The organism is Arcicella sp. LKC2W, from assembly GCF_034931005.1.
Taxonomy (GTDB): domain Bacteria; phylum Bacteroidota; class Bacteroidia; order Cytophagales; family Spirosomataceae; genus Arcicella.
This window is the reverse complement of sequence record NZ_JAYGIN010000023.1, coordinates 57,672-115,342: the sequence shown is the minus strand read 5'-3', so window position 1 is coordinate 115,342 and position 57,671 is coordinate 57,672. Positions and strand designations below refer to the sequence as shown.

Annotated in this window: 47 protein-coding genes (2 of these 47 cut by a window edge); 18 read left to right on the top strand and 29 right to left on the bottom strand. The window is 36.5% G+C overall.

Translation table 11 applies throughout. The annotated features are described in order from the left end of the window. From VB796_RS18420 to VB796_RS18410, 3 genes are all read left to right on the top strand, one after another. On the top strand, nt 1-501 hold the 3' portion of the coding sequence (locus tag VB796_RS18420; protein WP_323348053.1) for an SRPBCC family protein. 33 nt of this gene lie to the left of the window's left edge; 501 of the gene's 534 nt are visible here — the last part of the coding sequence; its start codon lies beyond the left edge, outside the window; its stop codon occupies nt 499-501. A gap of 4 nt (nt 502-505) precedes the next feature. Beyond that, complete coding sequence (locus VB796_RS18415; RefSeq protein ID WP_323348052.1) at nt 506-1,057, top strand: DUF5655 domain-containing protein; 552 nt, start codon at nt 506-508, stop codon at nt 1,055-1,057. Between the two features lie 208 nt (nt 1,058-1,265). After that, the gene (locus VB796_RS18410) at nt 1,266-1,529 is read left to right on the top strand and encodes a hypothetical protein (RefSeq protein ID WP_323348051.1); all 264 of its coding nucleotides are present in this window, start codon (nt 1,266-1,268) and stop codon (nt 1,527-1,529) included. A 126-nt stretch (nt 1,530-1,655) separates the two neighbouring features. Here VB796_RS18410 and VB796_RS18405 read toward each other — a convergent pair whose 3' ends face one another. The 3 genes from VB796_RS18405 to moaC form a co-directional block, all read right to left on the bottom strand. Next, nucleotides 1,656-4,109 carry a glycoside hydrolase family 95 protein gene (locus VB796_RS18405; protein WP_323348050.1) on the bottom strand — a complete coding sequence of 818 codons (2,454 nt, stop codon included), beginning with the start codon at nt 4,107-4,109 and terminating at the stop codon, nt 1,656-1,658. Between the two features lie 78 nt (nt 4,110-4,187). Next, the gene (locus VB796_RS18400; RefSeq protein ID WP_323348049.1) at nt 4,188-4,757 is read right to left on the bottom strand and encodes an NTP transferase domain-containing protein; all 570 of its coding nucleotides are present in this window, start codon (nt 4,755-4,757) and stop codon (nt 4,188-4,190) included. 63 nt (nt 4,758-4,820) lie between these two features. Then, the gene (gene moaC, locus VB796_RS18395; RefSeq protein WP_323348048.1) at nt 4,821-5,294 is read right to left on the bottom strand and encodes a cyclic pyranopterin monophosphate synthase MoaC; all 474 of its coding nucleotides are present in this window, start codon (nt 5,292-5,294) and stop codon (nt 4,821-4,823) included. A gap of 120 nt (nt 5,295-5,414) precedes the next feature. Here moaC and VB796_RS18390 point away from each other — a divergent pair, with 120 nt between their 5' ends. Both VB796_RS18390 and VB796_RS18385 read left to right on the top strand, forming a co-directional pair. Next, the gene (locus VB796_RS18390) at nt 5,415-6,584 is read left to right on the top strand and encodes a molybdopterin molybdotransferase MoeA (protein ID WP_323348047.1); all 1,170 of its coding nucleotides are present in this window, start codon (nt 5,415-5,417) and stop codon (nt 6,582-6,584) included. Nucleotides 6,585-6,599: 15 nt separating this feature from the next. Further along, the gene (locus tag VB796_RS18385; RefSeq protein ID WP_323348046.1) at nt 6,600-7,850 is read left to right on the top strand and encodes a replication-associated recombination protein A; all 1,251 of its coding nucleotides are present in this window, start codon (nt 6,600-6,602) and stop codon (nt 7,848-7,850) included. A 52-nt stretch (nt 7,851-7,902) separates the two neighbouring features. Here VB796_RS18385 and VB796_RS18380 read toward each other — a convergent pair whose 3' ends face one another. Together VB796_RS18380 and VB796_RS18375 are read right to left on the bottom strand one after the other, a co-directional pair. Next, nucleotides 7,903-9,186, bottom strand: coding sequence for an S-adenosylmethionine:tRNA ribosyltransferase-isomerase (locus VB796_RS18380; protein ID WP_323348045.1), 1,284 nt, complete (start codon nt 9,184-9,186; stop codon nt 7,903-7,905). A 171-nt stretch (nt 9,187-9,357) separates the two neighbouring features. Next, nucleotides 9,358-9,867, bottom strand: a complete 510-nt coding sequence (locus VB796_RS18375; RefSeq protein WP_323348044.1) for a DUF1648 domain-containing protein — start codon at nt 9,865-9,867, stop codon at nt 9,358-9,360. A gap of 307 nt (nt 9,868-10,174) precedes the next feature. On the opposite strand from VB796_RS18375, the gene VB796_RS18370 reads away from it, so the two are divergent. Together VB796_RS18370 and VB796_RS18365 are read left to right on the top strand one after the other, a co-directional pair. Then, nucleotides 10,175-10,723, top strand: coding sequence for a cob(I)yrinic acid a,c-diamide adenosyltransferase (locus VB796_RS18370; RefSeq protein ID WP_323348043.1), 549 nt, complete (start codon nt 10,175-10,177; stop codon nt 10,721-10,723). A gap of 363 nt (nt 10,724-11,086) precedes the next feature. Next, nucleotides 11,087-12,151 (top strand): branched-chain amino acid aminotransferase, encoded by a 1,065-nt coding sequence (locus tag VB796_RS18365; protein ID WP_323348042.1) that lies wholly within the window; start codon nt 11,087-11,089, stop codon nt 12,149-12,151. Between the two features lie 78 nt (nt 12,152-12,229). On the opposite strand, the gene VB796_RS18360 is transcribed toward VB796_RS18365, so the two are convergent. The 6 genes from VB796_RS18360 to VB796_RS18335 form a co-directional block, all read right to left on the bottom strand. Continuing rightward, nucleotides 12,230-12,904, bottom strand: a complete 675-nt coding sequence (locus VB796_RS18360; protein ID WP_323348041.1) for a response regulator transcription factor — start codon at nt 12,902-12,904, stop codon at nt 12,230-12,232. A gap of 115 nt (nt 12,905-13,019) precedes the next feature. Beyond that, nucleotides 13,020-13,802, bottom strand: coding sequence for a sensor histidine kinase (locus VB796_RS18355; protein WP_323348040.1), 783 nt, complete (start codon nt 13,800-13,802; stop codon nt 13,020-13,022). Between the two features lie 97 nt (nt 13,803-13,899). Continuing rightward, nucleotides 13,900-14,550 (bottom strand): hypothetical protein, encoded by a 651-nt coding sequence (locus VB796_RS18350; RefSeq protein WP_323348039.1) that lies wholly within the window; start codon nt 14,548-14,550, stop codon nt 13,900-13,902. A 76-nt stretch (nt 14,551-14,626) separates the two neighbouring features. Then, nucleotides 14,627-15,019: a hypothetical protein gene (locus VB796_RS18345; RefSeq protein ID WP_323348038.1), complete on the bottom strand. Its 393-nt coding sequence runs from the start codon at nt 15,017-15,019 to the stop codon at nt 14,627-14,629. Nucleotides 15,020-15,348: 329 nt separating this feature from the next. Beyond that, complete coding sequence (locus VB796_RS18340) at nt 15,349-16,077, bottom strand: LytTR family DNA-binding domain-containing protein (protein WP_323348037.1); 729 nt, start codon at nt 16,075-16,077, stop codon at nt 15,349-15,351. Nucleotides 16,078-16,808: 731 nt separating this feature from the next. Then, nucleotides 16,809-17,717, bottom strand: a complete 909-nt coding sequence (locus tag VB796_RS18335) for a LysR family transcriptional regulator (protein ID WP_323348036.1) — start codon at nt 17,715-17,717, stop codon at nt 16,809-16,811. Nucleotides 17,718-17,822: 105 nt separating this feature from the next. On the opposite strand from VB796_RS18335, the gene VB796_RS18330 reads away from it, so the two are divergent. The 11 genes from VB796_RS18330 (at nt 17,823) to VB796_RS18280 (ending at nt 29,927) form a co-directional block, all read left to right on the top strand. Then, nucleotides 17,823-18,356, top strand: a complete 534-nt coding sequence (locus VB796_RS18330) for a DUF3237 domain-containing protein (protein ID WP_323348035.1) — start codon at nt 17,823-17,825, stop codon at nt 18,354-18,356. A gap of 277 nt (nt 18,357-18,633) precedes the next feature. Next, the gene (locus VB796_RS18325; RefSeq protein ID WP_323348034.1) at nt 18,634-19,137 is read left to right on the top strand and encodes a heme-binding domain-containing protein; all 504 of its coding nucleotides are present in this window, start codon (nt 18,634-18,636) and stop codon (nt 19,135-19,137) included. A gap of 158 nt (nt 19,138-19,295) precedes the next feature. Continuing rightward, nucleotides 19,296-20,627 carry a sialidase family protein gene (locus tag VB796_RS18320; protein WP_323348033.1) on the top strand — a complete coding sequence of 444 codons (1,332 nt, stop codon included), beginning with the start codon at nt 19,296-19,298 and terminating at the stop codon, nt 20,625-20,627. Nucleotides 20,628-20,759: 132 nt separating this feature from the next. Further along, nucleotides 20,760-21,332 (top strand): YceI family protein, encoded by a 573-nt coding sequence (locus VB796_RS18315; RefSeq protein ID WP_323348032.1) that lies wholly within the window; start codon nt 20,760-20,762, stop codon nt 21,330-21,332. A 197-nt stretch (nt 21,333-21,529) separates the two neighbouring features. Next, nucleotides 21,530-22,834: an MFS transporter gene (locus VB796_RS18310; RefSeq protein WP_323348031.1), complete on the top strand. Its 1,305-nt coding sequence runs from the start codon at nt 21,530-21,532 to the stop codon at nt 22,832-22,834. Nucleotides 22,835-22,883: 49 nt separating this feature from the next. Next, nucleotides 22,884-23,657, top strand: coding sequence for a crotonase/enoyl-CoA hydratase family protein (locus tag VB796_RS18305; protein WP_323348030.1), 774 nt, complete (start codon nt 22,884-22,886; stop codon nt 23,655-23,657). 104 nt (nt 23,658-23,761) lie between these two features. Beyond that, the gene (locus tag VB796_RS18300) at nt 23,762-25,543 is read left to right on the top strand and encodes a feruloyl-CoA synthase (protein WP_323348029.1); all 1,782 of its coding nucleotides are present in this window, start codon (nt 23,762-23,764) and stop codon (nt 25,541-25,543) included. Nucleotides 25,544-25,802: 259 nt separating this feature from the next. Beyond that, the gene (locus tag VB796_RS18295; protein WP_323348028.1) at nt 25,803-26,561 is read left to right on the top strand and encodes a 3-hydroxyacyl-CoA dehydrogenase; all 759 of its coding nucleotides are present in this window, start codon (nt 25,803-25,805) and stop codon (nt 26,559-26,561) included. Nucleotides 26,562-26,603: 42 nt separating this feature from the next. After that, nucleotides 26,604-27,710, top strand: a complete 1,107-nt coding sequence (locus VB796_RS18290) for a 5-methyltetrahydropteroyltriglutamate--homocysteine S-methyltransferase (protein ID WP_323348027.1) — start codon at nt 26,604-26,606, stop codon at nt 27,708-27,710. Between the two features lie 225 nt (nt 27,711-27,935). Next, complete coding sequence (locus tag VB796_RS18285) at nt 27,936-29,048, top strand: alpha/beta hydrolase (RefSeq protein WP_323348026.1); 1,113 nt, start codon at nt 27,936-27,938, stop codon at nt 29,046-29,048. Between the two features lie 12 nt (nt 29,049-29,060). Beyond that, the gene (locus VB796_RS18280; RefSeq protein WP_323348025.1) at nt 29,061-29,927 is read left to right on the top strand and encodes an amidohydrolase family protein; all 867 of its coding nucleotides are present in this window, start codon (nt 29,061-29,063) and stop codon (nt 29,925-29,927) included. A 164-nt stretch (nt 29,928-30,091) separates the two neighbouring features. Here VB796_RS18280 and VB796_RS18275 read toward each other — a convergent pair whose 3' ends face one another. The 18 genes from VB796_RS18275 to VB796_RS18190 form a co-directional block, all read right to left on the bottom strand. Then, on the bottom strand, nt 30,092-31,003 hold the full coding sequence (locus VB796_RS18275; protein ID WP_323348024.1) for an AraC family transcriptional regulator: 912 nt from the start codon (nt 31,001-31,003) through the stop codon (nt 30,092-30,094). A gap of 1,334 nt (nt 31,004-32,337) precedes the next feature. Then, nucleotides 32,338-33,291 carry a fumarylacetoacetate hydrolase family protein gene (locus VB796_RS18270; RefSeq protein WP_323348023.1) on the bottom strand — a complete coding sequence of 318 codons (954 nt, stop codon included), beginning with the start codon at nt 33,289-33,291 and terminating at the stop codon, nt 32,338-32,340. Nucleotides 33,292-33,393: 102 nt separating this feature from the next. Then, nucleotides 33,394-34,524: an FAD-dependent monooxygenase gene (locus tag VB796_RS18265; RefSeq protein WP_323348022.1), complete on the bottom strand. Its 1,131-nt coding sequence runs from the start codon at nt 34,522-34,524 to the stop codon at nt 33,394-33,396. Nucleotides 34,525-34,636: 112 nt separating this feature from the next. Continuing rightward, complete coding sequence (locus VB796_RS18260; protein ID WP_323348021.1) at nt 34,637-35,749, bottom strand: alpha/beta hydrolase family protein; 1,113 nt, start codon at nt 35,747-35,749, stop codon at nt 34,637-34,639. A 182-nt stretch (nt 35,750-35,931) separates the two neighbouring features. Continuing rightward, nucleotides 35,932-36,921, bottom strand: a complete 990-nt coding sequence (locus tag VB796_RS18255) for a VOC family protein (protein WP_323348020.1) — start codon at nt 36,919-36,921, stop codon at nt 35,932-35,934. A gap of 476 nt (nt 36,922-37,397) precedes the next feature. Then, nucleotides 37,398-38,165, bottom strand: a complete 768-nt coding sequence (locus VB796_RS18250) for an SDR family NAD(P)-dependent oxidoreductase (RefSeq protein WP_323348019.1) — start codon at nt 38,163-38,165, stop codon at nt 37,398-37,400. 90 nt (nt 38,166-38,255) lie between these two features. After that, nucleotides 38,256-39,026, bottom strand: coding sequence for an SDR family oxidoreductase (locus VB796_RS18245; RefSeq protein WP_323348018.1), 771 nt, complete (start codon nt 39,024-39,026; stop codon nt 38,256-38,258). Continuing rightward, complete coding sequence (locus tag VB796_RS18240; RefSeq protein WP_323348017.1) at nt 39,023-40,060, bottom strand: SMP-30/gluconolactonase/LRE family protein; 1,038 nt, start codon at nt 40,058-40,060, stop codon at nt 39,023-39,025. Before VB796_RS18240 ends, VB796_RS18245 begins: the two co-directional genes overlap by 4 nt. Before the next feature lie 454 nt (nt 40,061-40,514). Next, nucleotides 40,515-41,381, bottom strand: coding sequence for a poly(3-hydroxybutyrate) depolymerase (locus VB796_RS18235; protein ID WP_323348016.1), 867 nt, complete (start codon nt 41,379-41,381; stop codon nt 40,515-40,517). A gap of 124 nt (nt 41,382-41,505) precedes the next feature. Continuing rightward, a complete protein-coding gene (locus VB796_RS18230; RefSeq protein ID WP_323348015.1) occupies nt 41,506-43,638 on the bottom strand; it encodes a PQQ-binding-like beta-propeller repeat protein in 2,133 nt (710 codons plus the stop codon). 333 nt (nt 43,639-43,971) lie between these two features. Next, nucleotides 43,972-47,580, bottom strand: coding sequence for a family 78 glycoside hydrolase catalytic domain (locus VB796_RS18225; RefSeq protein WP_323348014.1), 3,609 nt, complete (start codon nt 47,578-47,580; stop codon nt 43,972-43,974). Between the two features lie 183 nt (nt 47,581-47,763). Continuing rightward, nucleotides 47,764-48,057, bottom strand: a complete 294-nt coding sequence (locus tag VB796_RS18220) for a Dabb family protein (RefSeq protein WP_323348013.1) — start codon at nt 48,055-48,057, stop codon at nt 47,764-47,766. A 205-nt stretch (nt 48,058-48,262) separates the two neighbouring features. Then, nucleotides 48,263-49,711 carry a glycoside hydrolase family 1 protein gene (locus tag VB796_RS18215; RefSeq protein WP_323348012.1) on the bottom strand — a complete coding sequence of 483 codons (1,449 nt, stop codon included), beginning with the start codon at nt 49,709-49,711 and terminating at the stop codon, nt 48,263-48,265. A 186-nt stretch (nt 49,712-49,897) separates the two neighbouring features. Beyond that, complete coding sequence (locus VB796_RS18210; RefSeq protein WP_323348011.1) at nt 49,898-50,839, bottom strand: NADP-dependent oxidoreductase; 942 nt, start codon at nt 50,837-50,839, stop codon at nt 49,898-49,900. Between the two features lie 118 nt (nt 50,840-50,957). After that, entirely contained in the window at nt 50,958-52,406 is a 1,449-nt protein-coding gene (locus tag VB796_RS18205) for an FAD-dependent oxidoreductase (protein ID WP_323348010.1), read from the bottom strand. Between the two features lie 143 nt (nt 52,407-52,549). After that, on the bottom strand, nt 52,550-53,725 hold the full coding sequence (locus tag VB796_RS18200; protein WP_323348009.1) for an MFS transporter: 1,176 nt from the start codon (nt 53,723-53,725) through the stop codon (nt 52,550-52,552). A 102-nt stretch (nt 53,726-53,827) separates the two neighbouring features. Then, nucleotides 53,828-56,680 carry a TonB-dependent receptor gene (locus VB796_RS18195; RefSeq protein ID WP_323348008.1) on the bottom strand — a complete coding sequence of 951 codons (2,853 nt, stop codon included), beginning with the start codon at nt 56,678-56,680 and terminating at the stop codon, nt 53,828-53,830. Between the two features lie 98 nt (nt 56,681-56,778). Beyond that, nucleotides 56,779-57,671: the 3' portion of an AraC family transcriptional regulator gene (locus VB796_RS18190; protein WP_323348007.1), read on the bottom strand. The gene runs 16 nt beyond the window's last position; the window shows 893 of its 909 coding nt (coding positions 17-909); the start codon falls outside the window, past its right edge — the gene reads right to left on this strand; the stop codon is at nt 56,779-56,781.

The following is a 57,671-nucleotide window of genomic DNA, read 5'->3' as shown; positions in this document are numbered from 1 at the left end:
ACATTTATTGGATTTGGTTTGTACAAAGCCAGTGATTTGCAGTCTATTCAAATTGTAAAAACAGTTACCATTAAAGGGTCAAAACAAGAAGTTTTTGACATGGTAAAATACTTAAATAATTTCCCGAAATGGTCGCCATTTTTGGCTGAAGACCCAACCCAAAAACATGAAGTGAAGGGTACAGACGGAACAGTGGGGGCTCAATATCATTGGGATGGAAACGCAGGTAAAGACTTAGGTTTTCAGGAAATTGTAAAAATTGATGAACAAAATTTTATAGGAATGCAATGTGATATTCAAAAACCATTCGTAGCCAAACCTACTTTTGATTATTACTTTGCTGAAACCGCCAACGGCATCGAAGTAAAACAAGATTTTAAAGTACAATCTGCTTTGCCTGATGCTTTCTTTATGTGGCTATTTAGTGCAAAAGCAGGAATGGAAAAAATGAACGAACAAGGATTAAACTTACTTAAAAAATCAGTAGAAAATAACAAATAAAACGATGGATAAGACAGTCATAACAATGCTCGAAAACCTAAAAGAAAAAACAGGTTATTCTTTAGATGAATGGAAAGTATTAATTTCAAAACAAAGTCTTTCAAAACACGGTGAAATTGTGAAATTCTTGAAAGAAACGCACAACGTTACGCACGGATACGCCTCTGAAATTGCCCTAAAAGTTTTGGGGACTGATGCAGATTCTACAACGGATACGGATGAATTAATTGTTAGCCAATATAAAGGCAAAGAGCATCTAAAACCATTTTATGATAAATTAGTAGGCGAAATACATCAGTTTGATGGGGAATTTGAAATTGCACCTAAAAAAACCTACGTGAGTTTGAAAAGGAAAAAGCAATTTATAATTTTAAATCCTGCCTCAAAAACAAGATTTGAAATTGGGTTTAACCTAAAAGGAGTTGAAGCAAAAGGTAAATTAGAAGCAGAAAAACCTAATGGAATTTGTTCACACAAAATTAACCTTTCTGACATCAATGAAATTGATAATGAAGTAATTGATTGGATTAAAATGGCTTATGCAAATGCAGGTTAATGAATCAAAACAATTTCTAAACTCTTTCATTTTTTAGTTTTACTTTAAAGCTAAAAAATGAAAGAGTTTTATTTTTCGGAATGAACTGTGTTTAAAAAAATAGAACCAAAATAATATTTGGTCTGGAATTTGGTTTTTAATACAGTTCATTCCGAACTTGATTGGTAATGAGTTATAAACCTTAAATCCCAATTCCTACTTACTAATTATGAAAACAAAAAAACTCTCAGAATTAACATTGGAAGAACTTCAAGCAAAGAAAAAAACATTAAAAGGAGCCATTATTGGTCTTGGTATTGTCATGGTCGTTGCGGTTGCGACTCTTGTTTATTTGGCTATAAAAACTGGCAACTTTGTATTAATTGCGGGAGCGATGGGTTGTGGCATTACTTTATTGCCAAGTATAATAATGGTAAATCAAATGAACAACGAAATTAAATCTCGAACAAAAATTAATAATGAACCTGTTTAATCAGTAAGAGATTCGGTTTTCTATTCAGCGTTAAATTAAAAAAGACGACTTCCACTTAGAGCGAAGCCGTCTTTTTAAATTTAATAGGCAATATCAAATCTGTTAAAATTTTGTGTGCTAATAAAATTAACCTCCAATCAAAGTATATTTTCCTCCTTTCACCGTCATAAAATCAATCAATGATTTGTCTTTTTGCGTTGATAATTTTGTTTTTCCTACCAATTTTAGAGTATTCGATACTTTCAATTTACAGATTCCACCCAATGAAGAATGGATAGTTAATGCCGTGATTTTTTTGTTTTTCCAAGTCATATCTACTTCAAAACCACCCTGTGCTTTCAAGCCTTTTATCTCGCCCGAAGCCCAATCGTCTGGTAAGGCAGGCAAAATATTCAATAAGCCATCGTGACTTTGCAATAACATTTCTGCCATACCCGATGTTCCGCCAAAGTTTCCGTCAATTTGGAAAGGAGGGTGGGCACAAAATAAATTCGGATACGTGCCGCCGCCTTTGGTGTACTCTGTGCCTTCCATGCCTGTCAATTTCAAGAGTTCACGTACCAATTTATAAGCGTGGTTTCCGTCGTGAAGTCTTGCCCAAAAGTTGATTTTCCATGATTTGCTCCACCCCGTTCCGTCGTCACCTCTAATTTCGAGGGTTTTCTTAGCTGCATTGGCAAACTCAGGCGTACGAAGCGGTGAAATTTGTCGTCCTGGATGCAAGCCATACAAATGCGAAGTGTGACGGTGTTGCGGTTCTACATCCTCCCAATCTTTGTACCATTCTTGCAAATTGCCTTTTTTGCCAATTTGCAAAGGAAATAGTTTGGCTCGTTTTTCAAGTAATTCTTTTCTAAAATCGGCATCAATTGCCAATACTTCAGAAGCCTCAATGGTGTTCGTAAAAACGTCCCAAATGATGGACATATCCATCGTTGTAGCCATTGAAACCGATGCTTTTACACCTTTGTCGGTAATAAACACATTTTCAGGAGACGTTGACGGAGCCGTTACTAAATGTCCTTTTCCGTCTTGAATTAACCAATCTTCGCAGAAAATCGAAGCCTCTTTCATCAACGGGTATGCTTGTTCTTTCAAATATTTTTTATCACCTGTAAAAGCGTAGTGCGTCCATAAATGTTGGCTCAACCACGCTCCACCCATCGTCCAGTTTGCCCACACAGGCGAGCCTTTACCTAAATCTCCCACGGGATTAGAAAGTCCCCAAACGTCCGAATTATGGTGAGCAACCCAACCACGAGCATTGTAGAAATTCTTAGCAGTTGCTTTACCAGTCTCAGCAATTGCCTTGATATGATTTAAAAGTGGCGTGTGCAAATCCGAAAGATTACACATTTCTGCCAGCCAATAATTCATTTCGGTATTGATATTGATGGTATAATTTGAACTCCACGGCGGACGAATTGAGTTGTTCCAAATGCCTTGTAAATTGGCAGGAAGTCCGTCTGGACGAGAACACGAAATCAATAAATATCGTCCAAATTGAAAATATAAACTCTCCAAAGATGGGTCTTTTGCTCCTTCTGTATATTTTAAAAGTCGTTGGTCGGTGGGTAAATTAACACTTGGATTTCCGTTTAAAGAAAAACTCATTCGCTTAAAAAAACCTTGATAGTCAGCAATATGGGCATTTTTTAGCTCATCGAAGGATTTATTTTTACTCAATTTTAAATAACTATCAGCCAATGCTTTTTCATCTTTTCCTTCCGAATCAGGGCATTTATCGAACCCGTTAAAACTACTGGCAGCGGTGAGGATAAAAACGGCTTCAGAAGCATCCCAAACGTGAAAGCCAGAAGTGTCAGTTGTCGATTTTCCATCGGTAGATTGAAGCACCAAACGCCAGTCAAAACGTGTGCCTTTACAATGATTTTCATCTTCGTAAACAACCGCTTCTTTTCTATCTCTTACATAATTTGGAGCAGCGGATGCGGGTGTTTTGCCACGCATGACGATTTGATTTTGACCCATTAATGATTTTAAAATGGGATGCAGACTTTTGGTTGAAAGCAGAAAATCCAATGCTCCTTTTTGAGAAGATTTCAATTTGAAAATCATTGCTTGAGTAGGAGCAGACACGAAAAATTCACGGGTAAATTCTGTATTCCCAACCTTAAAACGAGTCGTTGAAATGGCATTTTCAATGTTCAAGTCTCGGTAATAATCGGTTGCTTCACCATTATATTTTTGCTTCAACACTAAATCTCCCAAAGGTTGATAAGCCTCTGAATATAGCCCTTGCAATTGTTTGGTTAATTGCTCGGCTTTCTCAAAATCTTCTGCAAAAATAGCCTCTCTGACTTCCTGCAAGTGTTTTGAAGCCTCTGGATTGGGGTTTCTATTCACTGGTCCGCCCGACCAAAGCGTTTGTTCATTGAGTTGAATAAGTTCGCTTTCGGGCTTGCCAAAAATCATTGCCCCGATGCGTCCGTTACCAATTGGCAAGGCTTCATTCCAATTTCGGGCGGGTTGTTTGTACCATAAAGTTAGGTTCTTTTGAGCGAAGAGAGGAATTTGAAAAAGTAATAAAAATAGGATTATGTAATGTGTTTTTTTCATGGTTGGGAAAAGAGTTTTAAGGAGAGTATTCAACATTAAGTTGTTAAAACAGAATAAGATTTTTTTTTGTAAATTCTACTAAAAGGGATTCATCTTTATCCTTTCTTCTACGGTATTTATATTTTTAATCCATTGAAAATCAAAGTTTTTTATCAACTCAATGTCAAGGCTTTGCAGAATTTTCATGGGTGATTTTTTGCCTTGATTTACGGCTTCTTGCAGATTTGGATAGATTTTAGGTTCGTAAATCGTTAGTAGTGGTTCTGGAAAATGCTCTTCAGGATTTTCAAAAGCCGTTGCATATTTCTCTGGCTTGCGGTGTTGCAAAATAAACTCAATCGTTTTTTTATCCACAAAAGGCATATCACAAGCCACCACCAACCAAGCCATATTTGGGTTTTTCTGAAAGGCAGAAAGTATGCCCACCATCGGACTTTTGATGGGTAAATCAAGGTCTTGGATATGCGGTAAATTAGTGGTTTGGTTTTGATTGATTGATACGTAAACGTCTGAACAATAAGAGTTTAATAAGTCAAAAAGATATTGTTCTTGGGTTTTGCCGTGATAATGAATTAGCCGTTTTTCTTCACCCATGCGAGAGCTGAGTCCGCCTGAGAGAATGAGAGCTGAAAAGGATATTTTATTCATAAATATAGGTAGGGGTGAATAGCATTCACCCATTTACAAGTATTAGGCGAATGCAATTCGCCCCTACACCACTTTATAATCACTTTTTCCACCCGTTTTCAATAATAATTTTGTCTCTTTAATCACAATGTCGTGCGAAAACGCTTTACACATATCGTACACAGTTAGGGCTGCGACACTTGCCCCTGTGAGAGCTTCCATTTCAACGCCCGTTTTTGCCGTCAATGAGCAAGTACATTGTATAATGACTTCATTTCCAGAGACTTCTACTTTGAATTTGCAAGAATCTAATCCCAAAGGATGACAAAGCGGAATTAAATCAGAAGTCTTTTTTGCACCCATTGTTCCCGCAATAATAGCAGTTTGTAGTACAGAGCCTTTCTTAGTTTGGAGGTCACCATCTTTGAAATTGGCGATAATTTCGTCCGTCAAAACCACGATACTTTGAGCCGTAGCGGTACGTTTGGTAATGGCTTTTTCAGAGACATCCACCATAGATGGGTTGTTGTTGTTATCTAAATGAGTAAAAGATTTCATCGTTTGTTTTAAACTTAAATTTCTATTTTTGTGTAAAGATAAAAAGATAGGTTTCAGGTTTTAGTTTTTAGGGAATAGTTTTACTCTAACACCTAAAACCAAACCACTAAAACCTCACAAATGATTTCCGTAAAAGAAGCCCTTAAAATAGTAGAAGAAAATGCTTTTATTCCTAATGTTTCAGAAGTTTCACTTTTGGAAAGTGTGGGTAAAGTTTTAGCCGAAGATATTATAGCCGACCGAGATTTTCCGCCTTTTGATAGAGTGGCGATGGATGGAATTGTGATAAATCAGAAATCGGAAGTTTTCAAAATTGAAGCTACTCAATACGCAGGTGAAGCCCAAAAATCCCTTGAAAATCCCGAAAATTGTATGGAAGTGATGACTGGGGCGGTTTTGCCTTTGGGTTGCCATACCGTTATTCGTTATGAAGATGTTGATATTCAGGAAGTTGATGGTGTAAAAATGGCTAAAATTACGATTCCATTATCGGAGATTTCACAAGGGCAAAATGTGCATCGTCAAGGTTCTGACCGAAAAATGGGTGACATTCTCTTACAAAAAGGTTTAAAGATTTCTCCGTCTGAAATTGCCGTGATGGCATCAGTTGGAAAAGCGAGCGTAAAAGTAGAAATACCTCCAAAAGTTGCCGTGATTTCTACGGGCGATGAATTGGTAGAAATTACGGCAAATCCGTTACCTTATCAAATCAGAATGTCCAATTCATATATGTTGTCGGCGGCGTTAGAAAGGGTAGGAGTAAAGGCAAATTTATTTCATTTGACAGATGATAAAGAATTGTTATTCAGTAAGTTAAAGGAGGTTTTGTCTAATCACGACGTTATTTTATTAAGCGGAGGGGTATCGGCAGGAAAGAAAGATTTTGTTCCCGAAATTCTGACAGATTTAGGCGTAAAAAAGTTATTTCACAAAGTTGCTCAAAAGCCAGGAAAACCGTTTTGGTTTGGCAAAACTGACGAAGGGAAAACCGTTTTTGCCTTACCGGGGAATCCCGTTTCTACGTTTTTATGTTTCTGTAAATACTTTTTAGAGCGTAAAAATGAAGTTGTAGTTTTGGATAAAGACGTATCGTTCAAGCCAAATTTAACGTATTTTGTTCCCGTAAAAACGTATTTTCAAGATGGAAGATTAATGGCTACTCCTTTTGAAGGTAGCGGCTCGGCCGACTTTGCTAACTTAACCGATTGTGATGGTTTTGTGGAATTACCTGCTGATAGTCAGGTGTTTAAGAAAGGAGAGTTTTTTGAGTTTGTTCGTTTTCGGTTTTAATTTTAATTTATTCTTATGCAACCATTAGCCGAAAGAATGCGTCCAGATACGCTTGATGAATACGTCGGGCAACAACATTTGGTAGGGGCAAAAGCCGTACTTCGTCGGGTGGTGGAAGCAGGTCGTGTGCCTTCTTTTATTCTTTGGGGACCTCCAGGAGTTGGCAAAACTACTTTGGCGAGTATCATCGCTAAGGCACTCAAACGCCCTTTTTATTCGCTTTCTGCCATTAATTCGGGTGTAAAAGATATTCGGGAAACGATTGATTTGGCCAAAAAACAACAGTTTTTTGATAGTCCTTCGCCCATTTTATTCATTGATGAAATTCACCGTTTTTCAAAATCTCAACAAGATTCACTATTAGGAGCAGTTGAAAAAGGAACGGTTACACTCATTGGGGCAACTACCGAAAACCCTTCATTCGAGGTTATTTCGGCACTTTTATCTCGTTGTCAGGTGTATGTTCTCAAACCTTTGAGCAAAGAAGAACTAATTTTCTTGGTCAATCAAGCCTTAGAAAAAGACGTTTTTTTGAAGCATAAAAAAGTCGTCATCAAAGAATACGAAGCCATGTTGCAGTTTTCGGGCGGTGATGGTCGGAAGTTGTATAATATTTTGGAATTAGTCACGACTTTCAACGAAGGGGAGGAGGTTTTGGAAATTACCAATGAAATGGTTGTTGAAAAATTGCAACAACATATTGCACTCTACGACAAAGACGGCGAACAACATTACGATATTATTTCGGCTTTCATTAAATCCATTCGTGGCTCTGACCCTGACGCTGCCATTTATTGGCTCGCCCGCATGATTGAAGGAGGCGAAGACATTGAATTTATCGGCAGACGAATGATGATTTTGGCTTCGGAAGACATTGGGCTTGCCAATCCGAATGCCCTTTTGATGGCAAATACCTGTTTCCAATCCATTCGGGCGGTTGGTTTACCCGAAGCACGCATCATCCTTTCGCAAACGGTGATTTATTTGGCAACTTCCGCCAAAAGTAATTCGGCATATTTAGCCATTGATAATGCTTTGGCATTGGTGCGTCAGACAGGGAATTTACCAGTTCCACTGCATTTACGCAATGCTCCAACCAAATTAATGAAAGAATTGGACTACGGAAAAGGGTACAAATACGCTCATAATTACGAAGGGAATTACGTAGAACAACAGTTTTTACCCGATGAAATTAAGGACAAAATCTTTTACGAACCACAAGAAAATACTGCCGAAAGAAAGATAAAGGAAGGGATGAAAAAGTAGGACAGGAATCCTTCCTGTCACAGTAAATGATTTGACAGGAAGGATTCCTGTCCTACGGAAGTAAAAGCGAAGAATCACCATAACTCAAAAAGCGATAATCTTTTGTCATGGCTTCTTCATAAACACGTCGCCAATCTTCGCCAATAAGTGCCGCAATCAATAAAATCAAGGTGCTTTCTGGTTGGTGATAATTGGTAATGATGCCTTTACAAAGTTTAAATTGATAACTTGGAAAGATAAAAATTTCTGTTTCTCCTGTTATTTCTGTTTCGTTATTATCTACCATTTTTTGCAAAATAGCCTTCAACGATTCTTCAGCAGTTGGTACATTTTCGTGTTGATACGGATATAATTTTTCAATAAAAAACGAACTGTTTTTATCTGAAATTAATTTCACTCCATACCAATAAACACTCTCTAAAGTCCGCATAGAAGTTGTACCTACGGGAATAATATTACCTAAATTGTTTAAAAGATTTTCTATATTTTGCTTACTAATAACCACTTGTTCATTGTGCATTTTATGCTCAATGATGTTCTCTACTTTAATTGGCTGAAAAGTTCCTGCTCCAACGTGTAGTGTCAAAAACTCTTGCTTTATTCCTTGATTTTCAAGACCTTTCAAAACTTCTTCAGTGAAATGAAGTCCCGCAGTTGGGGCGGCTACTGCACCTTTTTTCTCGCTATAAACAGTTTGATATGTCTCATAATCAGCCGTTTCTGCTTCACGGTTTAAGTATGGAGGAAGCGGAATTTGCCCGAGTGATTGAATTAAATCAACGAATTTAACCTCACCCCCCGCCCCTCTCCGTTGGAGAGGGGAGCTTTCTATTCGGAATAAATCCCCCCTCTCCAACGGAGAGGGGCGGGGGGTGAGGTTAGTTGCCCAAGACAATTGGACATGATTTTTTTCTTCGTCAAAAATCTCCGCATTTACTTCTACTTGTTGACCGTCAATGGTTAAGATTTGAGTCAAAATATCGCTCTTTTTCCAACGTTTTCTATTGCCAATCATACATTCCCATACACAGGAAGCGGTTACTTCCATCGCCAAATTAATAACAGGTGTTGGTAGTACGGGATGCAATAAAAAAATCTGAATAACTGCTCCTGTTGATTTTTGGAAGTGAATTCGAGCGGGAATTACTTTGGTATTATTAAAAACTAAAAGGCTATTTTGGGGTAAATAGTCGGTAATGTTTTTGAAAGTAGTATGCGTTATTTTTCCATGCTGATAAACCTGTAATTTCGATTCGTCACGTTTGGGCAAAGGAAATTTTGCGATGCGTTCATCGGGTAAATCGTAGGTATAATCGGAAAGTTTGATATTCTGCACAGGATAATTTTGTGTATCACGATTCTCCAGAATCGTGAATTGGATTTAAGAAAACGATTCTCCAGAATCATGTATCACGATTCTCCAGAATCGTGAATTATACTAAGAAAACGATTCTCCAGAATCATGAATTGTATTAAGAAAACGATTCTGGAGAATCGTGGTACACATTTAGTCTTCTACAACGTCAGGACTTGTATAAAGCAATTTAATTGGCAAATAAAACATCCAAATTATCATTGCTGCAATACCAATAATAAGCAAATATGTATAATCAGTATTAAATGTTCTTTCATCATTTAGGGCTAATAATGCTCTGAGAATCAACAATAAAAACGTATTGACAACCGCTGGAAGAAAATTTAACCAGTTCAATACTGCTTCATTTAATTGTTTACGGTCGGTAAGCCATTTTTTGTTTGGAATCCATTGAAAAGCACTTTTGGGTAATTTGTTGACACTATTAATCAATAAAACTACCAAGATATTAAAGGCAAGCATGATTCCACCAAAAAGATAAAAAACCTCATTTTTAGGAAGAAATCCATCTCCTCTACCAGTTTCACCAAAATGTACCGCCGTAGGGTCGGGAAGTCCACGATAAGTAAATAAAAGAATGATAACGAAGGCTGCAATGGATAAATATCGCCAAACTCTTGAAATAAAATATTCTATACTCATATTTAGGGAATAGTTGTTAGTGAAAAACTTTCACAATACAACCGCTTAAACTTATACTTAATGTGAAAATTACGCCACAAAATTACGCCACAAAGCCCAAAATTTCTAATGAAAAGAAGGAATAGAAATTTATCACAAAGAAAAAATAGTTGTTATGACAATTATTTTTAGATTTTATGAAAATAATTTTATTAAAAAAATGTAGCTTTGTGAGACAGAGGGATTAGTGGTTAGGTTTTAGGTGTTAGTCTATTATCGTAGTATTTAATCTATTACCTAAAACTTGAAACCTAAAACCTGCAAAAACATGAAAATTTATACAAAAACAGGAGATAAAGGGCTGACATCGTTGGTTGGTGGAACAAGAGTTGCCAAAACGGCACTCAGAATTGAAGCTTACGGAACGGTGGATGAACTAAATTCATATATTGGTTTAGTACGTGACCAAGCAATAAATGAGGGTAGGAAAGAGGTTTTAAAGGAAATTCAAGACCGACTTTTTACGATTGGCTCAATTTTGGCATCAGAACCAGAACAAACCAAAAGGCAAATTCCAGACCTAAACGAAGGTGATATTGAACTTTTGGAAAAGGAAATGGATAAAATGGATGAAAGTTTAGAACCTATGCGTTTTTTCATTCTTCCAGGAGGACATCAATCTGTTTCGTTTGGACATTTGGCCCGAACCGTTTGCCGTAGAGCAGAAAGATGTGTGTTGAGATTGACGGAAGAGTCGGAAGTTAGTAGCTTGGTTGTCAGATACTTGAATCGACTTTCTGATTATCTTTTCGTTCTGTGCAGAATCATGGCGAAAGAACTTGAAATTGAAGAAGTAGCTTGGAAACCAAGAGTTTAGATGTAATTATGATTTAAAGATTTGTGATTTAGTGATTGAAATACTGAAAATCAAATTATTTTAAAACAAAAACATCGTTTAGTACACTGTTTAATAAGTTTCTTCAACTTCCCGAAACAATATCCATTGCGGGTAAAGAACTTTCGGGAAGTGAACCTCTCGACTACTTCCCGAAAGTTTTTTCTACTTTCGGGAAGTTCTACAAGATTTTGGAATAAAAATTATCCAGATAACTTATTAAACATCGTTTAGTGTATTGATTTCTAAGATTTTACATAAGAAATAAATTTATTTTTGCATTAGAATTGAGCATTTGTGAAGTTGTAAAACACAGATTATCAATTTACCAAATTACATATTACTATGACTGAGACTTTGCAGATTGACATTCACCAGATTGAAAAATCGAGAATTGATGCGGTTGATTTTGACAACCTTGTTTTTGGACGTTCTTTTGCCGACCACATGTTGATGGTTGACTATAAGGATGGAGCTTGGGAAACTCCTCAAATCCTACCTTTCGGACCTATTTCTTACTCGCCAGCTATGATGTCATTGCATTATGGTCAAGCCATTTTTGAAGGAATGAAAGCCTATAAAAGCCCTACGGGAGAGGTTTTAGTGTTTCGTCCAGAAGAAAACTGGAAACGTCTCAATAAATCTGCCGCTCGTATGTGTATGCCAGAAATTCCAGAGGATATTTTCATGGAAGGACTTTCAGAATTATTACGTTTAGATTCTGCTTGGATTCCTGCAAAAGAAGGTAGTTCAATGTATATTCGTCCATTTATGTTCTCAACGGATGAATACGTAGGCGTTAGTCCTTCTAAAACATACAAATTCATGATTTTCACTTGCCCAGTTGGTGCTTATTATACAAAACCAATTCGTGTACGTGTTGAAACAAAATATATCAGAGCGGCTCATGGTGGTGTTGGTTCTTCGAAAAATGCAGGTAATTATGGTGGCTCATTGTATCCAACTAAATTAGCGGTAGATGCAGGTTATGACCAAATTATTTGGACGGATGCCTCTGAGCATCAATATGTTGAAGAAGCAGGAACGATGAACTTAATGTTTATTATCGACGGGAAATTAGTAACTGCACCGACGGGCGATACCATCTTAGACGGTGTAACTCGTAAATCCGTTATTCAAGTTGCAAAAGACTTTGGAATGGAAGTAGAAGAACGCCAATTATCAATCAAAGAATTGACAGAGGGAATTACTTCTGGACGAGTTCAAGAGGCATTTGGTGCAGGTACGGCAGCGGTAATTGCTCCAATCTCAACAGTTGGTTTTGACGGTGTGGATTATGAATTGCCAGAGCGTCCAGCAGATGCTTTTTCAAGAAGAGTTTATACCGAAATTGATAATATCAAAACAGGAAAAATTGAAGATACTCGTGGCTGGGTAATGAAGATATAGTTTTTTAGATAATAGGTTTTGGTGTTAGGTTTTAGAAGTTAGTTCTTCAAAACCTAATACCAAAACCTATTATCTTTTCTACAACAAAACTCCAGGATTTACCAAATTATTTTTAATCGCAAAAATAACTAAGCCTGCGGTGTTTCTTGCCCCTGTTTTTTCCAACAAATTATTCCGATGCCCATCAACAGTTCTAACACTAATAAATAGCTTTTCGGCAATTTCCTGAGCTGTCAATTCTTGGCAAATTAGATTTAATACTTCCACTTCTCGGGTGCTTAAAATTATCGGGATATTATCGTGTACCGAAACGTGCGTTTTTTTATTGGAAAGTCGTTTATGAAAAGTGCTTAGCGTGTCTTCTCCAAAATAAAATCCTTTTTCAATAACACCCCTAATGGCTTTCTCAACATCTTCGGGTTCTGAGTTTTTGAAAAGATAGGCACTTGCCCCTAATTCGATGAGATGTACCACAAATTTTTCTTCATTGTGGATAGAAAGAATCACTACTTTTTGTTCTGGATATTGTTCGTGAATGATTTTCATGGTATCAATTCCATTGAGGTCTGGCATTGATAAGTCCATCAAAATTACATCTGGTCGATGGGTTACAGTTTCTAAAAAGCCTAATAATTTTCGTCCGTTATCTGCTTCACAAATTACTGACATATTCTCGAAGCTGTTGATAATGGCGGACATGCCTTTTCTAAAAAGCATTTGGTCATCGGCAATAGCGATGGTAATCATATTCATAGTGTGTTTAAATTTAGAGAATTTTTCTTCAGAGGTTTTTTAACTTTGGGGTAGTTAGAACTTTGTGTGTGTTGTAGATATGAGGAGAGCTAAAAAAACAAATTTATTGTCAAAACTAAAGTTGAATACCAATTTTTACTTCTATACCTTTTTCAACGGTTGGTGTATACGTTACTTTTCCGCTAATCATGCTTACTCTACTTTCAATATTTTTTAAGCCTAAACCTCGTTTGGCTAAAGAATCAATGTCAAAACCTTTACCATTATCTCGGTATGTAATAGAAAGTAGGTCTTTTTCAGCAGAGAAAATTATATCAACTTCAGTAGCTTCTGCGTGTTTGAGCGTATTGTTTAGAAGTTCTTGTAAGATTCTGTATAATGCCAATTCCAAACGATTTTCTAAACGATTTAATGACTCAACGTCAAGATTTATCACCAATGCCGACGCTGCTTCAACTTTATCACAAAGCATTTCGAGGGCATACTTCAACCCAAATTCTTCTAAACCATGTGGCAACATATCATTTGAAATCCGACGCACATTTTCAATCGTACTATCAATCAACTGTTTACTTCCTACTATCAACTTTTCGGTATTATCAGAAGGGCTTTCTCTCGTAAAATGAAGTTGCCCAACTTGTAGCCTCAGCATAGAAAGGGCTGCTCCAATTTCATCGTGTAAATCTCTTGAAACTCTCCGTCTTTCATCTTCCATAGCATCAATACTACTTTGAAAAAGGTCAAGTTGATGTTTTGATTTTATGACCTCAACCTCGGCTTTATTACGGAGTAGTCGTTTCTGATAAGTGGTGACAAAAAACAGTAACATTCCTGCCAGCAAGAACATTAGCAGCGTTCCGCCAAATAACAGAATATAAATGTCAGTTTGGGAAGGCATTTAAAATATGTGTGTGAGTGATGAAATTACTGGTTAAATTTTTTCGAGTATGAAATTAGGTGATAAAAATCATTTAACAAAAAAAAGAATCCTATATCTATTTTGCGGTACTTCTCCATAAGCCAATTGAAATTAAGGAATACATAATGACGATAAAAAATGCGTGTAATGCCCATGTTATCATGCCCATTGGTTTGCCTTGAGTGAGTATGAAATTGCTAAAAGTGAATAGAAATAAACAACCCGAAAAGTAAAATAGAAAACCAGCATTTATCCAAAAAACGGGTGTGTCGGAAGGGTCTTGGTCTTGAAATTCATCAAATGTTTTATACAAATAGAAGGCCGTATATCCCACAATGATTAAACACTCAGCAGTCTTTGCATAAGAATTAAAAGTCAACGTATTATGTAAAAAAAAGGAATCAATCAATGAAAATATTGTGAAAAAAATAAAGATAGTCGGAATGATTTTGGGTGAGATATACCGTTTGAATATTTCATAGTAAAACCACGAAATAAATAAAAACTCCATGAGTACATAAATATGAAATAAGTATAGATTGGGGATGCTGTAATAAGCCATTGTTCTTGAAATAAGCTCAAACAATACACCATTACATAGGTAGAGAAAGATAATAAGTAACTCTCTAACCAAATATTTTCTTCTAAATATGCCCACCAATAACGGAATTGGAACAAACCAAGATACATTTTTTACGATAAAAGTAGCTATTTCTTGAGCGTTCATATTTATAAATGTTAGGTGGCAAAGTGTAAAAACCGCAAGGAATGGTTTAGAAAAACCTTGCGGCATTTTGAGTTTATTAGTTCATTAAAGGACTCTCAATATCGCACGTTGGTGGGCATGGATTCGTGAAATCATAAACATAATATTCAACCGAACCATCTTCTTGAATAACCGCATTTTGGTCAATTAAGTCTTTGATGATAATTGTTTCTTCTCCATCTTCTTCACTGGTTACTACTTCTTTTTTAGCAGCAACCAAGAACATTTTTTCATGACCGTTGGCATCCATGCCAAAATAAACACGAACAACATCTACTTCATCAGGTGCTTCATTGATGATGTCTATCAACTCTTGTCTGTCGATAGCAAAAGCATGAACCACTTGTGTTTCACGCCAGCGAGCAGTGTCTTTTTGTGCTTGTTTTAATGGATAATGATAATCTTTAGGATGTTTTTTTAGATTAGACATGAGTCAATGAGTTAAATATGTTATTATGAGATGTCCTCTTAATCCCCAGCCTAATAAAAAAATCTAAAGGCTGGGAATGATTGTCCGCCAACAATCGAGGTTATTGCAAAACTATGGAATATTTTTGGATACATAACACGTAAAAATACCTGTTTTACCGCCGTTTGATAACAAAGTTTAAAACAGGTATTTTTACGCTAAAATGAATGTATGAAAATCGACAATTTTGCAAAATGTTCCGAAGAGGTTCATCACTAACACATCAAGCAAAAAAGCCCTCACAAAATATTTTTGTGAGGGCTTGTATTTTTATAAGAAGTCGATAGTTTTTACTCTCTAATACTCTCATTACCTGCTAATACTTTTTCAATTCGCTCACGATATGAAAGCCCCAAAGGTATTTTATGATTTTCTAAAATTACATTTTTGGTGGAAATTCCAATGATTTTACTGAAAGGAACTAAATATGATTTATGTACTCGCAAGAAACTGTTGGGGGGAAGTTTTGCGTGTAAATCAGAAATAGATTCGCTAATTACCGAAATCTTGTCTTCGGTAAAAATTTTTGTAAAAGATGCTAACGCTTCGATATATAGAATATCGTTGAGATTAAATTTTAGTAATTCCCGACCAGCTTTCAAGAATATAAAATTGTCTTTTGGAGCGGTCAATTCTTGAATACTTCTGTTTTGTAAATTAAGTAATTCTATTCCTCGACTGATGGCTTTCAAGAGTCTTTCAAAAGTGAAAGGTTTCTGAATATAGTCAGTTACACCCATCTCAAAAGCTTCCATTGCATATTGAATATGATTGGAAATGAGAATAACAATGGGGATTTTTTCTAAAGAATTTAATAGTCCAAGTCCCGACATTTCGGGCATTTCTATATCCATAAAGATAATATCAACGGTATTGCTATGGATAGTTTGAATGGCATCTATTGGATTTTGAAAAGTGTCTATTAATTTCAAATGGGGGAGCTTTTGAAGACATTCATTTAAAATTTTCCTATCAATAGGATTGTCTTCAATAACTATATATTTATAAGTCACTTGCATAAATTAGGCAGGGTAATGGGTTGTTTTTCAGTGGGTTATGGATTGCGGAAGGCAAATATAAGCAATAATTTGCAAGAAATTGTGTAGTCTTGCAAATTATAGCTTAAAAAATGAGTTATCGGTATTATTAAAAGAAGAAAAAATAACTTGAACGTAAAGAAATTATACAGTATTTTGAAAAATGGATATTAATTTGCAGAATTTTGGATGAGTCCAAATCGTTTTGTAGGCTGGATTTAGATTTCATTAAACAAATTGCAGTTTGATTATATGAACTATGGAATCATTAAAATTGCATATAACTTTGCAACCGACAGTATAGTTTGAAATGGTAAAATAACTACTTATAAAGTAATTTATCACGGCAGCTATATTTGGTGTGTTAGTGATATGGAAAAGGTACAGGATATTCCTGTACCTTTTTTGGTTTGATTTAAACCTTATTTTTTTTATGTTTATTTTTAGCTTTTAAAAAATCTTGTAGTGGGTCTTGTTGTGAAGACCCTTTTTTGAGAGAATATAAAATAATGACTGCAAGAATGGTAATGGTCAGAAATACGAGCATGATAGGAGGTAAGGCTTTAGAGTTTGATTATTAATACAAATTTATATTGAAATCAAATTGTACAATACCTTATCCTGTTTCAATGATATAAAAACTTATATATCAGGATATTAGCTAATAAAAAATAGATTTAGCTAATGAAATATAACTTTGGATAAACAAAAAATTACATATCTTTTACCAATGATGTTAGGGCTTGAATAGTAGGTGTGGAGGTTGCTGTTTTGTAACAAATGGCTTGTTTTATTGCCACTTCCTTAAATGGTGAACCGTCTGAATTGATGAGTTCTTTACAAACAACTCCTTGCACACGGCTGGCATCATAGAAAGATGGTACAAAAGCTATCCCGATTCCTAAACTGACCAATCCTCCCAAAAGCTCAATAGATGAAACTTCTTGAACAATAAATGACTCACGATTGAAACCCGCATTTTTACACATTCGCTCAATATCTTCAAAAATGGTGTGTATGGATTTATTGATTTCAATCCACTTTTCATTTTTTAATTGGTCAAGTTTGAGGCTATCTTCTGAAGCAAGTGGATGGGTTTCTGAAAGCATTACCTTCATATAACCTGTTTTGAAAGGTGTTTCCGTGAGTTGATTATATTTTAGTGGAAGCATCGTAATACCCAAATCAATGGTTTCATCAAAAAGAGCATCTTGAATGGCTAAAAAAGTAGGTAATTCCACTAATTTTATTTCAATATCAGGAAAGTTTAAAGCAAAAACTCGAAGAATTTCAACCACCCTGCTACGTAACATCATTCTATATACGCCTAATTTGATAATTTTTTGTTGGATGCCAATTCGACGAGCAGTTTCAATGGCTTTTCCTGAAAGTTGAAGGATTTTTCTGGCTTCAATCAAGAACACTGTTCCTGCTTCCGTAAGTTCTACTTTTCGGAGTTGCGTTCTTTTGGCTCTACCAAATAGCTCCACGCCAATTTCATCTTCTAATAAATGAATTTGCTGACTTAGAGCAGGTTGAGATACAAAAAGCTTCTCGGCTGCTCTTCCAAAATGTAGCTCATCGGCCACACCAACAAAGTATCGTAATTGTCGTAATTCCAAATCTCATAAGTTTTTCTTATGGCAAAATTATAAATAAATATTAGATTTAATTGAGATTTTTTTTGACTTTTGGTCGAAAAAAGAATCTTAAAACTAGAATCTGACATGAAAAAAAACGTTTGTCTTATCCTTTTGATGATATTATTTGGAATAAAAGCATTTGCTCAAAACTCAGAAAAACCAGAAGCTCCAAGTTTAGAATACATCTGTGAATTGAAAGTGAAACTAAAACCTGCCTTGGTAGTTGGCGAAACACCAAGAGGAACACGTCGTATCATTCCGATTATTGGAGGAAGTTTTGAAGGCCCAAAAATGAAAGGCGAAATCTTGGATGGTGGTGCAGATTGGCAAATTGTGAGAAAAGATGGCGTAGCAGAATTGGAAGCACATTATCAAATAAAGACTGACGATGGCGTGATTATTTATATCAAAAACACAGGTTTGCGTGTAGCAACACCCGAAGTGGCGGCTCGTATTGGACGTGGAGAAGCCGTACCATCAAGCGAATATTATTTTAGAGCCGTTCCAAAATTTGAAGCACCCACTGGAAAATACGATTGGATGAACAATGCCATTTTTATCTGTAAAGGAATCCGTAACCCCGATGGCGTTGTTATTCAGGTTTGGAAAGTTTTGTAATCTGAAAGGCTAAATGTCGTTTGAAAGAGCGAGATAGTCGAATAAAATTTGAAATAAAGACTAATTGTCGAATAAATAGCTTGGAGTATCTAATAGTCATTTTTATTAATTTATTGACATATAAATTTGTTCTGTCAAAGCGTTGAATTACAAGGGATATACTAAAATATTTAGACAGTTTTCTCTAATGATTGTAAATAAGAAATCATGTATTTACCCTATTCGCTTTTCGCAAATTGCTCTTTATTCGCTCATTATAAATTAAAACCCTAACAAAATGAAGAAGAAAATTCTCTTAGGATTGGTCGCTATTTTAGTATTAATCCAATTTATTCATCCAGAAAAAAACGAATCAGACGACCAAACGCACAATATCTCAACGAAATATAATGTACCGAATGACGTTCAACATTTGCTGACGGTTTCTTGTAATGACTGCCATAGCAACAAGACGGTTTATCCTTGGTACAATAATATTCAGCCTGTGGCTTGGATGCTGAATCATCATGTAACGGATGGAAAAAGACATTTGAATTTTTCTACTTTTACCCAATTACCTATTGCCATTCAGAACCACAAATTGGAAGAAATCGTTGAAACGGTTGAAGAAAAAGAAATGCCAGATGGCTCATATACACTTTTGGGCTTACATAAAGAAGCTAATTTAACGCCTGAGCAAAGAGAATTAATCATCAATTGGGCTAAAACTCAGATGGATACTTTGAAAGCAAAATACCCAGCAGATAGTTTGAAAATGAAAAAAAGAACAGCTAAGTCTTAGTACCACAGACTTCAGTCTGCAAAATAGTAACACAGACTTTAGTCTGTAAAAATACAGTTACAGACTTCAGTCTGTAAAATAGTAACACAGACTTTAGTCTGTAAAAATACAGTTACAGACTAAAGTCTGTGTTACTCAAACAATTAAATTTAAAAATCATGATTAAGTTAATCATTTCATTTCAGCTTTTATTATTAGGAATTGGAGCGTTTTTCAGCAGTAAAAAAGTTGAAAATACATCTTCAGAAATTGCAGTTTGTCATTCAATTATTGAAGACAATAACTTTTCAAACCTAAATCCCGATGATACTACAAAAGCGTATTCGATGCCATTGTTGGCTCAGACTCCCAAAGGCGATGTAATGCTTTCGTGGACAGAAAAAGATGCAGACGGAGTAACTTCTTTTTGTGTAGCATTTTCAAAAGATAGAGGCAAAACGTTTTCAGATAAAAAAGTGATTTTCGCAGGAGCAGGTGTTGCCAATAGCCGTATGATGCGTGCCAAAGTGCTTACCAAAAAAGATGGGAGTTTAGTTGCGGTATTCTCAAATCGTGGAGAATCTGCTCCTCCACAAGCTCAAAATCCTCCTCATGCAGATGGACATTCTCAGGGCGGTACTCCTCCGCAAAATCAGCCTGCTCCTCCACAAGGCGGGCGTGGCGGTGGACGTTCTTCTAATATTGTTTACTGTGTTTCAACAGATGGTGGAAATACTTGGACAAAACCCGAATCAGTTGATTCTGACCCAAAACAAGGAATTGTAAGAGGTTTTTTTGATGCCGTTGTATTGCCAAATGATGAAGTGGCAGTCGCTTATTTAAAAGACGTTGCCAACAGTACAAAACACGAAGAACGTGATTTGCGTATGGTGGTTACAAAAGGTGGAAAGTTTCAACCAGAAAGAGTTATCGACCCTGTGGTATGCGACTGTTGCCCAATTAGTATGTTGATTGATGCCAATGGAGCATTAAATATTGTTTATCGTGACAATAACGATAATATCAGAGACATGGCGAAAATGGTTTCAACAGATAATGCTGAAACATTCTCGAAACCTCAAATTTTGCATAATGACGAGTGGAAAATCAACGGTTGCCCACATAGCGGAGCGGTTGCTACCACTGCTGGAAAAGGCTCATTATTTGCTTGGTACTCAGGAACAGAAAAGGAAAGTGGTATTAGATTGGTGAGCAATGAAGGAAAGAAATTAGTAGTATTAAGTGAATCATCGGCAAAAAATGCAGCTTTGGCAGAAGGTTCACAGAGTCAAATCTTACTTTGGGAGCAAAATAAACCAGAAAATAATCTTACTCAAATTGCTTTCAAGAAAGTAAACAAAGATAATGTTTCGGAAACTATTTGGGTAGATGGTTCTTCAAATGGTATTAACTCAACAGGTTTAGTGCTTGACAATCAATTACTTGTAGCTTATGAAGTGAAACAAGCCAATAAACGTAATAGCTTGAAAATTAGCACGGTACGTTTGTAGTGATAGTTATTTATTGCCGAACTTCCCGAAAGTTTTAAAACTTTCGGGAAATTAATCCAAGTCGAATAGGATACATTATTTTTTGCCATTTTCTTAACCCCAATTTCCTTTAACGCTTAAACAAAAAACAACATGAAAAAAATAACGTTACTTTTCGCTTTTATCTTAGTGTCAATTTCATCGTTTGCACAATGGACGATTGACAAAGGTCACTCAAAGTTTACTTTCATTGCCGAACATCACGGAATTTCAGAAGTTGACGGATATTTCAAGAAATTTGATGGTAAAATTACCGCTTCAAAAGATGATTTGTCGGATGCAGTTTTTGAAATTATCATAGAATCTGCGAGCATCAATACAGACCTTGAAATGCGTGATGGACACTTGAAAGGAGAAGATATGTTTAACGTAGAGAAATTTCCAACGATTACTTTCAAAAGCACTTCTTTGAAAAAAATAACAGGGAATAAATATACCATGACGGGTGATTTAACGATGAAAGGAGTAACAAAATCAACAACTTTTGACGTAACCATGAATGGCCCAGCGGCACACCCGAACCCAAGTAACAAGAAATTACAATTAGGTATTAAAGCTACTACAACTATTAAAAGAAGCGATTTTGGTATTGGAGGAAAATTAGCAACGGTGATGGTTGGAGACGAAATTTCAATTCGTGCTACGGGAGAATTTCAGAAGAATTAATAGATTTTCTCAATATAAATTGAAAATAATTAAAAGAGTGATGATGCTTTGCGTTGTCACTCTTTTTAATTTAGGGGAGTTCAAAGTTCAATAAGATTTACTTATACTGCAATCATAAATTAGTATTAGACAATTTGAATATTTTTTTGTCTTTTTGTAAGACCATTTAACGGAATTTTAAGATAATATAGCTACTAATGAACTCACAAAACTCAAATAGATACGCTTGGTACGTCATTTTTATATTGACATTAGCCAATATTTCATCATTCATTGACCGCCAAATCCTGAGCTTATTAGTAAAACCTATCAAGCGAGACTTACATTTGACGGATACCGAAATGAGTTTATTGATGGGACTGAGTTTTGCCATTTTTTATACGCTCTTCGGAATGATGATTGGGCGTTTGGCGGATAGAAAAAATCGTAGAAATATCATTATTGTAGGTATTTCGATATGGTCAGTAATGACGACACTTTGTGCAGGTATTGCGAATTATACCCAGTTCTTTTTAGTGAGAATGGGCGTTGGGGTGGGCGAATCCACGCTTTCACCTTCTGCTTTTTCATTGATTGCGGATATTTTTCCTAAAAATCGTTTGGCAACTGCCATGAGTATTTTTTCGATGGGGGTGTTTTTAGGCTCAGGTTTGGCAACGTTGATTGGCTCAGGAATTGTGGCTAAATTGCCAACAGAAGGCATGATGACTGTACCTGTCTTTGGTGAAATTTATCCTTGGCAAATGATTTTCTTGTATGTCGGAATTCCGGGTTTAGTGATTGCTTTATTACTTTTTACCATTACAGAACCTTCTCGTAAAAACTCACTCCAAGTAGCAGGGCAAACGGTTAAATTATCTTTTTCTGAATCATTCGCTATTATTTTCAAACATAAAAAAGCTTATTTATTAATCTGTTTTTCAACCGCTTGTCAGGCTTTAATAAACTACGGTTGTAATGCGTGGGTTCCTACTTTTGTTTCCAGAACTTACGGTTGGGAAGTGCCAAGAGCAGGGGCATTTTTTGGTTTAGTGGTTGTTATTTCTTCTATATTGGGGGTAATATTTGGCGGTTGGTACGCCGATAAACTCACCAAAGAAGGCAAAACAGACGGAAGATTACGAGTAGGCGTTTTAGGGGGCTTTTTAGCGTTAATATCTTTTTATGTTCCTCTTTTACCAAAAGCAGAATGGGCTTTATTAGCAATTTCTATTCCTGTTTTTGGATTAGCAGCCCCTTTTGGAGCGGCAACGGCGGCAATTCAAGAAATTATGCCCAATCAAGTTAGAGCTTTGGCTTCGTCTATTTTTCTTTTCATTTTAAATATAGTTGGTATTGGTTTAGGCCCATTTTTAGTAGCATTTTTTACCGATTTTATCTTCAAAGATGAAAACATGATTCGCTATTCATTGGTGCTTTTATACTTAATTGGCGGAGGATTTGGTCTGTTATTCAGTTATTTAGCATTAAAGCCTTACCGTATGGCAGTTGAAAATAAATAATTATGAACACCAAGCATCGAAAATAGAAAACCAAGCATTAAATAAAATTATGAATATCCCTCAATCTTTAACAGTTGAACAAAAAGACGAAATTCTTTTCGTAAAAATAAATCGTCCAGAAAAACGAAATGCCATCAATGATGAACTCATTTTAGGTATCGAAACCGTGTTTTCAAATATTCCAGAAGGAGTAAAATGTGCCATTATTTACGGCGAAGGCAAACATTTTAGTGCAGGACTTGACCTTTCTGAATTGAAGGAAAGAGATATTGTAGAAGGCTTGAATCATTCGAGAATGTGGCACAGAGCTTTAGAAAAAGTACAATTTGGTAAAGTTCCTGTGGTAGCGGTTGTGCATGGTGCGTGTGTGGGCGGAGGCTTGGAAATTGCTTCGGCGTGCCATATTAGAGTGGCGGAACAAACTACTTTTTATGCTTTGCCCGAAGGACAAAGAGGCATTTTTGTAGGTGGTGGTGCATCGGTGCGTTTGCCAAAATTAATTGGTATGGCTCGCATGACGGATATGATGCTGACAGGGCGAGTAATTACGGCAGAAGAAGGCGTTTTAGTTGGACTTTCTCAGTATTTAGTGTCAGAAGGAAGCGGTTTAGAAAAAGGGATTGAATTAGCCAAAAAAATAGCCTCAAATGCAGGAATGACCAATTATGCGTTGATGCACGTATTGCCAAGAATTGTCGATTCGGGGCAATCAGAAGGTTTAATGTTGGAATCATTGATGGCAACTATTTCATCATCAACACCCGAAGCTCAGGGCAGATTAAGAGATTTTTTGGAAGGAAGAGCCAAGAAAGTAGGAGAATAAAATAGTTGTGATTGGGTGAATTGTGAATTATAAATGGACTTTTCAATCATTCACAACTCACAATTCATCATTCACAACTTATAACATCATTAAACAATTTTAAAATGAAATTTGGACCTACTGAAACTATAAAAACGATAAATCCTGATGGTTCTATTTTGTTTAGTTTAGAACAACCTTTAGCCGATTTTCCAGAAAAAATAACGGAAAGATTAAGTTTTTGGGCTAAAGAAACGCCTGATAAAACCTTTATTGCTCGCAGAAATTCAGAAGGAAATTGGCAAGAATTATCATATACCGAAACACTTCGTCAGGTTGAAAATATTGCTCAATATCTTTTAAATCAGGATTTTACCGACGGACAAACCATTGTTATTTTGTCAGAAAATAGCCTTGAACACGCTTTGTTAGCCTTAGCTTCGGCTCATATCGGGATTCCTTATACGCCAATTTCACCACCGTATTCTTTGGTTTCGGATGATTTTGGAAAGCTGAAACATTGCTTGGAATTAATGACTCCAAAATTGATTTTTGCTCAAGATAGAAAGGTTTATGAAAAGGCTTTGAATTTGGCAAAGACAATGTTTCCTGAGGCAGAAATTGTAACGGTAACAAATACACAACATCTTGATTTTGCAGAATTATTAAAGGTAGAAGCTACTGAAAAAGTAGAGGAAGCTCATGCAAAAGTAAGTGCTGATACCGTTGCAAAAATCTTGTTTACTTCGGGGTCAACGGGCTTGCCAAAAGGCGTTATCAATACGCACGGAATGTGGTCGGCAAATTTGCAACAGATTTCGCAAACCTTTGCTTTTATGCAAACTGAACCGCCTGTTTTTGTGGATTGGTTGCCTTGGAATCATACTTTTGGTGGCAATCATAATTTTGGTTTGGCACTTTATAATGGTGGTTCGCTTTTTATTGATGACGGAAAACCAACGGCAAAAGGCATTGAAAAGACAGTTCAAAATCTCCGTGAAATTTCCCCAACGGCTTATTTTAATGTGCCAAAAGGTTTTGAAATGCTGATTCCTTATTTGGAAAATGATGCTCAATTTAGAGAAACATTCTTCAAAAATCTACGTTTCTTTTTTTATGCAGGAGCAAGTTTAGCTCAACCAATTTGGAATCGTTTGGAAGAATTATCGGTAGAAGTGACGGGTAAAATAGTGCCGATTATTACGGGGTTGGGTTGTACCGAATCGGGTCCTTCTGCCATGTTTGCGGCTTGGGAAGGTAGTTTTTCGGGACTTTTAGGCGTGCCTGTGGCGGGTATGAAAGTGAAATTAGTTCCCGATGGTGACAAATTAGAAGCTCGTTATCATGCCCCGAATGTCACTAAAGGCTATTGGCGAAACCCAGAAGCAACGGCTCAGGCTTTTGACGAAGAAGGTTTTTACAAAACGGGTGATGCCGTAAAATTTTTAGACGAAAATAATCCAAGCAAAGGTTTAGTTTTTGATGGAAGAATTGCCGAAGATTTTAAACTTTCAACGGGAACTTGGGTAAATGTTGGCATCCTCAAATCAAAGGTTTTATCGGCTGGTTCGCCCATTGTGCAAGATGTGGTCATTGCGGGACTCGACCGTGAATATATTGGAGCTATCTTGTTTTTGAATCCAGACGCTTGTCGGAAATTGGCAAATTTATCTACTGAAACTTCCAACAAAGAGGCTTTTCAGCATGAAGAAGTACAAAAATACATCGACCAATTATTGATAGAATTAGGAGAATCTGCCACAGGAAGTGCCAGTAAAGTAGCCAAAGCCGTCATTGCGATTGAACCACCGTCGATTGATTTAGGAGAAATTACCGATAAAGGTTCATTGAATCAACGAGCCGTGTTAAAATATCGTGCGGCGTTGGTTGAGGAAATGTATGGTTGATATATCAGATGATAAGTGCCACGAAGACGCTAAGTCACTAAGTTTAAATTGTCTTAGAAACTGTTATGAAATAAATATATTGAAGGAATTGTAAAATGAGTTCTTCAATTATTTGTGCCTTCGTGGCAATATATAATTTCAAATAGAGAATATTTTGCTCTTAGATTCTTTGTGCCTTCGTGGCAATAAATAATTTCAAATAGAGAATATTTTGTTCTTAGATTCTTTGTGCTTTCGTGGCAATAAAAATATACACAAAATGACAATCGAAAATAAAACATTCATCATCACAGGCGGAGCTTCGGGTTTAGGGTTTGCCACTGCCAAAATGATTGTAGAAAATGGCGGAAATGCAGTCATTTTAGACATCAATGAAGAGGCGGGTAAAAAGGCAGAATCGGATAAGATTTTATTCGTAAAAACTGACGTAGCAAATGAAGAACAAGTACAAAATGCCATTGATTTGGCGGTGGAAACTTTCGGTGGATTGCACGGCATTGCCAATTGTGCGGGCGTTGGCCCTGCCCAAAGAGTAGTCGGCAAAAATGGCCCACATTCTTTAGATTTCTTTACCAAAGTTATCAATATCAATCTTGTTGGTACTTTTAACGTCATTCGTTTAGCAACTAATGTGATGCAAAATAACGAGCCAAATGCAGATGGCGAACGTGGCGTAATTATCAATACTGCATCGGTAGCGGCTTTTGATGGACAAATCGGGCAAGCGGCTTATGCTGCCTCAAAAGGAGGAATTGTTGCCATGACTTTACCCATTGCCCGTGAATTGGCAAGAATGGGCATTAGAGTAATGACCATTGCTCCAGGGATTTTTGAAACCCCTCTTTTGGCATCTCTACCCCAAGATGCTCAGGACTCTCTGGGGAAACAAGTGCCATTTCCTCCCCGTTTGGGTCGCCCGTCGGAATATGCGTCTTTGGTGAAGCATATCGTTGAAAATCAGATGCTTAATGGCGAGGTTATTCGTTTAGATGGGGCAATCAGAATGGGGGCGAAATAAGTTTGCAATATATTTTTCATTAAAAAACATAATAATTAAGACATGAAACTACCTTTCCGTGCCGACCATGTTGGCAGTTTATTAAGAACTCCCGAAGTAAAAGAAAATCGTTTGAAATGGAAAAACGGACTAATTTCTGCCGAAGAATTACGTGAAATTGAAAATGTTGGCATTGCCGAAACTGTCAAAAAGTTAGAATCAACGGGTATGAAATCTATCACTGATGGCGAATTTCGCCGTGATTATTTCCACCTTGATTTCTTGAAAGAATTGGCTGGTGTAACCGTAACTGGTGGCATTGATGCAAATCCAAATGCAAAAGTTGCCGAAGATGGTTTTACGCCTCCAAAATTAACGGTTACTGGCAAATTGGCTCATGTGAAAGATATTCAAGTGGCTGATTTTGAGTTTCTTAAAACTGTAACAACGCAAACACCAAAGGTTTCCATTCCTTCGCCAACGATGGTACATTTTAGAGGCGGACGTAAATCAATAGACATTAATTCATATCCCGATATGGATGAGTTTTTCCATGATTTATCCAATGCTTATAAACAAGAAATTGACCGATTGTATCAATCTGGGCTACGTTATTTGCAATTAGACGACACTAATTTGGCGTATCTCTGCGACCCCAAAATGCGTGCTGCCGCCCTTGAACGTGGCGAAGACCCCAATGAATTACCCAAAACCTACGCAGCCTTGATTAACTCGGTAATTGATGGTCGTCCAAAAGATTTGACCGTTGGCATTCACCTTTGTCGTGGCAATTATCGTAGTACATGGTTTGCAGAAGGTGGTTACGAACCTGTTGCCGAAATCCTTTTCAATTCTATTAATGTAGATGGTTATTTCTTGGAATATGATGATGAACGCTCTGGTGATTTTGCCCCGCTTCGTTTTGTGCCAGATAACAAAAGAGTAGTTTTAGGAATCATTTCTTCAAAAGTAAAAGAATTAGAAAATATTGATGATTTATGCAAACGAATTGACGAAGCTGCCAAATATATGCCTATCGAAAATATGTGTGTGAGTCCACAATGTGGTTTTTCTTCAACGCATCATGGCAATGACATGACACACGATGACCAATGGCGTAAAATGGAATTGGTAGTAAATACAGCCATTAAAGTTTGGGGAGAAGCGTAGAGACGTTGCCTGCAACGTCTAAAAAATATCATAATTGTTTTAGCAACGTCTAAAAATTATCATAATTGTTTTAGCAACGTCTAAAAATTATCATAATTGTTTTAGCCTGCAACGTCTAAATAAAAATCGCAGAATAGGTAAATTCGTTGCAAGATTCAATCGTTGTTTATTGGTAAAATTTTAATCTTTTTGGGAGACGTTGCAGGCAACGTCTCTACCTGTAATATGAAAAAACTACTAATTCTTTTGTTGTTTACCACAACAACTTTTGCTCAAAATGTAGCTAAAATTGATACAGGAGCAATAAATGGGGCAAATTATCGCATCCTTTTTCCCGAAAATTGGAAAGGAAAATTAGTAATGTATGCCCACGGATATGAATTTATGGGTAGTCCAAGACAAAGTAGAAACCCCGATTTTATCAAAAGAATGTCCACATTTTTAGAAAGAGGTTTTGCCGTTGCTGCCTCCGACTATCAATATCAAGGTTTTGCTTTGCCACAGGGCGTTGATGATACAGAAGCATTGCGACAATATTTTATCGGAAAATATGGTAAACCAGACTCCACTTTTATGGTTGGGCATTCGATGGGCGGCGGAATTTCTTTGGCAACTATCGAAAATTTTGGCGATAATTATCACGGAGCTTTGCCACTATGTCCATTTTCGAGTCGTCCATATTTACAATGTCGTAAAGAGTATGATATTTATGCCACTTTCAATGGATTATTTCCAAATGTGGTGACTTCCTTAAAAGATATTTTCGACCTCAATAAGCCTTATCAAGCCCAAGATTCAAGGAAAATGTTTAGTAGAGCAAAGGAAATAAAAGCCGCAATTTTTGCCAAAGATTCATTGCTTGCCTTGGCATTTGCCAAACGTTTTGACTTGAAAATTGACGATTTACCAATGTCCTTATTTTTCAATGAAAACGTATTGAGAGACATTGCACAAAAGGCAAAAGGAAATCCTTTTGATAATACAAATACACTTTATTCGGGTTTCCCGAACGATTTGGAAGTAAACAAAAAAGCAGAACGCTTACCTGCTACGGTGGACTCAAAAATCCTTTTTGGTAAATACGAACGCACAGGAAACATTAATAAACCCGTTGTGTTGATGCACACCATTTACGACCAATTGATTCCGCCGACGTATGGTGTTTCTAATTTTGAAAATATGGTTCGTCAACAAGCTAAAGACCAATATTTTACCGTAAAATATACCAACGGACAAGCACATTGTAGTTTCACACCCAAACAAACTGCCATTGCTTTTGATGAATTGAGAGACTGGGTAAAAACTGGAAAAAAAGCTAAAGCTGGATTTGTAGAATAAAATTTTAAAATTATGATTAACATTGAAAAAATTACCGCCATCGACGTACACACACACGCAGAAGTTTCGTGTTGTCAACCGCATGATGATTTTCGTCCAGAATTTGATGTGGCTTTTGCCAAATATTTCAAGTCAGATAAACGCCCGACGATGCAAGAAACCGCTGATTTTTATCGAGATATAAACATGGCTTTGGTGATGTTTACGATAGATTCGGAACATGAAGTGGGCAAAAAACGGATTCCGAATATTGAAGTAGCAGAATGTGCTTTGAAAAATGATGATGTGATGATTGCTTTTGCCAGTATTGACCCACACAAAGGGCGAATGGGAGCAAGAGAAGCTCGTGATTTAATCGAAAATTATGGCGTAAAAGGTTTCAAATTTCATCCGACAGTACAAGGTTTTTATCCTTACGATAAAATGGCGTATCATCTTTACGAAGTCATTGCGGAGTATAAATTACCAATGCTTTTTCATTCGGGACATTCGGGTTTTGGCTCTGGTGTTCGTGGTGGAGGTGGTTTACGTTTGGAATATTCAAACCCGATGCACTTAGATGATGTAGCAATTGATTTCCCTGATTGCCCAATTATTATTGCTCACCCAAGTTGGCCTTGGCAAGACGAAGCCCTTTCAGTAGCGATGCACAAACCCAATGTTTATATTGATTTAAGTGGTTGGTCGCCCAAGTATTTTCCGAAGCAATTGGTACAATATGCCAATACTATGCTTAAAAACAGAATGTTATTTGGAACAGATTTTCCGTTGATTACCCCAGAAAGATGGCTAAAAGATTTTGAAGAAGCAGGTTTTAAAGAAGAAGTTAAGCCACTGATTTTGAAGGAAAATGCCATTAAAATGTTAGGGTTGAAATAGATTAGTCGTGGCAAATAGCTTGGGTATAATTACCAATCGTTGTTATGTCGTGCATAATGTTACGGAATATATCTCATAATCCAATATTGCACAAGTAACGATACGATGATTCCATAATTTAAAACTGGCTCAACTCTGTATTCAAACAGATAGTTGAGTCAGTTTTAATAATTCAATGCTACAACATGTTGATTTTGTTCTAAATGTTGATTTTTCTCTCTGAATTTTGCTGGAGAAATCCCCGTCTGTTTTTTGTAAAATCTACAAAAATAACTTACATCTTTAAACTCCAATTGATAAGCAATTTCAGAAATGGTCATGTCGGTATGAGCCATCAAAATCATAGCCTCATTAACAAGGTAATTGCTGATTACTTGTTTGGTTGATTCGCCTGCAATAGTCTGACAAACTCGATTAAGGTGCGTTTTGCTAATGCCTAAATCTTTGGTAAAATCGTCAATACTTTTATTCGTAGGTACAATTTTTTTAATCATTTTCATGAACTCCTTGTAGTAAGCCAACTCACGTGTAGAGGCTACGTACTCCTTTTCAGACTCAATAGTCATTCTGAAAATTTTAATGAGTAATAATAAAAGCAATGTTTCCATAAACAATGCTTCCTTATCCGCTTGCAAAGTCAACTCTTTAATCATTCTACGGATAGAATCCATTGCATCGTTAAACTCATCAAAATTATTGTTCATGTTGAGCAATCTTACCCGACTAATCTCATAAAGCAAATCTTTATCATGGCTCGTGAATTTATCAATAATCGCTGATGACACTGAAAGCGTGTAGCCTTTTATATCATCGCTAAATTTAAAGCCGTGCAGATTGTTTTCGGGCATAATGATAATATTTTGCCCAGAAAATTTCTTCATTTTTTCGTTGATAATCAGCGTTCCTGAACCTGATTCTATGAAAAAAAATTGATAGAGATTACTATGAAAATGCGGTTTGATTTCCCAATTATATTTTCTGCAACTATAATCTATGGCAACTAAATTAAGAAAATCAGCCGAAACTGTTGATTGTTCTCTGCCATATAATCCGAAGTTTTTGATTTCAAATTTCATCTTTAGTCGTGAAGGTAATATGGTTTGGATTTGAGAATCAGTGCTAATTTCTCAAGATGGATGTGATGATAAGGCATTAATCATTTGAAATAGAGGAATGCTCCGTGCAATTTCAAAATTTTGCTCTATCCTAAAACCCATGAGAGTTTCAGAATAGAGCTTTACTAAATTGGGTATAAATTATATATTTTAATTGAAGAAATACAAAATAAATGGAAGTAACAACCCTAATGGAATCAGCTTAAAATTAAACGAGTCAATCTATGTTTTACATTGATAAATAATATATTAATTGGCGGATTAATATATTATTTCATTAGGGCTTTACTTCTCAAGTGATACAAAATAGTCACCAATAAATATAATTGTGTTTTAGGGAATTTTCTGCGTGAATTATTTAAAATTAGGTCAAATGTTGAACTCAATCTTAAATAATTTTATTGAATAAATACGAAGCTATTGCTTGATATTGTTCAATTTTTTATGACTTTATTTCTATAATTCAAATTTAGTTAAAATTATGACTATGTGGGATAAAAATGGTTCTTTTGTACCATTTTTTTTATCAAAAGTACCAAAAGCCTTGAGAGGTATATCTTCTGACTGTCAAATGAAATTGTATAATTTAAAAACAATGAAATCTTAACGTAATTTTTTAAGAAGTTTTGATGATTTAAGAAAATAATCTGCTTGATGAATATTCAAAATGGTGAATGAAAAGAATGTAAAAAGAGATGGTATTTTTCAACCATGATGAGAATGGAAAGAGATATTTAAAAATTATTTTTACCTCATAAAAGTTGTCATAAATTATAAATATGTAAAGTTGTATTTGGATTTTTATTTAAAAATATATACAATTAAGTTGAATTGTCTAAGTGAAGATGAAATTGAAAGCGTTTGACATTCGAATTTGTAATGCTGAAATACATTGTATTTTATGACAAAAACTATTGGATAAGTCAACCATTATTAAAAATGAAGTTTTAGAATACAAGAATAAAATAGGAGATAAAGTAGAAAGTTTTTGAAGTTGTTATGAACGCAAGAGATTCTTTGTATCAAAATGATACTATATATCTGAATACGCATAGGGCTATTTGATAAATAAATATGTAATCGGTTTAAATGAAATAGACCTTTCATTAAGTATAGCGTAGTTTCTGTGGATTTTGATTGAAAAGTACCAAATGAAATTTCTCTTGGAGATTCGTTTCGTTTTGAGGTTAGAAATGGGTTGTTTATTCTGTTTTATGTCAAGAATAAGGCACAAAAAAAGGTTCTTCTATGATTTCAAAGGAAACCACAAAAGAACCCGAACTTAATAACTGATTTTAAACAACCGTATTACGCAAAATACCAATACCTTCAATTTCTAATTCAACAACATCGTTTGGTTCAAGTGGACGGTGAACGCCAAACGCATTTTCAATTAGACTTCCCCAACCTACTGTTCCCGAACCTAAAATATCTCCAGGCATCAAGTTTACGTTGTTTTCAGAAGCACGTTCAATCATCTGCTCAAAATTGTAGTAAGCAGTTTTGTAATTTCCTTCACAAATTGTCTGACCGTTGATTCGAGAAGTCATTTTTATATCAAAACGAGAACCTGCTACTTTAGGAACTCTGATTGGGTCTTGAAAGACGCTTTCATCCAATGGAATTCTGTATTGCTCCATTTCATCAGCCGTCACAATACAAGGACCAATAGCGTTGGCAAAATCCTTTCCTTTGTGTGGCCCAAGTGGAATTTCCATCTCCACTTTTTGAATGGCTCTTGCCGTCCAATCATTAAAAACAGTATATCCAAAAATATATGGAGTGGCTTCTGTTGCTTTAATGTCTTTTCCTTTTTTCCCAATGATACAAGCCAATTCTAACTCAATATCCATTTTGGTTTCTTTGGTCGGACGCTTGATTTCATCATCAGGGCCATAAATTGCTTGGTGATTGGTGAAATAGAAAATTGGCATATCGTACCAAGCTGCCCCAATTTGGTGACCAAAGCTTCTTGAGGCATTTTGCATGTGCATTTCAAAACCGATGTAATCTCTAAAACTACGTGGATTTGGAAGTGGTGCTAACAATTTAACTTCAGACAGTTGATAATGTGGTTGTACGTCGCCCAAAGCCTTGATAATCAAAAAATATTCTTCGTGATTGTCAATAAAAGTGAGCATATCTGTTGGCAGTTTTTCGCTTGCCAACTGCATATCAACCACAGCTTCGCCAAGAAGCCAACCAATACGGCTTTCTTGATTTGTATTTAAAAATGTAACTAATTTCATTTTGGTGATTGGTTAATTGGTAAACTGGTTATTGGTTGCTGTACTAATAATGTTTTAATGCTTTTTTTTAAAACTAATTTTCTAATAACAAGTAACCAATAGCTAAATTTCCTGTGTTAATGCCATACCTGTTTTACCCATGAGCATACCCATATTGGCACCTTCTGGAAGCGGTTGGTCGTTGTATTCGAGTAATTCCCAAGTACCCAAAGTTTCAGAAACATCTACCACCATCATGCAACGCTCATAACGACGTTTCATATATCGCTCGAAAACCTCTTCAACTTCGCCTTCTTTCTGTAATTCCTCTATTAAAACCACTGCATCTTCAATCGCTAAAGCAGCTCCCGAACCCAATTGTGGAATGGTAGTATGAGCTGCATCTCCCAAAATAACGACTCTGTTTTTATACCAAGGTGCAGGCATTTTTAGCGTTTCTAAGGCACGGTAATTGACCAATTTAGGGTCAGTTACTTGTGGAATTAATTCTTGAACGAGCGGTACTGGATAAGCCGACATATAACCTTTTAGTTTTTCCACTAATTGGTCTTCTGGAATGATTGGATTATCGCCTTCGGCAGAATTTAGGAAGATATAACACGAGTCGGCAGTCATTGGAATTACCCCAATTTTATGCTTTTTATTAAAAAATATATACCCAGTATCCAAGTTGGCTGGACGCTTGAAAGCATAACGCCAAACTGATAAACCTACGTAGTTTAATTTATAATCACCAAAAATGAGTTTTCTTACTTTTGAACTTACCCCATCCGCTGCAATGACAACATCGTAACTACCCGTTGTACCATCTGTAAAAGTTACATTAGCTACATCTGGCTGATTATCAATACTTTCTACGGATACGCCCATGCGGTATTTTAAGCCAATTCGCTGAGCTTCTTCGAATAAAACATCGTGTAAGATTCTACGAGAGATTCCATTATGACTTGGAAATCTACCGATTGGAGGCGTACCTGCTTCACCAATTTGGACGCCATGCGGTAAGCATAATTTTACTTTTCCATAAGGTGAACCTCTACGCATTGCCTCATCCGCCACACCGATAGCATCTAAAGCTCTGAGTGCGTTGGCTTGTTGTATAATACCAACTCCATAAACATTAAATTCCTTATGAAGCTCTATAATATCTACCTCAAAACCCGCTTTTTTTAAACCAATAGCAGCCGACTGTCCACCAATACCAGCTCCTACAATCAATATTTTCTTTGCCATTTTTATAATGTTAAATAGGGGTTAGGTTTTAGTTGTTAGTGTTTAGGAAAAGTATGAAACTTGCTACAATCCTAATCATTAAACCCTAAATCCTAACCCCTGATATCTTAAATTATGCCTTTATTTTTTGAGCTACCCAATCGTACATATTAAACGACTTTGTAAAATCATCTACCGAACAGTGAGCCGAACCGCTTTCGTCTTTTGGTACAATTTCCATAACGTGTTCGCAGGTAAGAGCATCGTTCACTTGATAAGCATTTTCTACAAAATTCTGACGGTCATCTTCACCATGAAGAATATAAGTAGGCATTGATATTTTCTCTGCTACGCCTTCTAACGTAAAGTTTTTCAATCTTTCACGAGCTTCAGTCATGTTTTCTGCACCCACAATATGTTGTACAATTTCTGCTAATGGATGATTGTCTGGACGGTTTTTCCAAATATCATAATACGACCAAACTGCTCCAAAAATCATACAAACTTTGAAACGTGGTTCGAATGCCGCACAACGAGCCGCCATATATCCACCCATTGAAACTGCCCCGATTCCCACACGAGAAGTATCCACGTGTTCGCCAAGATTTTCGATGATGTAATCTAAAACTGCCGTTCCTGGAACATTGTAGTCGTAACGAGTATGCAAGTGATTGAGTCTTAAAGCAGCACCTTGTCCTGGGCCATCAACTGCCATCATAGCAATACCACGTTCGTTTAGGTGTTGAGCAATTCCGAAATATAATTCTTCCGCTAAACTGTCTAATCCACCAAACATTACCATTACAGGAGGATTCTCAACACCGCTTGGTTTGAATAAATAAGCAGGTAATGATGAGCCTTCAAATGGAATTTCTAATTGTAATGGTTTTTCATCAAAAAGCTGAATGGCTTTGATGAACGCATCACGACATTTTAAGTAATATGGAATTTTGCGTTCATCTTGCAAGTTCATAAAGAACTCGCTGGTACGCAAGTAGTTAAATGCTCTTAGATAGGTTCTGCGAGCAGAAACATGATGACCAGCCTTTGCGTAATTTTCGGCTAATTCATAAACTTTATCACCCATTTTTACCCATGCCTTGTTAAAACTTTCACGGTTTGCTGGGTCAATTTCACTGGCTACTTCTAATATTTCTGCAAATTCACCGCCACCATAATGGGCTTGTGTCAATGCTCTATTTACTTGATATGAAGGCATATACTGCCCTGGAAAATAATGCCACATATTTTTAATGATGAGTTTTTAATGATAAATTATGAGTTTGGGAACAATATGTTTCTGAGTAAATTCATAACTCATCATTCATAACTCATAATTATTTTAAAATCTAAATGATAAATTATGAGTATGGGAACGATATGTATCTGAATGAATTCATAACTCATCATTCATAACTCATAATTATTTTAAATATCAACAGGTTTAACCACCCCGTCAGTTAGTCCAAGTTTTTTACCTTTTGCCATTTCCGCAAATGGGTTTACACTTCCCCACGCATCATTTGGATTGTCTTTTAAGTAGTGAACATCTTGATGGTCGGGAGCAAAAACTAACCTTGCACAAGCATAATATTCAAATAAAATACCACTGCCTGGGTCGATGATGTAGATAAAAAAGCCTTCGTCAGCTTTATGACGAGTTGGAGAACCCATGACACTTTTGTATCCTTTCTCGATGAAATAATCTAAAGCAATCAAAACTTCTTCACGGCTATCAACATTCCAACAAATGTGATTTAATACGCCTTGATTTTCTTCAATATTTGGGTCAGTAAATACGGCAATATCATGCGATAAATTTCCGATTGTCCAAAGTCCACCAACTGGAGGCATTTCATCTGCAATACGGATTTCGTCAGGGTTTTTCAAACCAAATGTTTGCCAAAATGCTTTTTCATCAGCATATTTTCCTTTAGAAACCATATAAGTTACATGGTCGAAACGACGTGGATTTGCTCCTAATTTACGGTTACTGGCATAGCGGTCTGCGTAAATACTACCACGTTCTCCTGTTTCACGTAACCAAACTACATCCCAGAAAACTTCGTGTGTATGTCCGTCTGGAGATTGAAAACGATAAGCCTTTCCATGTCCTAAATCGCCATCTGTCCAGCCCAAACCTGCTCCTAATGATTCAAGGTGAGCTACACATTCTTCGAGAGCTTCAGCACTATCTGCACGCCAGCCGATATGACCAAGCCCAGATTTTTCACTTTGTGTAAGTTTTAGTGTATGATGAAAATAATCGCCCCAAGCTCTGAGGTAAACTGATGATTCTTCACGTCCTGTTTCGTCCATACCAACCACATCTCTGAAAAACTCTACCGATTTATGAAGGTCTGTTGTCAATACCTCAATGTGAGCCATTTGAGATAAATAGTGAGGGTTTTTTGCCATTTTATTTTGAAATATTTCAATTAATTATTGTACAAAAATACTATTCATATAATGTTTATTGTGAATCAATTTTAATCTAATACTATTCAAAATCAATACAAATGAGTTCTATTAAATAAAAAAGGCTTTTTTGAATATTCAAAAAAGCCTTAGAAATGATATTATAGTAAGCGAAAAGCGAGTAAAGTAATTAGCTGGTTTAAAGTATATTTAAAAACAGAACTATCTACTTTTTTCGCAATCAAGAAAATAACCGCCGACAGGGCGAAAAGCCGCTGTCAGGGTTGAATCCGAAACCCTGACAGCGGCTTTTTTGCCCTGTCGGCGGTTGTGCGACGGATATTGGATAACTCCGTTTTTAAATATTGCTTCTATAAACCTGTACCACTTTTTAGGAATAATTATACGGTTAAAACTTTAATAACCTCTTAATTTTAAGTAATATAAAATCCTAATACCTAAATCCCAACCCCTACTTACGCAAAAGCACCGCCGTCAACCGCCATCGTATGTCCCGTCATAAAACTTGATTGTTCGCTTGAAAGCCACAAAGCAACATCCGCTACTTCTTGCGGTTGTCCCATACGTTTCATTCTTTGGAAGTTAATAGCCTGTTGTAATGCTTCTGGATTTTCGGCTAATTTTCTTCGTCCTTGCATAATCATAGGCGTTTCGATTGCCGTCGGACAGATAGCATTTACACGAATATTTTTAGTGGCATATTCAATCGCTGCCGATTTTACCAAACCATTAACGCCATGTTTTGAAGCCGCATAAGGAGAATTTTCGGGTTGTCCGACAAGACCCGCTGCCGAAGAAACACAAACAATCGTTCCGCCACCTTGTTTGAGCATTTGTTCCAATTGGAATTTTACGCAATACCATGTGCCGATGAGGTTAATCTGAATTTGTAATAACCAATCTTCTTCTGGATATTCATGAACGGGTTTAGAGACTTTTCCTGCAATTCCTGCACAATTGACGGCACAGTCAAGGCGACCAAAAGTATCAACCGTTGTGGCAATAAGATTAACAATATCTTGTCTTTCGCCAATATTACATTTGACAAAAATAGCGTCACCACCTGTGGATTTTATTTCACTAACGACTTCATTTCCAGTAGTTTCGTTAATATCTGCTACTACAACTTTACCGCCTTCTGCTCCGAATGATAGAGCCGTAGCACGTCCAATTCCTGAAGCCGCTCCTGTTACTAAGCAAACTTTATTTTCAAATCTTTTCATCTGATTATAGTATGTAATTATTTTCAATGGTATCAGATGGAACGCCTATTCATTGCTTTGGTCTCAAAGTTTTTTGATGGGCGTTTCATATTAATTTCCGTCGCTAATGGTTGTTCCACCGTCAATAATGATGTTTTGTCCTGTTATAAATCCGCCTGCTTTTGAGGCTAATAAAAGTGCTACGCCTGCTACTTCTTCCACTTTGCCAATTCTGCGGAGTGGTGTTAATGCTACTCTTTTTGCCATTACTTCTGGATTGGTCGTCATGGGTTTGGCAAATTCTGTATCAATTACTCCTGGAGAAATGGCGTTTGCTCGAATATTATCGGGTCCAAATTCTACGGCAAGATTTCGGGCTAATTGTGCCAATCCTGCTTTTGAAATACCGTATAATCCTAAAAATTTATTTCCTCTAACACTCGATAAACTTGATAAATAAATGATTACACCATCTTTTTGTGCTTGCATTTTGGGAATGACTTTCTTGGTTAAATAAATGGCACTTTGTACGTTGATTTGCATCGTTTTTTCAAAACTTTCTGCATCAATATCCAAGAAAGAACCTGCCATTGCTATGCCTACGCAATTCACCAAAATATCAATATTGCCAAATGTCTTTTCGGTTTCATTGACCAAAAAATCAATTTGTTCTTTTTCCGAAACATCACAAGGAATTGCCATAGCATTGATATTTTCAGCTTGAAATTCAGCTAAAACGTTTTCGCAAGCCGTTTTATCATTGCTGGAAATAACGATTTTAGCCCCGTGCAAACCCAACAAATGAGCAATTGCCTTGCCCATACCCGAGCTTGAACCCGTGATGAGGGCTACTTTTCCTGATAAATCAAATAAATCTGTCATCGCCAATGAATCATTTTTTGCCCTGCCACAGGACTTTGGAAAAATGGAACGCTTGTGCCTCGTAAACTTCCTAAATACACCGTTTTCATATCGTTTCCACCAAAACTCAAACTTGCCATCCAAGGGCATAAAGTACCTTGAACTGAACCTAAAATTTCGCCTGTTAAGGTTCGGTTTTCGTAATGTTCAAAAAGTATTTTTCTGGTTTCGGGGTTGCTATCGTCCAAGAGCATTAATTCTTCGCCTTCGGGCGTGATGGCAACTAATTGGTCGGTAAAAATGAGTGTTACCCATAAATTTCCAAAAGTATCAAAGGCAAAACCGTCTGGAAAACCGCTTACATTGGCATAAACTTCACGGTTGTACAAATCGCCATTGGGTTTTACTCGCAATCTCGAAATTTTGTGAGCCGTACTTTCCACCACGTAAAGCCATTCTTCCTTATCATCAAAACGGATTTCGTTTGTGCCACAAAAGCCTTCTGCTACAATTCTAACGCCATTTTCGTCCATCAAGGCAATGTAGCCGTCGGTGGCTCTGGTGTTCAATTGTTCTGTCCAAGGATTGGTTTTTGTGGTAACAGTAAACCAAATTCTACCTTTTGAATCTCGCAAAGGAAAGTTAGTTTTGCCCAAAGGTTTTCCATCAATTTCCGTCAGAATAGTAGTCATTTTACCATCACGAGTCATCGTTTCGAGGTGGTCTGTTCCCCAATTAGCGATGATGAAATTGCCGTTTTTATCAAAACACACGCCATTGGGCAATGAACCTTGAGCGAGTACATAACGGTTTTCGAGATTAGATAATTTTGAGAAATTATCTAAATCTGTTTCAGTATATGACGTGATAATTTCCTGTAAACCATCATGATTCAACTTTACCACGCCACCCCGTGCATCAGCCGTCCAAACGGTGCCGTTTGGTTCAGTCAAAATACATTCGGGACGTTGTAAATCTTTACCAATAAATTGAATTTCTTCCCGATTTACCTGCCAATTTTTCAGCGGATTTTGTGTATTAGATTTTATTAACATTTTCACTATTCTGTTAAAATATAATACAAAGGTAAGATTTCGAAAGAAAGTCTGTTACTCAAAACCCTGCCGATGGTATTCTTTATCAATACATTTTGAAGTGAAATGTTAAATAGGAGAGTTTTTTGTATTCAGAAAGAGGGGAAAGTTACAACGTAGGCAGGGTTTGAACCCTGCCTGCGTTAAGAAGTTAAGATTAATTTGTTTCGGAACTATCTACAATTTGTCGCAGAATAAAATTAGCCCACAGATTGTACTGATTTAACGGATTTACACGGATAAATTTAAAGAAAAATCAGTGTAAATCTGTTTTATCTGTTCTATCCGTGGTCTAATTTTGTCTTGCGACAAATAGTAGATAATTCCGATTTGTTTTCAAAATTAGCCAATTTTTTCAATTTGGTAATCTCATTTAATCAACGCTGTCAGGGTTCAAACCCTGACAGCGTTAAGATTATTTCATCTGTCGTTTGAAAAATTCCCATGCTTCTAAATAAACATCAATGTCATTGGGATAATCGTGTTTTCCGCCAATCACTTTCAGCAAAGTAACTTCTGGTTTATTTTGCTCTTTGAAAGTATAACGTTCAATCGTTTTGCCGTCATTTGGGTCATTATCGAGCATATTTTCCATTTTTGGGTTGCCTTTATAACCCGCTAAAGAAGACCAATATTCAAAAGTGCGATTGGTAGAACGGACAAAACCTAAGCTAAGATTATTTTGAATAATGACTTCGCCACCTTCGTAAGGATTTACTTTATCGATAGTTCCATTAATAATCATGACTGGAATCGAAACGTGTTTTTCTACACAATCTAAGTTATTGGTATCGGGTAAATTAGCAATAATTGCGGTAATGGCTCTGAACTTTTCAGGCATGGTCAAGCCCAATTTGTAAGCCATGTGTCCACCGCCCGAAGTCCCAACGGCAAATACTTTTTTATCGTCAATTTGATAATGTTCCTTAAAATAGCCGAGCATTGAGCCAAAGAAAGCATTTTCGTTGATATTTTCTAAATTGGCGGCAGAGTTAGCCGTTTTTCTACATTCATTCCAGAATTTTTTATAGCCGTCTGGATAGACCAATAAAATGTTTTCGGTAGGAGCGATGGCTTCTAATTTTTTTGCTCCATTTCTATTTTGTAAACCGTTTCCGCCTGAACCATGCAAGACAAAAATTACTGACGCATTGGCTTTGGCAGGTTTCAAAAAATGGAAAGTTCGGTAATGTCCTTCAATCAAAATAGAGTCGTTGATAATTTGACTTTTCGCTGAAAAGATTGAAATTGTAAATGCTAAAATGAAAAAATATTTTGTCATGGATTTGTTTTAGTAGCACAGGAATTTTTCCTGTGTGATTATTTGAATTTTATACAAACACAGGAATCTTTCCCGTATAATTACTTGAATTTTATACAAACACAGGAAGGATTCCTGTGCTACATTAAGGTAAGGCAAAGGCAACGTATTGATTTCCTTTTGGTGTTCCTAATTTCGTTCCTCCGCAAGCAATCACAACATACTGTTTTCCATTGACTTGATAAGTGGAAGGCGTGGCAAAACCTGCGGCTGGCAATTTAGTTTCCCACAATAATTGACCGTTTTTCTTGTCAAAAGCTCTGAACATTCCGTCTTTCGTAGCGGCAATAAATAGCAAACCACTGGCGGTAACAACTGGTCCTCCATAGTTTTCAATACCTGTGTTTGAAATTCCTTTTGCTTTCAAACCTTCTTCATAACCAAATGGGATTTTCCAAAGATATTCGCCTGTATTTAAGTTGATTGCGTTCAATGTTCCCCAAGGTGGAGCAATAGCAGGTAAGCCTTTACTATCCAAAAATTTATTGTATCCGTCCATTCTGTATGGTAAATATGGAGCAGGTTTTTCTTTATTGGTAGAAGCAACTTCTTTCTTTTCTTCATTGAATAAAAATGAAACAAGAGCCTGTTTTTCTGCTTTTGAAATACCTCCAAAACCTGGCATCATACCTTTTCCTCCTGAAATAATTTGGGTAACGTAAGCCTTGTCTTTTTTCGTTCCAATGTCAATTAAAGAAGGATAACCACTTTTTGAGTTACCTTTTCTATCCGTTCCGTGACAAACTATGCAATTATTTGAATACACTTTTTCGCCTGCTGTCATGTTATCCAAAGTCGATTGTTTGGGGTTTTCAACCATTTTTTGAATCCATGCCATTTCATTGCTATTGACGTACAAAATACCATCTTGTGGGTCAGCCGCCGCACCGCCCCATTCTGCTCCACCATCAAAACCTGGGAAAATTACCGTTCCTTCTTTGCTTGGAGGGGCGTATAATTTGGTTTTGTAAGTCTTTAAATTCTTGATTAATTCTGCTCTATTTTCAGCGTAAGGACTAATTTGTGTTTCGTTCAAAGTATAAGACTGACGAGCGAATGGTGCTGGTTTGGTGGGCATTGGCTGAGTTAACCAAGGGTGTTCACCTGCCAACGCATTGGTTGGAACGGGTGTTTCTTTGATGGGAAAAAGCGGTTTTCCCGTCACACGGTTAAAGACAAAAACTAAGCCTTGTTTGGTTACTTGTGCCACGGCATCAATAGATTTGCCGTTTTGCTTTATCGTGATTAAGTTGGGTGGAGCAGGTAAATCTTTGTCCCACATATCATGGTGCGTAGTCTGAAAATGCCAAAGTCGCTTACCTGTGCGTGCATCTAAAGCCAAAAGACAGTTCGCAAACAGATTTTTCCCTTTCCGATTTGAACCATAAAAATCATAACCCGCTGAACCCGTTGGGACGTAAATAATACCTCTTTTACGGTCAATAGCCATGCCCGCCCAGTTATTGGCAGCACCTGTATTGATGTTTTTGTAAGCATTTTTCGGGAAGGTTTCGTAGCCAAATTCGTTAGGGTAGGGAATAGTGTGGAAAGTCCACGCTAATTTTCCTGTTTTCACGTCAAACGCACGAATATCTCCAGGAGCAGCGTCCGCACCTTCCGAAAGACGAACAGGCATGATGATAAAATCTTCAAAAAGCGTTCCTGGGGTATTGGAAATGATAAATTTATCTTTGGCAATGGCTGGCAAACCTGTGTGTAAATCCATTTTGCCTTTATCACCAAATGACTCAATTGGTTTTCCTGTTTTAGCATCTAAAGCCCAGAGATTTGGTCCAACAGTATATAGTATTCTTTCAGATTCTACTCCGTTTACTTTTCCCTTCCAAAAAGTTACGCCTCGACTGGTACTTGCCCAGTTTTTGAGAGGGTCGCCGAAACGCCAGATTTCTTTACCTGTTGTGGCATCTAAAGCAAATGCTTGTACGGACGATGTTACGCCATAAAGAACACCTTTGATAATCAATGGATTAACTTGCATTTGCCCAGAATCTGGTGTGGAATATGCCCAAGCAATTTGGAGTTTAGAAACATTTTCTTTGTTGATTTGGGTTAAAGTAGAATAATGGTTTCGGTCGGCACCGCCTAAATATTCAGCCCAATCTACGTCTTCGCTTAGGGTTTTGTTTATCGTTTTCCAAGCGGAGAATATACCTAAAAAAGATAAGCACAGGATTAACAGGATGATTTTAGATTTCATTTTTTGAGATGATAAATGGATTTTTCAGTCTTGTAAATTAACGAAGTTTGAAGAAAAATTAGTCCTTTATTATCCTAAAAAAAATTAATGGTCAAAAGGTTAAATCTTTTGACCATTAATTTTGTAACATACCGAAGTGGTAGTTTTGAGGCTTACAGTTTATGACACAAATTTTAGAGCCATAGGCTCGACCGATTTTGTAGGGGCGGATTTTAATCCGCCATAAATTGGATATATTTATATGTTTTTTTTCGGTGGGTTAAAACCCACCGCTACAAAATCGGTCGAGCCTACGGCTCTTTTAAGCCACAAAAGGTATAAGCGAAATCCGTATTACTCCTGAATTTCAAAAACATAATCTCCCGAAGCCAACGTCAATTTAACTCTGTCATTTTCAATAGAAATATTACTAATTCCATTGCCTTGACGCAATGTTTTGCCACCTTCTTTTACTTGATTAACCGTTTTTGTAGGTAAATAAAGTATGGCAGAAGTATTAGCAGGAACAGTTGTTTTGTAAATTAATTTCTTGCCTTCGTAACGCCATTCGCTATTGATTTTTCCGTAAACAGAATCGTAATAACCTTTCGCAAAAGTCATTACTTTGTCAGGGTCAGGCGTTGGTTTTAAGATGATTTTCTTGAAAGCCGCTTTTTCTGGACTTCTCTGAATTCCCAACGAATAATTATACATCCATGCCGAAACCGCCCCGAAAGAATAATGATTAAATGAATTCATCGAATTATTGCCTCCAAAACCATTTTCTACGGTATAAGAATTAAGTCTTTCCCAAATAGAAGTCGCTCCATTTACCACCGAATACAACCAAGAAGGATACGTTTTTTGCTGTAAAAGTCGGTACGCTATGGCACTATTTCCATTTTCTGAAAGGGCTTCCGAGATAGAAGCCGTTCCGATAAAACCTGTCATTAATGAATATTCTGGACGTTCTACGCCTGAGTCGTCTTTGTTTTTACGTTGAATAGCTTCGTTCAAATATTTAATAGCAAATGGTTTATTTTCATCGTTAAATAAACCTAAATCTAAAGGAATTGCGTAAGATGCTTGCGTGTCAATTAATTGTCCTTTATCCGTTTTTTGCTTTGATTCTGTTTCGTTTGGAGCTCCCATAAAACCCGTTTTTACGCCTGATTTTACCGTTTTATGAGTTGTTTTATCAACATAAATTTCATTAAAAGTCTTTTTGATTTCATCACGACGAGTGGCAAATAATTTAGCATCTTCAGACTTATTCAGAATATTCGCTACTTTGCTCATTACGTCTAAATCATAAGCAAAATAACTCATCCAAAACTCCGTGTTGTCATTTTTATTGCCTTCTGGGCTTAACCAGTCTCCCAAAGGCCCTTCGTTCAAAATACCTGTTGTTTTCTCAACTTTGGTTTCTAAAAAGGCAATGTAGCGTTTCATGGCATCGTAATGTTCTTTCAATAATTGTACGTCGCCGTATTGTTGGTACGTTTCCCAAGCCACCACGATTCCCGCACTTCCCCAAAGTGTTCCACCAAAACCGCCACCCATTGGAGCAACGTCTGTAAATCTTCCGCTTTCTGCTTGTACGTCTCTCATGCCCAAAAGGTGTCTTCTCAAAAACAAATTGGCATCGGTCAAATAAGTGGCACTTTTCGAGAAAACCGAAATGTCACCACTCCAACCCATACGTTCGTTGCGGGCAGGTGTATCTGTTGGAATTGACAAGAAATTACTGCGTAACGACCACGTAATATTCTTCCAAAGTTTGTTCACCAAGTCGTTTGAGGTTTCATAATTAGACGATAAATCCAAAACCGAACTGATTACTAAACCTTTCACGTCGGTAATTGGAATGGCTTGGTCGATACCCGTAATTTCAAGATAACGGTAACCATGAAAAGTAAATCTTGGCTGAATAATTTCGTCGCCACCTTTCAAAATATATTGGTCTTGTGTAAGAGCTGCTCTGATATTTTCCATCATGACCATGCCTACATTTTCGCCGTATTCTTTCAAATCTGGATATTTTACTTCGGCATAACGCATCGTGATAATTTGCCCTTTTTTGCCGTTTCTAATCTGAATTTGTGGAAATCCAACCATGTTTTGAGCCATGTCATAAACAAAAACTTTCGGGCGAACTTCTTCTACTTTCTGAGCAATCATCGTTTTTACAATGGTCGGATTGTTGCCCATTTGCCCAACGATTTTTAAATCTTTATAATCAAAAGTTGATTTACGACCCATAAAATCTGTTGAAGTTCCTTGATAAGTTGTGCCTTCTAAGGGTACTTCAAGGGCTGATTTCCAACGTTTTGCTTCATAATTTGCCTTTGACCAATCTTTAATCGCTTCCTCTTTGTTAGCATCATAAGCTTCTCCTTGAAAATAACTTCCGTAACGCACTGGTCCATCATTAAAAAACTGCCAATCCTTTGGATTTGAGGTGATTATTTGCTCAGAATCATCAGCATAAGTAATGACTAATTTGCTCAAAAGCGATTGTCTATCCCCAAAATAATTCCAACTTTCACCGCTGTAAGTAATGTTTCCACTCCACCAACCTTCACTCAACCACGCCCCAATCGCATTTTTTCCATTTGGTTTCAACGCACCCGTAACATCGTAAGTTTGATACATAAGATTTTTATTGTACTGTGTCAAACCTGGATTAAAATAGTCGTTACTTACTCGATTTCCATTCAAATACATTTCATAAATTCCTCTTGCGGTTACGTACAAACGAGCGTTTTTAATACTTTTATTTTGCGTAGAAAAGGTGCTACGAAGCATTGGAGCAGCATTTTTACTTGGATTTGCCAAAATTAACGCTCCGCCATTTACTTTGTAATTGTTATTTTCTACGGTTAAATTGCTTTTAAAAATGCCATCATATTTTCCAGAAAGTTTCTCCGTAAATAAAATATTAGACGGTGAACGGAAGTTTCTGATTTGTACATCTGAAAAATAGGCAACTTGATTTGCATTGGTTTGAAAACCAATATCTGCCAACATCGGGAAGCTGATAAAATTGTTTCCACTACCCACTGGATTGAGGTTAAAACCTTTTGGAGCAAATGGTGAAGGATTGCCTTCTACTTTATCTTTTAGTTTATTTCCATCAACAAAAATTTCAAATAAGCCAAAATTACATTCTGCTAAAATTTGATGTTTTTCGTATTTATTCGACTGATTGATAAATGTTTGCGGAATATCTAACGTTTTAATGGGTTGCTCTTTTGTATCATTTTTATCGTAACCAACTCGGTAAATATTCAATTTGGCTAAACCTTCTGCCGATTCTGAAACGTTGGAAATGTCTAATTCAAATGCAATATAACTTTGATTTTGAGTGTTTTTTACGCCCATTAAATTCAAGGATTTATCCATCAGACGAGCATCATTTCCACCAAAAAGGAAAGCGGCTTTGGTCGAATTTGTGGTTTTATCCAATTGAATACCGTATTGAAATTTATAAACCGATAAATAATGCGAATAAAGTACCAAATCTTCGTCGCCACCACCAATCCAAGTGGCACCCGACCAAGCCGAGATAGAAGGATTCATCAAGCCTGTTTCAAACCAAGAACTGCTGGTAGTTATTTTGTTTGAATTATCCCAAACGGTCACTTTCCAAGTGTATCGAGTGGTGGCTTTTAGGGCATTTCCAAGATATTCAATTCCGTGAGAAATATCTGAATTAACCTTTTTAGAATCCCAAACAATTTGATTTTTAGCATCAGAAACGACAATCTGGTAGGCTTTCTGAAAATAGCCTTTTTTATTGTCTAAAGCCTTCATTTGCCAAGAAAAATGCGGATTTGTGATGTCAATTCCCAAAGGTTTTTCTTGTGAATCAACCTTTAAATTTTCAATAGAAACATTGGCGAAAATATTTCCGACGAAGGAAATGAAGAAGAGCAAAGAAAGGAAATTTCTTTTGAACATTAGATTAGGGGAAAAATGGTTGAGTATATTATTGGGCAAATTAATAAAGAAAACCTCATAGATTTTAAAGCCTATGAGGTTTCTCAGATAAAATTGCAAAATGTTAATATAAAGACCGTCCTGTACAATCTTGTCTTTGTAAAATACTATTTTTTGGGTTTAGTTTTCATTCAAAATTAGTGATTACCCAATATTTTCATAATCTATTTCCAAAAAATCTTCTACGTTATTTATCCAAAAATTTTGGATGAAATGAATGTGATTTGGGTGATTTGAGTAAATATCATACTGTTCTTGAGTGTCAAATTCCATAGAAATACCGTATTCAAATTTGTTTTTTTGACTGGTTTGTTTCAAAACTTCAAATTTTTGAACGTCTGGGATTTTCGCAAGTGTATCGACGGCATCAAAAAATGCTTGTTTCTCTTCGAGACTAATGGTGTTTTTGAGTTTTAAAATTACTGAATGTCGTATCATTTTGTTTATTATGTTTTCGGTTATCGGAGATAAATTCTTCAAGAATTAACAAACCTTTATTCCCGAAAAGGTAAAACTTAAAAATGTGATATACAATTTAATGAAAGAATTATGTACTAATGTAGCACGGAATAATGTAGCACGGGAATCTTTCCCGTGAATCGGATAATAGGTTCACGGGAAGGATTCCCGTGCTACATTAATTTTACAAATCTTTATGCTTTTTTATGATTTTTTGATAGTCGTAAAAACTTTGTTTAGGCGTGCGTTCTTGGGTTTTGAAATCTACGTAAATTAAGCCCAATCGCTTGGTGTAACCCGAAACCCATTCAAAATTATCCCAGCCACTCCACACAACATATCCGTGCAAATTTGCTCCTTCTTCTTTAGCTTTCAAAGCCCAATCAATATGGCGTTTGATGTAATCTGTTCTCAAAGGGTCGTTGATTTTATTATTCACTTTTACGTCTTCACCTTTGAAACTTGCTCCATTTTCGGTGATGATTACCGTTGGATTTCCGTAGTCATTTTTCAAACGCATGAGCATCTTATAAAGGTATTCTGGCATGACTGGTCCAACGCTTGATTTTACAGAATCTGCATCAGGATTATTGTCAAGCCATTTTAAAGACATGGCTGAATCTTCGCCTTTTACAACGGCAGGAGCATAAAAGTTAATTCCCAAGAAATCAGGTTTTTGAGAGCCAATAAATTCCATATCTTCTTTACTTGGTTTGAAGGTAGGATTGTATTTTGCCAAAGAATCCAATGCCATTTTAGGATATTTCCCCTTGTAAAGTGGGTCTAAAAATAAACCATTGATGAGAACATCTTGAAACTCAGCCGCTTTAATGTCTGCCGAATTTTTAGCATCCCACGGAGCAGCAGGATTTACGTTGAGGACAATCCCAATTTGACCATTTAATTTTAAGTCATGATGATATTTTATCACCTTTGCGTTTGCCATTAATTGACTGTGAGCTTTTTGCATTTGGCTTAGATAAAACTCTTTGCTCATTGGTTTTTTAGGGTCTGAGGTAATCATGTTTTCTACCAAAAAAAACTCAATGTAAGGCTCATTAAAAGTGATAAACTTTTTCACTTTTTTACCATAACGATCAATCACCAATTTGGCATAATTATAATACCAATTTCCCATTGCTGGATTTCCCCAACCACCTTTTTGCAAAAGCACCGCAGGATAATCGAAGTGATAAATGGTAACTAAGGGTTCAATTCCTGCGGCTAACAAATCATCAATTAATACATCGTAATGTTTTAGGGCAACTTCATTCGGTTTGCCCGTTCCGTCTGGAATAATTCTGCTCCAATCCAACGAAAAACGGTAGGCATTTACGCCCAATTCTTTCATCAATTGTATGTCTTTTAGGTATTGAGTACGGTCATACATATTAATAGAAACATTACCCGTTTGTTTCTCGCCAGTCATAAATTGGGTAATTCCAACTTTATTGGTCAAAAAATCCCATTTAGATTCTCCTTTTCCATCGGTTTGATATGCACCTTCAACTTGGTAGGCGGCAGTAGCTACGCCCCAAAGAAAAGGCTCTTTTATATTTTCGGTTGAAGTGCTTTTACAAGCCGAAAAGAGCATTGAAATGCCTAAAATTGGCAGGATTAGTTTTTTTATCATTGATTTTTGAGATTAGAATGCATGATTTTGGTATAATTGGTAAGGGAATGGAAAATGCTTTCTGGTAGCTTAGCCAACTCTTCAAGAGTTGGCTAAGCTTAATTAAACCTCCCGAAAGTTTAAAAATTATCAGGAGGTTTTCTAAAATACAGAATAAGCACATTTGTGTTATTTCGAAGCAATTATTTATATCTTCACTACAATTTTTCCTATCGTTTTTCCCGTTTCCATTTCTAAATGTGCTATACCCATTTGGTCAAAAGGGTAGGTTTTAGAAACTTTAGATATTAATAAGCCTTTTGCTAAAAGTTCCGCAATTTCTTTCATGTTTATTCCACTTGATGTTACGAGCGAATAAAGGACTTCAACTTCTTTATCTTTTGCTTTTTGTAAGAAATCCTCACTAATCATGGGTAATAGACTGATGATTTTCCCCCCTTTTTTTATGACTTTTAAAGATTTATACAAATTGTCATGAGCAAAGGCATCTATTACGATATCGACATCTTGTTTAATATCCTCAAAAGGACTTTCATCATAAGCAATATGTTCATCTGCCCCCATTGCCAATACAAATGCTCTGTTTTTGGAAGAAGAAACGCCAATAACATAAGCTCCTAAATATTTGGCCATTTGAACTGCATAATGACCGACTCCACCAGAAGCAGCTTGAATCAAAACTCTATCACCTTGTTTTATTTTAGCATTTTCTTTTAAAAACTGCCATGCCGTTAAAGCTGCTAAAGTTGCCGCAGCGGCTTCTTCGTAGTTGATATTTGATGGTTTTATGGCCAATTGATTAGCTGGTACAGCCACATACTCGGCGTAGGCTTTCCCATGTCCCAAAAAATTGACTAAGCCAAATACTTCATCTCCAAGTTTGAAATCTGTAACTTCAGTTCCTACTTCGCTCACAATTCCTGAAATATCCCAACCCAAAATCAATGGAAGATATTGTTTTAGATGTTGAGCCATAGCAGAACCACTTCTGGTACGAACATCCACAGGATTGATGCTAATAGCTTTTACTTCAATTAATACTTCCTTTGGTTGAATACTTGGTTTAGGTATTTCCGATAATAATAGGTTTTCAATTCCGCCAAATTCTTTTAAAACAATTGCTTTCATTTCTTTTTTTTTTAGTTCATTCAAAGACAAAATTGTAGAAATTTATGCGAACTAACTTTCAATTGTATATTAGTAGTCAATATTTGTATATCTGTGGTAAGATTAGATTATAACAAGGCTACAAATTTGGGGTTTTGACAATATTTTCAGCTGCAATTCTCCCTGTATTAATGGCAAAACCCATTGAAGTTCCAGGGAAAATAAATGGATAACTGTCACCGTAAATGGAACAAGCGTCTGTCCCTGCCGCATAAAGCCCTTTGATAGGTCTCCAATCTTGACCAATTACTTCTGTTTTTTCATTAATTTTTATGCCACCTGCACTACCGTAAGCACTCGGGAAATGCCGTCCTGCATACCATTTTCCGCCTGTTAGCGGGCGTAGATATTTTCTCTCTTTGTTAAATTGTTCATCATAGCCATTTTGACAAAAAGCATTATAATTTTTTATTGTTTCTGTCAATCCGTCTAAGTCCAGACCTGTTTGTTGACAAAGGTCTTCAATGGTATCAGCCACATAAAAATTGCCTTTTCCAGATGCTAAATATGCGTCGATAATGGTTTGGGCATTTTCAAAATTAGTTTTCGGAAAAACTCGATTTCGTGTATCAAAATCATTCGCCATGATTTGAAGAATATTTTCATCAAAAATCAAAAATCCTGTTTTATCTTTTTGAAGAGAAAGGGCATTGCCCGTAAATGTAACATTTGCCATGATGGCTTCATTCATAAATCTTTCGCCTAAATAATTAACGAATAAATGGGGTTGACGACAGGCTTCGTGCAACTGAGGCGGTACATTCATAGGGTCTGGCATTCCATAAACTAATTCCATTGACATTTCGGTTTTTTGAGCACCAACTTCCCAAGCCATACGAATTCCATCACCTGTCACTCCTGATATTCTGAAAGGGTAAATGTCTTTATCCATTTCAAAGCCTGTGTGTTCTCTTATCATTTCTGGGCTATTGCCAAAGCCACCAGTTGCTACAATTACCGCTTTGGCTCTTGCTTCAATTTTGTTGCCTACTTTATCGGTTACCTTTACTCCTACAACAATATTATTTTCTTTAATGATTTGATTGACAGTACTTTCGAGTATGATATCTACTCCTAATTCAATGGCTTTTTGAGTCAATATTTTCATCATAGTTGCTGCTCCTCCAGGGCCAGGTTGGCCTGTTTCGGGTTTAACCAAATGCCATGTTTGATATGAGCCTGTGAAATAAGTGGCAGGTTCTACAAATTCAACTCCCAAAGACTCAAGCCAATGGATAGTATCACCTGATTTATTCAAAAAAGCTCGTACCAATTTAGCATCTACTCGCCAGTGTGTGTAATCCATGAATACTTTGAAAGCTTCATCTTTGGTAGGTTGTAAGAGCCTCGCACGGGTGTGGCGACTTTCTATACCCAATGGCCCCATTCCTCGGTTTGCCGTGCCGCCTGTCACGTCATTCTTTTCAAAAACAGTAACCGATAGACCACTCTGTGCAGCACTAACTGCGGCCGCTAACCCTGCGGCTCCAGCTGCTATAATAATTACATCTGATTGAGTTTTTTTCATTTTTTACTCTACGAATATGAGAGGTTAATTTTGTTAATGTTAAGAAGTAGTAGAAGTTTGTTGATTAAAGGGTTTTAATTTGCTGATTAATAGTGTTTTATGGTACTTGTGTATGAATGTTGCTAACTTAATGCTACTCGATTTTATTTAAGTTTCGAGACAAAAAACACCGCTAAAACCGCCAAAACCGACGATACCCACAAAAAGGCTGATGGGTCAACACTATCTGATAAAATACCAGCCAATGCGGGAATCAAAACGCCTCCAACAATTTCACCGATTGCCGTAACTAAACCGATAGCTTTTGCTTTCAAATGGTCTGGAACAGTTGCCGAAGGAATGACCGCCGCAATGATAGGAATTGTCCCCATCATGCAGTAAGTAATAAATATGGCAGGTAATTGAAGTCCAGAACCATTGAGAAAATAGACTGCAAAAGGGTATAAAACTCCGATGGAAATTGCCACTAACAAAACAGGTTTTCTGCCAATTTTATCGGACAAAGCAGGAACAATAATCGAAGAAACAAGTCCCGAAACACCCAATAATCCCATTGTTTTACCCATTTGGTCAGCCGACATTCCTTGTGTCTCTACAAAGTATTTTGAAATAAATGGTAAAGTCGCAAACCACCATCCAAACACGCAACAAGCCGCAGGAATGCCCCATTTGATATTATTGTAAGCTAATAATTCTGAAATATTAAGCGAAGAATCATTCTTTTCACCTTTACTTTCAGCCGTTGATGGTTTCACATAAAACCACGCTAATAAACCAAAAAGTAAACCTGGAACACCCGCCACATAAAAAGCATTTCGCCAACCCATATTTTCGGCAATTTGAACCAATAAAACGGGGGCTAAAATTGACCCAAATAAAGCAGAGCCAAAGGCTTGTAAAATCCCCGCATTAAGTCCCAAACGATTGGGTGATGATTCTCTTTCTACAAAATTTTGAGCCAAAGGAATAACAGGGCCTTCGGCAAAACCCATCATCAAGCGAGCCAATAATAAAGTAGTAAACGAAACCGCAAAACCCGACCCGAAAGAACAAACAGAAAAGGTAAAAACGGCAATGATGAAAACGAGTTTTTTCTTATTGTTGGTTTCTGCCCAAGCCGTAGAAAAAAAGCTCGAAAATGCCCAAGTTAAAGATAATCCACCTGCTAAAAGTCCTACTTGGGTATTGTTCAAATTCAAGTCTTTGGCAACGAAGGGCATCAAAAAATTAAGTGCCAAACGGTCAAAAAACAAACAACCAAAGGTGAGTGCCATCAGAAGCACAATGCCATTTTCGTAAGAAAAAAATCCTTTTTTCATGCTTAAAATATGTTTAACTTTTGAAAATTATTGGTATTCAAAATCGCCAATAGAGACAGTTTTGAGGCTGTCTTTATTGGCGATTTAATCATGAAAAAGCGATTAAAATTTATATGAAAGTGTCAAGAAATAGGCTCTTGGCATGATTGGCAATGTTGCATAGATAGCTTGAGGATTAGCATCAAGCATTGCTTTGGTAAATCCTTGTGTATCCAATGCCGCAGGGAAACCACCTGGAGCAGCCCAACCCATGATTCCGTAAGTATCGAAAAGGTTATTTATCGATAAATTGGCTTGTACTTTATTCGTGATTTTGTACGAAGTATTCAAATCAAATGAGTTGAATGAAGGTAATTGGAAGGCATTTCCAACGTTTGCCCAACGTTTACCCATGTATTGCCAGTTGATTGATGCCGTAAATTTATCGTTACTGTATGTCGGAGTTACGGTAAACATATTACCGATATTATCGTTTTGATTACCATTATAACTCACTTTTTCATCATCAGCAGGGCCATTCGTTTTTGCTAACCAAACACTAAATTCTTTTGCTACCGAAGATTGTAAAATACCTACAACACGAAGGCTGAAATTTTTGTTGAAAACATAATTTCCTTCCAATTCTAAACCTTTTGTTTCGATTTTTTGATATACACGTGCAGGAGCATAATAAGTGGCATCAGTATTTTGGAAAATTTGGAAGTTAGGAATGTTTCCTGCCAAAGTATAGAATGGTGTTAGGAATAAATTGAAGTTTCTACTTCTGTATTTTACCCCAAATTCTGCCATTTTAATGTCTTGTGCTTCTACCGAAATATTTGAGGTAAGTTGCTGATTGGCAATATCCATGAAGTAACTTAAATCAGGTGTTTTACGTCCTTGAGAATAGCGACCATAAACTGCCAATCCATCGTGGATTTTATAGTTTAAACCCATTGAGTATGAAATTACGTCGCTAAATGATAATGTTTTTTCAAAACTTTGCGTTGGATTTGCCGTAAATAAACGGTTATCGTATAAAGTTGTAGCGTTGCCGTCTGCACCCGTTGGACTATCAGGAGTAACACGTTTTGGCGTTACAAAACTTGATTTGATATTGAATGTTTCGGCACGAATACCCCAGTCGAAGTTTAATTTTTCAGTAATATCCCAGTTATGACCCAAAAACAAAGCTGTTTGTTTGATATTTGCTTCGTTTTCATAAACGCCACTTCCGCCAAAGTTGGTAATTCCATTAGGGTTTGTCAATTCAAATTTTGTTCCTGCCAAACTTGTATATCTAATCGCTACCGTTTTAGGTTGGTTTTCAACTGTTGCAAAACTTTGTCCCGCAGGAATCATTGAGAAGCGGTTCGCCTTAGTTGAAGCGTAATACAAACCACCCGTAAAGGTCATGTTTTTCAATTTTTTAGAAATAGTAGCTTGGTCGATAAAATCGTTCATGCTAACTTCTCCATACGGATTTGGATTGTAGAATACCGCATTTTGTAAAACATCGCCTCCTGGTAAACTCAAATTGTTTGGAATAAAACGAATACCTCCACTTGTTGGCGTTGGGGGCAATTGTTGTACAGTTCCGTAGCTTTGACCCGTTGTAGGATTGTAAAATTCATACGTTCCAAATTTGGCAACGTTGCCACTAACCCCATAAAACACCACTTGGTCAACTCTGAAAGGGAAAACAACCGCCGTAGTTTGGCTGATATTATCTTTATCAGAATATTTTAAATTATTGTTGAAAGTCCAACCTTCACCAAAAGTTTGCTCCCAGTTTAATCCGATTGATTTTTCATCATAAGAACCCACTTTCTGAGTATCATAATTAATGTCTTTCGATGCACCTGAAACGGCTTTCAAAACCGTAAATTGTTGCGATTGAATCAAGGTCGAACTTGTATTGGTAAAACTCCCTGCTGGTCTTGGATTTTGGAAATCTACCGAAGGCGTATATTCAAACTGTGCCGTATTATCGTCCAAAACTTTGGCATAAAGTTTCAATGAACCTGATTTGTAGTTTTTGATAATATTTGCCTTTACTTGTCCGCCATAACTAAGTTTATAGCCAGGATATTTAGGGCCATCGGCACTTCTATAAAAACCACCTACATTAAACGTTAGGGTTTTATCTTTAGAAAGTGGTCCTCCAACGTTGAAATCAGCACGATAATATGGATTTTTCCCATTTCCTTCCAATCCAAATCTGGCACGAGCTTCACCCGCAAATGTTTGTCCGCCAGTTTTAGAAACATAATTAAAGATACCTCCTGGAGCATTTGGCCCTAAAATACTGGCAGTTCCACCTCTCACAGATTCTATTTTATTGATAGTTGCATCTGCTCTAAGATAAGCATCTGGCTGGATAAGTCCTGAAATACCCATCACTGGCAAGCCGTCTTCCTGCATAGAAACATAGAAAAAACCACCATTATAATTTAAACCTCTTGTATAAATAGAGTTTCCTACTTCACCTCTTGAAGTATTGACATAAACGCCTGGCAGATTTTTGAGTAAATCAGCAGAACTATTCGGAACAACCGCTTCAATTTGTTTGACATTGAGCGTAGAAATAGCTACCGAAGCACTCATTTTGGTACGTTTGTCAAAAACACCTGTAACCACAACTTCTTCGAGTGAAGTCTCGTCATCGCTTAAAGTAACTGACAAATCGGCTGTTTGAGGAACCGTTACGTTTACTTCTTTGGTAGTAAATCCAATAAATGAAATAGATAATTTGACTGTGCCATTATTAACATTGGCAATTGAGAAGTCTCCATTTTTGTCAGTCAAAGAGCCTTTATTTGCTCCTTTGATAGTGACCGATGCACCCGCTAAGGCTTCTCCTTTCGTGTCTGTAACTTTTCCAGAAATTTTATTGTTCTGTGCAAAAATTATATGACTACACAAGATTAGCAATAAACAAATGCCGTTTTTTTTCAATAATAATAATGTATTCATGGGGATGATTTTTTTGTGATATTTCAATAAAAAACATTACAAAAGTCATTATTATTAAGCGGAATTGTGAATCAAAAATAACCCAATTGTATTCAAAATCAATACAATTCAACATATTCTTTAGGAGAAATTCCTGTTTGGCTTTTAAAGAATCGGGAGAAGTTACTTGGTGTCTGATTACAGAGGTTTACAGCGATTTCTGCAATCTGAAAATTGGAGTATTTGAGCAATGTTTTTGCTTCTAAAATGAGCATTTCATTGAGTAAATCTTGGGCTGTTTTATCGGTACAATTTTTTACACATTTATTGAGATAATTGGGTGAAATATTCAAAATATGTGCATATTCAGTAATGCTTTGTTTTTGATAAATATGCTGAGATAATGCTATTTTATATTGCTCAGTTACTTGAAAGAAGGCATTTTTAGTCTTTTTGTGCTGATTGGGAATCTCTTTTTTCAATTCCTCAAATAATACCAAAAGATAAGATGCAATGATGTTTTTATTAAGCTCTTGGTCATCTTCATAAATTAATAATAAACGCTCTAAAATTGACTCAATGTGTTTCTGAGTTTCGGGCGAAATATTAATAATTGGGCTTGACTGAAATTGGAAGAAAAGGTAATTTTCGTGGAGGTAATTCTTGGGTAAAAACTGAAAAATTTTTTCATCAAAATGACAAAAGAAACCTTCACAATCGTGACTCATTTTCTCATGCTGTGTAATTTGATAGGCAGGCAAGAAAAACACGGAAGATTCTCCGAACTCATAGCTACTTAATCCTTTACTTCTTTGGGAGTGACCTTTTTTTACATACAAAAAATCGCAAATAGTTTTGCGATGTGGAGGCAGGGGAAAGGTCATTTTATCGACAAAATTCTCCAAGCGGTTAACATGAAAATATTGGTGTTTGGTGTTAGAAATTACAGGTTGCCAATCAATGGTATGCGAGTGAAAACTCGTCATGTCTGAAGGTTCGAGCGTAGGTATTT

Bases quoted from the DNA above. Each gene is read 5' to 3' on its own strand.
- VB796_RS18415 (WP_323348052.1), top strand. From the start codon at position 506: ATGGATAAGACAGTCATAACAATGCTCGAAAACCTAAAAGAAAAAACA.
- VB796_RS18410 (WP_323348051.1), top strand. From the start codon at position 1,266: ATGAAAACAAAAAAACTCTCAGAATTAACATTGGAAGAACTTCAAGCA.
- VB796_RS18405 (WP_323348050.1), bottom strand. From the start codon at position 4,109: ATGAAAAAAACACATTACATAATCCTATTTTTATTACTTTTTCAAATT.
- VB796_RS18400 (WP_323348049.1), bottom strand. From the start codon at position 4,757: ATGAATAAAATATCCTTTTCAGCTCTCATTCTCTCAGGCGGACTCAGC.
- moaC (WP_323348048.1), bottom strand. From the start codon at position 5,294: ATGAAATCTTTTACTCATTTAGATAACAACAACAACCCATCTATGGTG.
- VB796_RS18390 (WP_323348047.1), top strand. From the start codon at position 5,415: ATGATTTCCGTAAAAGAAGCCCTTAAAATAGTAGAAGAAAATGCTTTT.
- VB796_RS18385 (WP_323348046.1), top strand. From the start codon at position 6,600: ATGCAACCATTAGCCGAAAGAATGCGTCCAGATACGCTTGATGAATAC.
- VB796_RS18375 (WP_323348044.1), bottom strand. From the start codon at position 9,867: ATGAGTATAGAATATTTTATTTCAAGAGTTTGGCGATATTTATCCATT.
- VB796_RS18370 (WP_323348043.1), top strand. From the start codon at position 10,175: ATGAAAATTTATACAAAAACAGGAGATAAAGGGCTGACATCGTTGGTT.
- VB796_RS18365 (WP_323348042.1), top strand. From the start codon at position 11,087: ATGACTGAGACTTTGCAGATTGACATTCACCAGATTGAAAAATCGAGA.
- VB796_RS18360 (WP_323348041.1), bottom strand. From the start codon at position 12,904: ATGAATATGATTACCATCGCTATTGCCGATGACCAAATGCTTTTTAGA.
- VB796_RS18355 (WP_323348040.1), bottom strand. From the start codon at position 13,802: ATGCCTTCCCAAACTGACATTTATATTCTGTTATTTGGCGGAACGCTG.
- VB796_RS18350 (WP_323348039.1), bottom strand. From the start codon at position 14,550: ATGAACGCTCAAGAAATAGCTACTTTTATCGTAAAAAATGTATCTTGG.
- VB796_RS18345 (WP_323348038.1), bottom strand. From the start codon at position 15,019: ATGTCTAATCTAAAAAAACATCCTAAAGATTATCATTATCCATTAAAA.
- VB796_RS18340 (WP_323348037.1), bottom strand. From the start codon at position 16,077: ATGCAAGTGACTTATAAATATATAGTTATTGAAGACAATCCTATTGAT.
- VB796_RS18330 (WP_323348035.1), top strand. From the start codon at position 17,823: ATGAAAAAAAACGTTTGTCTTATCCTTTTGATGATATTATTTGGAATA.
- VB796_RS18325 (WP_323348034.1), top strand. From the start codon at position 18,634: ATGAAGAAGAAAATTCTCTTAGGATTGGTCGCTATTTTAGTATTAATC.
- VB796_RS18320 (WP_323348033.1), top strand. From the start codon at position 19,296: ATGATTAAGTTAATCATTTCATTTCAGCTTTTATTATTAGGAATTGGA.
- VB796_RS18315 (WP_323348032.1), top strand. From the start codon at position 20,760: ATGAAAAAAATAACGTTACTTTTCGCTTTTATCTTAGTGTCAATTTCA.
- VB796_RS18310 (WP_323348031.1), top strand. From the start codon at position 21,530: ATGAACTCACAAAACTCAAATAGATACGCTTGGTACGTCATTTTTATA.
- VB796_RS18305 (WP_323348030.1), top strand. From the start codon at position 22,884: ATGAATATCCCTCAATCTTTAACAGTTGAACAAAAAGACGAAATTCTT.
- VB796_RS18300 (WP_323348029.1), top strand. From the start codon at position 23,762: ATGAAATTTGGACCTACTGAAACTATAAAAACGATAAATCCTGATGGT.
- VB796_RS18295 (WP_323348028.1), top strand. From the start codon at position 25,803: ATGACAATCGAAAATAAAACATTCATCATCACAGGCGGAGCTTCGGGT.
- VB796_RS18290 (WP_323348027.1), top strand. From the start codon at position 26,604: ATGAAACTACCTTTCCGTGCCGACCATGTTGGCAGTTTATTAAGAACT.
- VB796_RS18285 (WP_323348026.1), top strand. From the start codon at position 27,936: ATGAAAAAACTACTAATTCTTTTGTTGTTTACCACAACAACTTTTGCT.
- VB796_RS18280 (WP_323348025.1), top strand. From the start codon at position 29,061: ATGATTAACATTGAAAAAATTACCGCCATCGACGTACACACACACGCA.
- VB796_RS18275 (WP_323348024.1), bottom strand. From the start codon at position 31,003: ATGAAATTTGAAATCAAAAACTTCGGATTATATGGCAGAGAACAATCA.
- VB796_RS18270 (WP_323348023.1), bottom strand. From the start codon at position 33,291: ATGAAATTAGTTACATTTTTAAATACAAATCAAGAAAGCCGTATTGGT.
- VB796_RS18265 (WP_323348022.1), bottom strand. From the start codon at position 34,524: ATGGCAAAGAAAATATTGATTGTAGGAGCTGGTATTGGTGGACAGTCG.
- VB796_RS18260 (WP_323348021.1), bottom strand. From the start codon at position 35,749: ATGTGGCATTATTTTCCAGGGCAGTATATGCCTTCATATCAAGTAAAT.
- VB796_RS18255 (WP_323348020.1), bottom strand. From the start codon at position 36,921: ATGGCAAAAAACCCTCACTATTTATCTCAAATGGCTCACATTGAGGTA.
- VB796_RS18250 (WP_323348019.1), bottom strand. From the start codon at position 38,165: ATGAAAAGATTTGAAAATAAAGTTTGCTTAGTAACAGGAGCGGCTTCA.
- VB796_RS18245 (WP_323348018.1), bottom strand. From the start codon at position 39,026: ATGACAGATTTATTTGATTTATCAGGAAAAGTAGCCCTCATCACGGGT.
- VB796_RS18240 (WP_323348017.1), bottom strand. From the start codon at position 40,060: ATGTTAATAAAATCTAATACACAAAATCCGCTGAAAAATTGGCAGGTA.
- VB796_RS18235 (WP_323348016.1), bottom strand. From the start codon at position 41,381: ATGACAAAATATTTTTTCATTTTAGCATTTACAATTTCAATCTTTTCA.
- VB796_RS18230 (WP_323348015.1), bottom strand. From the start codon at position 43,638: ATGAAATCTAAAATCATCCTGTTAATCCTGTGCTTATCTTTTTTAGGT.
- VB796_RS18225 (WP_323348014.1), bottom strand. From the start codon at position 47,580: ATGTTCAAAAGAAATTTCCTTTCTTTGCTCTTCTTCATTTCCTTCGTC.
- VB796_RS18220 (WP_323348013.1), bottom strand. From the start codon at position 48,057: ATGATACGACATTCAGTAATTTTAAAACTCAAAAACACCATTAGTCTC.
- VB796_RS18215 (WP_323348012.1), bottom strand. From the start codon at position 49,711: ATGATAAAAAAACTAATCCTGCCAATTTTAGGCATTTCAATGCTCTTT.
- VB796_RS18210 (WP_323348011.1), bottom strand. From the start codon at position 50,839: ATGAAAGCAATTGTTTTAAAAGAATTTGGCGGAATTGAAAACCTATTA.
- VB796_RS18205 (WP_323348010.1), bottom strand. From the start codon at position 52,406: ATGAAAAAAACTCAATCAGATGTAATTATTATAGCAGCTGGAGCCGCA.
- VB796_RS18200 (WP_323348009.1), bottom strand. From the start codon at position 53,725: ATGAAAAAAGGATTTTTTTCTTACGAAAATGGCATTGTGCTTCTGATG.
- VB796_RS18195 (WP_323348008.1), bottom strand. From the start codon at position 56,680: ATGAATACATTATTATTATTGAAAAAAAACGGCATTTGTTTATTGCTA.